Annotated in this window: 61 protein-coding genes (1 of these 61 running past the window's edge); 9 read left to right on the top strand and 52 right to left on the bottom strand. The window is 40.7% G+C overall.

Features of this window, described 5'->3' with window-relative positions; all coding sequences use genetic code 11:
* The 6 genes in view from ACQRBH_RS09850 to mtaB are tightly spaced (at most 57 nt apart) and all read right to left on the bottom strand, a layout consistent with a single transcriptional unit that may run on beyond the window.
* Positions 1 to 674, bottom strand: partial view of a ribonuclease J gene (locus ACQRBH_RS09850; protein WP_427744776.1) — the start only. Its footprint begins 994 nt before the window's first position; the window shows 674 of its 1,668 coding nt (coding positions 1-674); its start codon is at positions 672 to 674; its stop codon lies off the left edge, out of view.
* 27 nt (positions 675 to 701) lie between these two features.
* Positions 702 to 1,157, bottom strand: a complete 456-nt coding sequence (locus tag ACQRBH_RS09845) for a Fur family transcriptional regulator (RefSeq protein WP_235232161.1) — start codon at positions 1,155 to 1,157, stop codon at positions 702 to 704.
* 6 nt (positions 1,158 to 1,163) lie between these two features.
* Positions 1,164 to 1,424, bottom strand: a complete 261-nt coding sequence (locus tag ACQRBH_RS09840; RefSeq protein ID WP_235232159.1) for a DUF1292 domain-containing protein — start codon at positions 1,422 to 1,424, stop codon at positions 1,164 to 1,166.
* Positions 1,425 to 1,447: 23 nt separating this feature from the next.
* Positions 1,448 to 1,873, bottom strand: a complete 426-nt coding sequence (gene ruvX / locus ACQRBH_RS09835; protein ID WP_235232158.1) for a Holliday junction resolvase RuvX — start codon at positions 1,871 to 1,873, stop codon at positions 1,448 to 1,450.
* Positions 1,874 to 1,878: 5 nt separating this feature from the next.
* On the bottom strand, positions 1,879 to 2,142 hold the full coding sequence (locus tag ACQRBH_RS09830; protein ID WP_235232156.1) for an IreB family regulatory phosphoprotein: 264 nt from the start codon (positions 2,140 to 2,142) through the stop codon (positions 1,879 to 1,881).
* A 57-nt stretch (positions 2,143 to 2,199) separates the two neighbouring features.
* Entirely contained in the window at positions 2,200 to 3,483 is a 1,284-nt protein-coding gene (gene mtaB, locus ACQRBH_RS09825; RefSeq protein WP_427761507.1) for a tRNA (N(6)-L-threonylcarbamoyladenosine(37)-C(2))-methylthiotransferase MtaB, read from the bottom strand.
* A 148-nt stretch (positions 3,484 to 3,631) separates the two neighbouring features.
* Here mtaB and ACQRBH_RS09820 point away from each other — a divergent pair, with 148 nt between their 5' ends.
* Positions 3,632 to 3,865, top strand: coding sequence for an HPr family phosphocarrier protein (locus ACQRBH_RS09820; protein ID WP_235232153.1), 234 nt, complete (start codon positions 3,632 to 3,634; stop codon positions 3,863 to 3,865).
* A gap of 74 nt (positions 3,866 to 3,939) precedes the next feature.
* Here the strand turns inward: ACQRBH_RS09820 and thiI are convergent, their stop codons facing one another.
* From thiI to ACQRBH_RS09770, 10 genes are all read right to left on the bottom strand, one after another.
* A complete protein-coding gene (gene thiI / locus ACQRBH_RS09815) occupies positions 3,940 to 5,121 on the bottom strand; it encodes a tRNA uracil 4-sulfurtransferase ThiI (RefSeq protein ID WP_347375993.1) in 1,182 nt (393 codons plus the stop codon).
* Between the two features lie 24 nt (positions 5,122 to 5,145).
* Positions 5,146 to 6,306: a cysteine desulfurase family protein gene (locus ACQRBH_RS09810; RefSeq protein ID WP_427761524.1), complete on the bottom strand. Its 1,161-nt coding sequence runs from the start codon at positions 6,304 to 6,306 to the stop codon at positions 5,146 to 5,148.
* A gap of 43 nt (positions 6,307 to 6,349) precedes the next feature.
* Positions 6,350 to 7,087, bottom strand: coding sequence for a 16S rRNA (uracil(1498)-N(3))-methyltransferase (locus tag ACQRBH_RS09805; protein WP_427761506.1), 738 nt, complete (start codon positions 7,085 to 7,087; stop codon positions 6,350 to 6,352).
* 9 nt (positions 7,088 to 7,096) lie between these two features.
* Positions 7,097 to 8,050 (bottom strand): 50S ribosomal protein L11 methyltransferase, encoded by a 954-nt coding sequence (gene prmA / locus ACQRBH_RS09800; protein WP_427761505.1) that lies wholly within the window; start codon positions 8,048 to 8,050, stop codon positions 7,097 to 7,099.
* Positions 8,051 to 8,095: 45 nt separating this feature from the next.
* The gene (locus ACQRBH_RS09795; RefSeq protein ID WP_427761504.1) at positions 8,096 to 8,662 is read right to left on the bottom strand and encodes a manganese efflux pump MntP family protein; all 567 of its coding nucleotides are present in this window, start codon (positions 8,660 to 8,662) and stop codon (positions 8,096 to 8,098) included.
* A 241-nt stretch (positions 8,663 to 8,903) separates the two neighbouring features.
* Complete coding sequence (locus tag ACQRBH_RS09790; RefSeq protein WP_235232147.1) at positions 8,904 to 9,251, bottom strand: arsenate reductase family protein; 348 nt, start codon at positions 9,249 to 9,251, stop codon at positions 8,904 to 8,906.
* 17 nt (positions 9,252 to 9,268) lie between these two features.
* Positions 9,269 to 10,771 carry an ATP-binding protein gene (locus ACQRBH_RS09785; protein WP_427761503.1) on the bottom strand — a complete coding sequence of 501 codons (1,503 nt, stop codon included), beginning with the start codon at positions 10,769 to 10,771 and terminating at the stop codon, positions 9,269 to 9,271.
* A gap of 146 nt (positions 10,772 to 10,917) precedes the next feature.
* Positions 10,918 to 11,199, bottom strand: coding sequence for a nucleotidyltransferase family protein (locus ACQRBH_RS09780; protein ID WP_427761502.1), 282 nt, complete (start codon positions 11,197 to 11,199; stop codon positions 10,918 to 10,920).
* Positions 11,200 to 11,435: 236 nt separating this feature from the next.
* Positions 11,436 to 12,284, bottom strand: coding sequence for an Rpn family recombination-promoting nuclease/putative transposase (locus tag ACQRBH_RS09775; RefSeq protein WP_427761501.1), 849 nt, complete (start codon positions 12,282 to 12,284; stop codon positions 11,436 to 11,438).
* A 75-nt stretch (positions 12,285 to 12,359) separates the two neighbouring features.
* Positions 12,360 to 12,563: a hypothetical protein gene (locus ACQRBH_RS09770; protein ID WP_427761500.1), complete on the bottom strand. Its 204-nt coding sequence runs from the start codon at positions 12,561 to 12,563 to the stop codon at positions 12,360 to 12,362.
* Between the two features lie 133 nt (positions 12,564 to 12,696).
* Here ACQRBH_RS09770 and tnpA point away from each other — a divergent pair, with 133 nt between their 5' ends.
* A complete protein-coding gene (gene tnpA, locus ACQRBH_RS09765) occupies positions 12,697 to 13,032 on the top strand; it encodes an IS66 family insertion sequence element accessory protein TnpA (RefSeq protein ID WP_427761499.1) in 336 nt (111 codons plus the stop codon).
* Between the two features lie 104 nt (positions 13,033 to 13,136).
* Here the strand turns inward: tnpA and ACQRBH_RS09760 are convergent, their stop codons facing one another.
* The 5 genes from ACQRBH_RS09760 to ACQRBH_RS09740 form a co-directional block, all read right to left on the bottom strand.
* Entirely contained in the window at positions 13,137 to 14,150 is a 1,014-nt protein-coding gene (locus ACQRBH_RS09760; protein ID WP_427761498.1) for an acyltransferase family protein, read from the bottom strand.
* A gap of 181 nt (positions 14,151 to 14,331) precedes the next feature.
* Positions 14,332 to 15,420, bottom strand: coding sequence for a Coenzyme F420 hydrogenase/dehydrogenase, beta subunit C-terminal domain (locus ACQRBH_RS09755; RefSeq protein WP_427743213.1), 1,089 nt, complete (start codon positions 15,418 to 15,420; stop codon positions 14,332 to 14,334).
* Between the two features lie 5 nt (positions 15,421 to 15,425).
* Entirely contained in the window at positions 15,426 to 16,817 is a 1,392-nt protein-coding gene (locus tag ACQRBH_RS09750) for an oligosaccharide flippase family protein (RefSeq protein WP_427743212.1), read from the bottom strand.
* On the bottom strand, positions 16,807 to 17,913 hold the full coding sequence (locus tag ACQRBH_RS09745) for a polysaccharide pyruvyl transferase family protein (RefSeq protein WP_427743211.1): 1,107 nt from the start codon (positions 17,911 to 17,913) through the stop codon (positions 16,807 to 16,809). The genes ACQRBH_RS09750 and ACQRBH_RS09745 overlap by 11 nt, the downstream gene beginning before the upstream one ends.
* Before the next feature lie 777 nt (positions 17,914 to 18,690).
* Positions 18,691 to 18,837 (bottom strand): transposase, encoded by a 147-nt coding sequence (locus ACQRBH_RS09740; RefSeq protein WP_427743210.1) that lies wholly within the window; start codon positions 18,835 to 18,837, stop codon positions 18,691 to 18,693.
* A 902-nt stretch (positions 18,838 to 19,739) separates the two neighbouring features.
* On the opposite strand from ACQRBH_RS09740, the gene ACQRBH_RS09735 reads away from it, so the two are divergent.
* Positions 19,740 to 20,531, top strand: a complete 792-nt coding sequence (locus tag ACQRBH_RS09735; protein ID WP_427761497.1) for an IS1595 family transposase — start codon at positions 19,740 to 19,742, stop codon at positions 20,529 to 20,531.
* Between the two features lie 109 nt (positions 20,532 to 20,640).
* Here the strand turns inward: ACQRBH_RS09735 and ACQRBH_RS09730 are convergent, their stop codons facing one another.
* The 18 genes from ACQRBH_RS09730 to ACQRBH_RS09645 all read right to left on the bottom strand — a co-directional run bounded on the left by ACQRBH_RS09730 (position 20,641) and on the right by ACQRBH_RS09645 (position 38,481).
* The gene (locus tag ACQRBH_RS09730) at positions 20,641 to 21,888 is read right to left on the bottom strand and encodes an EpsG family protein (protein ID WP_427761496.1); all 1,248 of its coding nucleotides are present in this window, start codon (positions 21,886 to 21,888) and stop codon (positions 20,641 to 20,643) included.
* A gap of 59 nt (positions 21,889 to 21,947) precedes the next feature.
* Complete coding sequence (locus tag ACQRBH_RS09725; protein WP_427743205.1) at positions 21,948 to 22,907, bottom strand: glycosyltransferase family 2 protein; 960 nt, start codon at positions 22,905 to 22,907, stop codon at positions 21,948 to 21,950.
* Between the two features lie 12 nt (positions 22,908 to 22,919).
* Positions 22,920 to 23,984 carry an acyltransferase gene (locus ACQRBH_RS09720; RefSeq protein ID WP_427743203.1) on the bottom strand — a complete coding sequence of 355 codons (1,065 nt, stop codon included), beginning with the start codon at positions 23,982 to 23,984 and terminating at the stop codon, positions 22,920 to 22,922.
* Between the two features lie 54 nt (positions 23,985 to 24,038).
* Positions 24,039 to 25,016 (bottom strand): glycosyltransferase family 2 protein, encoded by a 978-nt coding sequence (locus ACQRBH_RS09715; protein ID WP_427743202.1) that lies wholly within the window; start codon positions 25,014 to 25,016, stop codon positions 24,039 to 24,041.
* 5 nt (positions 25,017 to 25,021) lie between these two features.
* Entirely contained in the window at positions 25,022 to 26,038 is a 1,017-nt protein-coding gene (locus ACQRBH_RS09710; protein WP_427743201.1) for a glycosyltransferase family 8 protein, read from the bottom strand.
* Positions 26,039 to 26,063: 25 nt separating this feature from the next.
* Positions 26,064 to 26,633, bottom strand: a complete 570-nt coding sequence (rfbC, locus tag ACQRBH_RS09705; RefSeq protein ID WP_427743200.1) for a dTDP-4-dehydrorhamnose 3,5-epimerase — start codon at positions 26,631 to 26,633, stop codon at positions 26,064 to 26,066.
* A gap of 5 nt (positions 26,634 to 26,638) precedes the next feature.
* Entirely contained in the window at positions 26,639 to 27,565 is a 927-nt protein-coding gene (locus tag ACQRBH_RS09700; RefSeq protein ID WP_427761495.1) for an NAD-dependent epimerase/dehydratase family protein, read from the bottom strand.
* 11 nt (positions 27,566 to 27,576) lie between these two features.
* Positions 27,577 to 28,632, bottom strand: coding sequence for a CDP-glucose 4,6-dehydratase (gene rfbG / locus ACQRBH_RS09695; RefSeq protein WP_427743198.1), 1,056 nt, complete (start codon positions 28,630 to 28,632; stop codon positions 27,577 to 27,579).
* Positions 28,633 to 29,412, bottom strand: a complete 780-nt coding sequence (gene rfbF, locus ACQRBH_RS09690) for a glucose-1-phosphate cytidylyltransferase (RefSeq protein ID WP_427743196.1) — start codon at positions 29,410 to 29,412, stop codon at positions 28,633 to 28,635.
* A gap of 20 nt (positions 29,413 to 29,432) precedes the next feature.
* Positions 29,433 to 29,669, bottom strand: a complete 237-nt coding sequence (locus tag ACQRBH_RS09685) for a VanZ family protein (protein WP_427743195.1) — start codon at positions 29,667 to 29,669, stop codon at positions 29,433 to 29,435.
* 173 nt (positions 29,670 to 29,842) lie between these two features.
* Positions 29,843 to 30,526 (bottom strand): sugar transferase, encoded by a 684-nt coding sequence (locus ACQRBH_RS09680; RefSeq protein ID WP_427743194.1) that lies wholly within the window; start codon positions 30,524 to 30,526, stop codon positions 29,843 to 29,845.
* Positions 30,527 to 30,757: 231 nt separating this feature from the next.
* A complete protein-coding gene (locus ACQRBH_RS09675) occupies positions 30,758 to 31,813 on the bottom strand; it encodes a glycosyltransferase (protein WP_427743224.1) in 1,056 nt (351 codons plus the stop codon).
* 804 nt (positions 31,814 to 32,617) lie between these two features.
* Entirely contained in the window at positions 32,618 to 34,033 is a 1,416-nt protein-coding gene (locus ACQRBH_RS09670; RefSeq protein ID WP_427761494.1) for a sugar transferase, read from the bottom strand.
* 55 nt (positions 34,034 to 34,088) lie between these two features.
* Positions 34,089 to 35,537 carry an LCP family protein gene (locus tag ACQRBH_RS09665; RefSeq protein ID WP_427743192.1) on the bottom strand — a complete coding sequence of 483 codons (1,449 nt, stop codon included), beginning with the start codon at positions 35,535 to 35,537 and terminating at the stop codon, positions 34,089 to 34,091.
* Between the two features lie 15 nt (positions 35,538 to 35,552).
* The gene (locus ACQRBH_RS09660; RefSeq protein WP_427743191.1) at positions 35,553 to 36,272 is read right to left on the bottom strand and encodes an immunoglobulin-like domain-containing protein; all 720 of its coding nucleotides are present in this window, start codon (positions 36,270 to 36,272) and stop codon (positions 35,553 to 35,555) included.
* A 15-nt stretch (positions 36,273 to 36,287) separates the two neighbouring features.
* Complete coding sequence (locus tag ACQRBH_RS09655) at positions 36,288 to 36,971, bottom strand: polysaccharide biosynthesis tyrosine autokinase (RefSeq protein WP_427743190.1); 684 nt, start codon at positions 36,969 to 36,971, stop codon at positions 36,288 to 36,290.
* Between the two features lie 12 nt (positions 36,972 to 36,983).
* Positions 36,984 to 37,757 carry a YveK family protein gene (locus ACQRBH_RS09650; protein ID WP_427761493.1) on the bottom strand — a complete coding sequence of 258 codons (774 nt, stop codon included), beginning with the start codon at positions 37,755 to 37,757 and terminating at the stop codon, positions 36,984 to 36,986.
* 1 nt (position 37,758) lies between these two features.
* On the bottom strand, positions 37,759 to 38,481 hold the full coding sequence (locus tag ACQRBH_RS09645) for a CpsB/CapC family capsule biosynthesis tyrosine phosphatase (RefSeq protein WP_427743187.1): 723 nt from the start codon (positions 38,479 to 38,481) through the stop codon (positions 37,759 to 37,761).
* Positions 38,482 to 38,593: 112 nt separating this feature from the next.
* On the opposite strand from ACQRBH_RS09645, the gene ACQRBH_RS09640 reads away from it, so the two are divergent.
* Complete coding sequence (locus tag ACQRBH_RS09640; RefSeq protein ID WP_347376537.1) at positions 38,594 to 38,827, top strand: helix-turn-helix transcriptional regulator; 234 nt, start codon at positions 38,594 to 38,596, stop codon at positions 38,825 to 38,827.
* A 248-nt stretch (positions 38,828 to 39,075) separates the two neighbouring features.
* Here ACQRBH_RS09640 and ACQRBH_RS09635 read toward each other — a convergent pair whose 3' ends face one another.
* From ACQRBH_RS09635 to ACQRBH_RS09625, 3 genes are read right to left on the bottom strand one after another with little or no spacing between them, the layout of a single operon-like run.
* On the bottom strand, positions 39,076 to 40,368 hold the full coding sequence (locus tag ACQRBH_RS09635; protein ID WP_427761523.1) for a vWA domain-containing protein: 1,293 nt from the start codon (positions 40,366 to 40,368) through the stop codon (positions 39,076 to 39,078).
* A 16-nt stretch (positions 40,369 to 40,384) separates the two neighbouring features.
* Positions 40,385 to 41,359 carry a leucine-rich repeat protein gene (locus ACQRBH_RS09630; protein WP_427761492.1) on the bottom strand — a complete coding sequence of 325 codons (975 nt, stop codon included), beginning with the start codon at positions 41,357 to 41,359 and terminating at the stop codon, positions 40,385 to 40,387.
* A gap of 9 nt (positions 41,360 to 41,368) precedes the next feature.
* On the bottom strand, positions 41,369 to 41,959 hold the full coding sequence (locus ACQRBH_RS09625) for a YdcF family protein (protein ID WP_427743185.1): 591 nt from the start codon (positions 41,957 to 41,959) through the stop codon (positions 41,369 to 41,371).
* A 138-nt stretch (positions 41,960 to 42,097) separates the two neighbouring features.
* On the opposite strand from ACQRBH_RS09625, the gene pdaA reads away from it, so the two are divergent.
* The 4 genes from pdaA (at position 42,098) to ACQRBH_RS09605 (ending at position 43,994) form a co-directional block, all read left to right on the top strand.
* Positions 42,098 to 42,922 carry a delta-lactam-biosynthetic de-N-acetylase gene (gene pdaA, locus ACQRBH_RS09620; protein ID WP_427743184.1) on the top strand — a complete coding sequence of 275 codons (825 nt, stop codon included), beginning with the start codon at positions 42,098 to 42,100 and terminating at the stop codon, positions 42,920 to 42,922.
* 98 nt (positions 42,923 to 43,020) lie between these two features.
* Positions 43,021 to 43,236, top strand: coding sequence for a DUF3791 domain-containing protein (locus ACQRBH_RS09615; protein WP_235232135.1), 216 nt, complete (start codon positions 43,021 to 43,023; stop codon positions 43,234 to 43,236).
* Positions 43,233 to 43,709: a DUF3990 domain-containing protein gene (locus ACQRBH_RS09610; RefSeq protein ID WP_427743182.1), complete on the top strand. Its 477-nt coding sequence runs from the start codon at positions 43,233 to 43,235 to the stop codon at positions 43,707 to 43,709. The genes ACQRBH_RS09615 and ACQRBH_RS09610 overlap by 4 nt, the downstream gene beginning before the upstream one ends.
* A gap of 3 nt (positions 43,710 to 43,712) precedes the next feature.
* The gene (locus ACQRBH_RS09605; RefSeq protein WP_235232133.1) at positions 43,713 to 43,994 is read left to right on the top strand and encodes a DUF3791 domain-containing protein; all 282 of its coding nucleotides are present in this window, start codon (positions 43,713 to 43,715) and stop codon (positions 43,992 to 43,994) included.
* Positions 43,995 to 44,001: 7 nt separating this feature from the next.
* On the opposite strand, the gene glmS is transcribed toward ACQRBH_RS09605, so the two are convergent.
* From glmS to ACQRBH_RS09570, 7 genes are all read right to left on the bottom strand, one after another.
* Entirely contained in the window at positions 44,002 to 45,828 is a 1,827-nt protein-coding gene (glmS, locus tag ACQRBH_RS09600) for a glutamine--fructose-6-phosphate transaminase (isomerizing) (RefSeq protein WP_427761491.1), read from the bottom strand.
* A 137-nt stretch (positions 45,829 to 45,965) separates the two neighbouring features.
* Positions 45,966 to 47,495, bottom strand: a complete 1,530-nt coding sequence (locus ACQRBH_RS09595; RefSeq protein WP_427761490.1) for a cohesin domain-containing protein — start codon at positions 47,493 to 47,495, stop codon at positions 45,966 to 45,968.
* 38 nt (positions 47,496 to 47,533) lie between these two features.
* The gene (locus ACQRBH_RS09590) at positions 47,534 to 48,895 is read right to left on the bottom strand and encodes an LCP family protein (protein WP_427761489.1); all 1,362 of its coding nucleotides are present in this window, start codon (positions 48,893 to 48,895) and stop codon (positions 47,534 to 47,536) included.
* A 94-nt stretch (positions 48,896 to 48,989) separates the two neighbouring features.
* Entirely contained in the window at positions 48,990 to 49,928 is a 939-nt protein-coding gene (locus ACQRBH_RS09585; RefSeq protein WP_427761488.1) for a glycosyltransferase family 2 protein, read from the bottom strand.
* A complete protein-coding gene (locus tag ACQRBH_RS09580) occupies positions 49,921 to 51,240 on the bottom strand; it encodes an O-antigen polymerase (protein WP_427761487.1) in 1,320 nt (439 codons plus the stop codon). The genes ACQRBH_RS09585 and ACQRBH_RS09580 overlap by 8 nt, the downstream gene beginning before the upstream one ends.
* Complete coding sequence (locus ACQRBH_RS09575) at positions 51,218 to 52,354, bottom strand: LCP family protein (RefSeq protein ID WP_427761486.1); 1,137 nt, start codon at positions 52,352 to 52,354, stop codon at positions 51,218 to 51,220. Before ACQRBH_RS09575 ends, ACQRBH_RS09580 begins: the two co-directional genes overlap by 23 nt.
* Positions 52,355 to 52,375: 21 nt before the next feature.
* Positions 52,376 to 53,779 (bottom strand): undecaprenyl-phosphate glucose phosphotransferase, encoded by a 1,404-nt coding sequence (locus tag ACQRBH_RS09570; RefSeq protein ID WP_427761522.1) that lies wholly within the window; start codon positions 53,777 to 53,779, stop codon positions 52,376 to 52,378.
* A 233-nt stretch (positions 53,780 to 54,012) separates the two neighbouring features.
* Between ACQRBH_RS09570 and ACQRBH_RS09565 the strand changes: the two genes are divergently transcribed.
* A complete protein-coding gene (locus ACQRBH_RS09565; RefSeq protein ID WP_427761485.1) occupies positions 54,013 to 54,993 on the top strand; it encodes a glycosyltransferase family 2 protein in 981 nt (326 codons plus the stop codon).
* Between the two features lie 44 nt (positions 54,994 to 55,037).
* Here the strand turns inward: ACQRBH_RS09565 and rfbC (ACQRBH_RS09560) are convergent, their stop codons facing one another.
* From rfbC (ACQRBH_RS09560) to rfbB, 3 genes are read right to left on the bottom strand one after another with little or no spacing between them, the layout of a single operon-like run.
* On the bottom strand, positions 55,038 to 55,646 hold the full coding sequence (gene rfbC, locus ACQRBH_RS09560) for a dTDP-4-dehydrorhamnose 3,5-epimerase (protein WP_427743173.1): 609 nt from the start codon (positions 55,644 to 55,646) through the stop codon (positions 55,038 to 55,040).
* Between the two features lie 29 nt (positions 55,647 to 55,675).
* On the bottom strand, positions 55,676 to 56,617 hold the full coding sequence (rfbD, locus tag ACQRBH_RS09555; RefSeq protein WP_427743172.1) for a dTDP-4-dehydrorhamnose reductase: 942 nt from the start codon (positions 56,615 to 56,617) through the stop codon (positions 55,676 to 55,678).
* A 23-nt stretch (positions 56,618 to 56,640) separates the two neighbouring features.
* Positions 56,641 to 57,660 (bottom strand): dTDP-glucose 4,6-dehydratase, encoded by a 1,020-nt coding sequence (gene rfbB / locus ACQRBH_RS09550; protein ID WP_427761521.1) that lies wholly within the window; start codon positions 57,658 to 57,660, stop codon positions 56,641 to 56,643.
* Positions 57,661 to 57,671: the final 11 nt, after the last annotated feature.

The following is a 57,671-nucleotide window of genomic DNA, read 5'->3' as shown; positions in this document are numbered from 1 at the left end:
TTCTGATGCTCTGCAAATATGTGGTCAAATGTAATTCCCACGGTACGCTCGGACTGGGTAAATCCTTTCCTCTCCGCATTGGTACTGTCTGACATCAATGCCAGAACTCCTTTCTTACCAATCTCAGCAAAGCGCTGAAGATCAATGGCATCGCCAAATACAGGTGTGTAGTCCACCTTAAAGTCTCCGGTATGGACTACAATTCCTGCCGGTGAATAGATAGCCAGAGCTGCCGCATCCTGAATACTGTGATTTGTCTTAATAAATTCAATTCTAAATTGCCCCAGATTAATAGACTGTCCATGCTTTACTACTTTTCTTCTGGTGCTGCGAAGCAGATTATGCTCTGAAAGCTTCTTCTCAATAATACCCATAGTAAGCTTCGTCGCATAGATAGGAAGATTCATCTCACGCAGCACATAGGACAAAGCTCCAATATGATCTTCATGTCCATGCGTAATCACAAATCCCTTTACCTTCTGAATATTATCTTTCAGATATGTCACATCCGGAATCACAAGATCGATTCCGAGCATATCATCTTCCGGGAATGCCAAACCGCAATCCACGACAATAATACTGTCTTCATATTCGAAGGCAGTAATGTTCATTCCGATCTTCTCAAGTCCTCCGAGCGGAATGATACGCAATTTTCCGATGTTCTCTTTTTTCAAATTTACACCTCCACGTGCTTCTCCGTACTAATTTTGCCCTTTCTGGCATTCTTGGCATTGTCCATAGAACTTTAATTCGTGGTCCAACACGTGAAAACCGGTCTCTTCCTCTATATGACGCTCCAGTTCGTCCAATAAATCATCCTTAAAAGGAAGCACTTTCCCACAAGTTTTACATATCAAATGATGGTGATGGTGTCTTTCCACTCCATCGAAAGACTCACCAATCTCATAACGCACACATCCATCATCAAGATTGATACGATCCACCAATTGCATTTCTAATAACAATTGCACTGTCCGGTAAATAGTTGCCAGCCCAATCTCCGGGTAGTCCTCTTTTACCAGTTCATAAATATCTTCTGCAGTCATATGTCTGTCTCTGTGTTCTGCCAGCACCTGCAATACAAGCAACCTCTGATTGGTTACTTTAAGACCCTTTTCTTTCAGCATTTCTTTAAACTTTTCTTTACTGATAGACATAGTATATTACCTTTCAATATCAACATCCTCGAGCAGTTCCTCAAACACTTTTGAAACAGCAGTAAGCTCCACGTCATCATCTACGATCTCATAGACGCTGTCTGCTGACGCTTCATCTGATGTATCCTTCAGAATTAAACATTCCGCTTCATCATCCTCCGAATCAGTGACCAGAATATAAGATACCCCGTTCACCTTGGTCTGCTCTAGCACAAAAAAATCTATCTCTTCCTGTATCTCTTCCGACATGAATTTAATCTTTTCCATATATATACACCTCGAAAATGGTTTTAGTTCATGTGAATCGAGTCCAAATATCCTTGTAATATAAAAACAGCCGCAATTTTATCAATGTATTTTTTGCGGTCTTCTCGCCTTACTTTATTCTCAATCAAAGTCCGTTCTGCTTCTACTGTAGTCAGACGCTCGTCCCACATCACGACTTCCAGGCCGGTCCGTCGGGAAAGCATCTTTCCAAACTCTATTGAATGTTCTGCCCGATCCCCAATATCATTATTCATATGCTTCGGAAGGCCAAGTACAATCCGCTCTACCCCGTACTCTTCAATCAACGCTTCAATCCGTGCACAGGTCTTACGCAGTTTGTTCTCGTCCTTTCGGCATATGGTCTCTATTCCTTGAGCAGTAATTCCCAAAGGATCACTGATTGCCACTCCTACGGTCTTAGAACCGTAATCCAGTCCCATGATTCTCATAGAAATTATACCCACTTATTATGCTCAATATACGTCTTAAGCATCTCTTCTACCAATTCATCTCGCTCCATCTTCATGATCAGGCTTCTGGCTCCATTATGGCTGGTAATATATGTCGGGTCTCCTGACATAATATAACCCACAATCTGATTCACAGGATTGTATCCCTTTTCACTCAATGCCTTGTACACAATCTCAAGTATATCTTTTGCTTGAATTTGTGGACCGCTTTCTACCTGAAAAAACTGAGTGCTGCTTAAATCTTTCATATACTCACGTCCTCCAAAAATACTTCAATGTTATTCTACCCTATTAGCACCAAAAATTCAATGCATTATTTGCAACTGACTCTCAATTTCTACATTTACCAGTTGATTCGTCAGATTCTCTGTCGTTTTCTGACCAATTTTTACATACTCTTTCGTATGTCCCACCTGGTACTTCTCTCCTTCGTGAAGAATCTCTTCTTCCATCAATACTTCCTGCGTCGTTCCAATCAACGCTTCCTCATAATTCCTCTGTTTTCTGCGACTCAATTCCAGAAGTTCATTACTCCTGACTGTCTTCACCGTCTCCGGCACCTGGTTCTCCATCTTGGCTGCAAGGGTACCCTCACGTCTAGAATACTTGAATACATGCGTCTCATAGAAATTCACCTTATCTACAAATGCTTTTGACTGTGCAAACTCTTCTTCTGTCTCCCCAGGGAATCCAACGATTACATCCGTCGTCAATGCTGGATTATGAAAATATTTCCGCAGAAGGACACACTTCTCATAATACTCTTCTGCCGTATAGCGACGATTCATCCGCTTCAATGTCGCATCACACCCACTCTGCAAAGACAAGTGGAAATGCGGACACATCTTCGGAAGACTGGCAAGAGTACGTGCAAATTCTTCCGTAATGATGCGCGGTTCCAGAGAACCGAGACGGATTCTCTGAATTCCCGGAACCTCATGAATATCCAGAATCAGATTCAACAGATGATCTCCCGTATCCATTCCATAAGAACTCAGATGAATTCCTGTCAGAACGACTTCCTTATAACCATTGGAAGCCAATCCCCGTACTTCCCGAAGTACACTTTCATGATCACGGCTTCGAACCCTTCCTCTTGCATAAGGAATAATACAGTAAGAACAGAATTGATTACATCCATCCTGCACTTTAATATATGCTCTGGTATGCTCTGCTGTTCTGGTCAGATGCATTTCCTCATACTCCTTCGTATGGTTGATATCCACCATCTCCTGGCAGGAACCTTCCCTTCCTCTTTCATACTCCTTTAAAATCTCAATAATATCTTTCTTTCGGTTATTCCCGACCACAATATCAATGCACTCATCCAACTCGTCCGCTTTCGCCTGCACATAGCATCCACAAGCCACAACAATCGCATGCGGATTCATCTTTCTGGCACGGTGCAGCATCTGCCGTGATTTACGGTCCGCCATATTGGTCACCGTACATGTATTAATAATATAGATGTCTGCCCCTTCCTTAAAAGGGACGATCTCATAGCCATGTTCCTCCAGGAGTTCCTGCATCGCCTCTGTCTCGTATGCATTGACCTTACATCCCAGATTATGTAATGCTACTTTCTTCATATCTTCCCACAAACCCTTTCTATGCATATTGTTGTAAGATTCATTAAAATTAATTTACATTCTTTGGCAAATTGTTCCTTGACTTTTATACCCCTTACTCTTAAGATGTTTATAGAACACGAAATGAAGCTAAGGAGGTATTTCCAACATGAAAACAGTTCAGATTTCTTTAAATTCGATCGATAAGGTAAAATCTTTTGTAAATGATATCACAAAGTTCGACTATGATTTTGATCTGGTATCTGGAAGATACGTTATTGATGCAAAATCTATCATGGGTATCTTCAGTTTGGATCTTTCTAAACCAATTGATCTGAATATCCATGCTGACAATGCAGAAATCGACACAATTCTTGAGACATTAAAACCATACATCTGCTAATAAAATGATGGAAAATGATCAGGCCTTGTATCTTACAGGGTCTGACCTTTTTTTCTCAACCAGATCTATTACGCTTACTTCACTTCGATAATCTCTACAGTATCAATTGCTTCCTGTACCAACTGATCAATCTTCTCACTCAAGTTCTCTTCAGAACGGCGGATCACATCGATATTCGGCTTCGTAACCGGATGCTTTGCCACAAAGATCGTACAACAATCTTCAAAAGGCTGAATAGATGTATCATACGTATCTATTTTCTCTGCGATGTCTACAATCTCCTGCTTGTCGAATCCGATAACCGGACGATAGACTGGAATCGTACAGACATCGTTCGTTGCTGCCAGACTCTGCATCGTCTGACTGGCTACTTGTCCAATACTCTCTCCGGTAATCAGTCCAAGGCATCCATCTTCCTTTGCAAAATGCTCCGCAATACGCATCATATAACGACGCATAATAATCGTCAGTTCATCGTGCGGACACTGATCATAAATATACAATTGAATATCTGTAAAATTCACTACATGAAGCTTGATCGGTCCAGAATAGCGAGAAACGATTCTCGCCAAGTCTATCACCTTCTGCTTCGCACGTTCGCTGGTATACGGCGGTGCATGGAAATAAGTAGCCTCAATGCCTACTCCGCGCTTGGATATCATATAACCAGCTACCGGGCTGTCTATTCCTCCTGATAACAGAAGCATCGCTTTTCCATTGGTTCCAACCGGCATTCCACCTGCTCCAGGAATAATCTGAGAATAAACATAGATTTCATTTCTCACTTCCACATTCAACATCACATCCGGGTGATGTACATCTACACGAATCTCTGGAAATGCATCCAGAATCGCCTCTCCAAGATCACAGTTAATCTCCATAGAATTCTTTGGATAAGACTTTCTGGCACGTCTGGATTCTACCTTAAATGTCAGATTCTTGTCCGGATATACTTCATCCATATATGCAACTACATCTTTTTTCAGCTGGTCAAACCCCCGATCTTCCATGCGGACAACCGGACAGATTCCAACCACACCGAATACTCTCTTCAGATGCTCCACTGCATCATCGTAATCATAATCTCCCTCACAGTCCACATAGATCCTTGCCTGAGACTTGTGTACCTGAAATTCTCCATCTACATCCTTCAGGGCGAAGCGCACCTGTCTGACGAGTGCATCCTCAAACAGGTAGCGATTCTTTCCTTTAATTCCTATCTCACCGTATTTTAACAAAAAAGTATGAAATCTCATCTTCTATTCTCCTATCAGATTCTCCTAATGTCTGGTATATCTTCTCAACATCGGTACTATATTATATAGTGTCTCCAGCGTATCGTCAATCTCTTCTAAGGTTGTAAATTCTGACATACTGAACCTAAGCGTCGCATCCAGGAATTCCTGTTTTGCTCCAATCCCTTTGAGAACGCCGCTGATCTGCGGATGATTGGAAGCACATGCCGAACCGGAAGACACATAGATTCCCTTATCTTCTAACGCATGCAACAATACTTCACTTCGAATTCCAGCAAATCCCACGCTGATAATATGCGGTGCTGAAGTCTCATCATACAATCCATGAATCGTTATATCCTCAATCTGACTGACGCCATCGATAAAATGCTGCTTCAATTCTCGCATCTTTGCCACTTTGGCGTCCAGATCCTTGTAAATCGTCCTGGCTGCCAGAGAAAGTCCGGCAATTCCCGGAACATTTTCCGTACCGGAACGGATATCCTTCTGCTGTCCGCCTCCGAATACGATTGGCTTGATCTTAACATTCTCACCGATATATAATGCCCCCGTTCCTTTCGGGCCATGGATCTTATGGCCACTGATAGAACACATATCTACCTTTAATTTCTTCGGATATATATGATACTTGCCAAAGCCCTGTACTGCATCTACATGGAACAGGATATTCTTATTATAAGCCTTCACAATACTTGCAGCTTCCTGTATGGGCTGCACCGATCCTACTTCATTATTCACATACATAATGGACACCAGAATCGTATCCTTACAAAGCGCATCCTGCAAAGCATCCAGCTTCACTCTTCCGTACTTATCAACAGGAAGATAGGTAACACGAAAACCTTCCTCTTCCTCCAGATATCGCATCGTATTAATGATTGCCGGATGTTCAATGGATGTTGTGATCAGATGCTTTCCAGACCTGTGATTCGCTCTTGCAGCACCAATCAGCGCCAGATTATCACTCTCTGTTCCGCCAGAAGTAAAGAACACTTCCTTCTCCTGAACCTTCAAAAGCTTCGCAAATGTCTCCTTTGCTTCTTTTATATACTTCTCTGCCTCCACGCCTTTTGCATGCATGGAAGACGGATTGCCATAGTCTTCACACATTACCTTCCGCACAAGATCCCCGACACTATCATAAGCCCGGGTCGTCGCGGAATTGTCCAAATAGATCTCTTTCATCATTTTCACTTCCTATGCTTCTTCTTACTACCAGATTATGTGATTACCCTTCCAAATGGAACATCAAAACGGATAATGTCGTAAGTCCTGCCGTCTCTGTCCGCAAGATTCTCTTTCCCAATGTAATTGCATGGGCACCATACTCTAACGCCTGTTCTACTTCCTCTTTTTCGAATCCACCTTCTGGCCCGATAAAGATTCCAATCGATTGTCCGGGATAAATGGATTCAATCACAGATTTGGTTTCCTCCATCCCCTCAGCAAGTTCATATGGAATCAGTACAATATCTAACTTCGAAGCACACTCCAATGCCTCACGATAAGACATCACATCTGCCACTTCCGGGATATATCCTCGCCCTGCCTGCTTCGCTGCGCTCTGGGCAATCTGCTGCCATCGTTCCACCTTCCTGGCAGCCTTCTTCGCATCCAGCTTCACGACCGCACGCTTTGTTGCCACAGGAATAACCTGATAAACTCCCAATTCGACCGATTTCTGTACGATCAGTTCCATCTTATCCTGCTTCGGCAATCCCTGGAACAGATAGATCTTCGAAGGCAACTCTGTATCCACCGGCCATTCTTCCAGGATCTTCAACACCGCCAGATCTTCCTCATAACGCTCTACCGCACACCGATACTGGAGATTATTGCCATCACTGACCATCAATTCTTCTCCTGTACGCATGCGCAGAACATTCTTCATATGATTCACATCAGAACCTTCCACATAGATCCATTCTTCCTTCACCTGTGAAGGTGTCACAAAAAAATGCTGCATACTCTGCTCCTAATTCTTTCTCGCTGTAACAGACACCCATTCTCCCTGATGATTCACTTCCAGGACCTCAAGGCCAGATGCCTTCACAGCTTCTACAACCACTTCTTCTTTCACATCTATAATACCACTGGTAATATAGATTCCGCCAGCCTTCAGTTGATGGAGAATGACCGGCGTCAACGGGATCAGAACATCTGCCAGAATATTTGCCACTACGATATCGTATTTCTCATATCCGACTTTATCCTGAACTTCCTTGTCATCAATAATATTGCCAATCATGACTTCATACTGGTCTTTCCGAATCCCATTAACTTCCATATTCTCATGGGTAGCATCAATCGCACATGGATCCAGATCCGTACCTACAGAATGCTTTGCACCAAATTTGAGTGCCAACATCCCCAGGATTCCGCTTCCACATCCCACATCCAGGATCTCTGTATCTTCCGTCACGTATTTCTTCAACTGACGGATACAAAGCTGGGTCGTCTCATGCATTCCTGTTCCAAATGCAGTTCCCGGATCGATATGAATAATCATCTTATCCTGATCCTTCGGCTCGACATTCTCCCAGGACGGAATTACAAGGATATCATCAATATAAAACTGGTGAAAATACTTCTTCCAGTTATTCACCCAGTCTACATCCTCTGTCTGAGATTCCTCAATCGTGCACTCACCCACGTCCAGATAACTTCTCATCTCTTCCAGTTCTCTGCGCACCTGCATCAGGATGGTTCCTGTGTCCTCATCTTCATCCAGATAAAACGTCAGATAAGCCTTTCCGTCATCTTCCGGCATATCCGGCAATATGTCTACGAACATCTGCTCTTTGTCTCCCTGAGTCAAAGGTACCTTATCCTCAATCTGTACCCCCTGGATTCCCAGATCCATCAACATACTGCTGACAATATCTTCTGCTTCTGTTGTCGTCGTCAAACGAAATTGATTCCACTTCATCAGTCTTCTCCTTTTTTCTGAACATTACTTCTACGTCATTCGTCTCTATATTACGCCCAGATGCTCCAGCAGAATCTTACATCCCATAAGAACCAGGATAATACCGCCAATAATCTCTGCCTTCGTCTGGTATTTTGTTCCGAATACATTGCCTATTTTAACACCTGCGACGGATAAAGTAAATGTAATCACCCCAATAAAACTTACTGCAGGTACAATATTTACCTGTAAAAAGGCAAATGTCACCCCAACTGCCAATGCATCAATACTGGTTGCCACCGCAAGACCCAACATGGTTCTCACATCCAATGACTCATCCGTCTCCTCGCACTCATCACAGGAACCCAGTGCTTCCCGAATCATATTTCCTCCTATGATTCCCAACAGGATAAACGCAATCCAATGATCAACCGAAGTAATGACATCTTTAAACTGCACACCCAGAATATAACCAATCAACGGCATCAATGCCTGAAATCCACCAAAATACAGTCCAACAATCCCCGCCTTGCTCCACGTACACCGCTTCATCGCAAGGCCCTTACAGACAGATACTGCAAATGCATCCATAGACAAGCCTACCGCAATCAAAAATAATTCTATCAATCCCATATTCCTTCTCCTTTTGTGAATATTCTATCTTCCGGATACCTGGCAACAGGAGTGCATATAAAAAGACCTATCCGTGGCATATCCACGGATAAGTCTCATCATTTAAAGTAATGCCAGATGCCTTGTGCATCAGTATGTTGACAAAACTACGCATTCTTAGCGCCAACTACTCCCTTACCGTAATTGATATTATAGAAATTCTTTCGATTGCTGTCAATAAAAAACACAAAAATTATCCAAGTTATACTAGCTTCTCCCACTCTTTCTCACGGAATCCGACCAACACCAGATCATCCGTCACAACAATCGGACGCTTCACCAGCATTCCATCAGAAGCCAGCAAGTCATACTGCTCTTCTTCAGACATCTCAGGAAGCCGATCCTTCAACTGCATCTCCCGATAGAGCATACCACTGGTATTAAAAAATTTCTTCAATGGAAGTCCACTCCTCTGATGCCATTCGATCAATTCCTCTTTCGTAGGATTCTGAAGCTTAACATCCCGCGCTTCAAATATAATCTGCTTCTCTTCCAGCCATTTCTTTGCCCTCTGGCAAGTACTGCATTTTGGATAATATACGAATAACATTCTTCTTTCTCCTCCTCTTATTTCAAAGCAGTATTCAGATCCTGTTCCACTTCATCTAATTCCTTCAGGATCTCCTGTTGCTGTTCATCGAACAGTAACCGCTTGTTATAGCGATAATATTTATCACAATCGTTGTCTTTCAGAAACTGAATACTGTAATAATTCGTATTCAGTTCTGTGACGAAGGCAACCATCTCCTGACTGTCTCCAAATGCATCTTCCATAAAATCAAACGCATGATTCAGTGACTGTAATGTATGTTCCACTGCTTGCTCCCGTACTCCCACTGACTGTTGAAATTCCTCTTTTACCCTGGCAAATGCCGCCTCACCTGTAAGATGATCTTGCTGTACCATCTGTCCGAACCGCTCTAAAGTCTCAACAACCTTTCGATAAATCTTATCCTGCAGTTTCGTCAACTGCTCTGCCTTACGCAAGATCTCATAAGCACCTTCCGCCTGAGCAGTCACTTCTTCCAGATTCAGATTCTCCTTGTACAGTCGTAGATATTCATACAGCATCGTCACATACTGATCTTCTACAAAGGATTCCTTGAACAGACTTCCCAGTCTTCCAATCAACATATGAACCACACTCAGCCGTTCATCAAACGGAGCATAATTCAGCTGTTCCAGAGTCTCTTTACTATAACAGCCTTCTATAATCTTCTCCAGTCCATAATCCTTCTTATATTTCTCATATAACACCAGATAATTAGCAAAATCCTTAGCAATCTTCCAGTGCTGGATATACTGATGGACCACCTCGCGGTCTGCTTTTTTACCCAAAGCTTCATATACCTTCAAAAGCTGAGACAGATCTTCCCAGCCACGGGCTGTTGCAAATACCTTCCCATCTACCGTCGTCTCAATCCGGTAAAAATGATCCTTGCGGATCTCGAGGTATGCCAGAATCGCCGGATGAATCTCCGCCTGATAAGCATATTCCTTCCACACTTCATAATTCTCTTCCACATCAATCTTCTTGATACGGTCCAAAGTCACGATATCAAAGTCTCGCACGGACTTATTATATTCCGGCGGGTTTCCCGCTGCCACAATGATCCATCCTTCCGGCACCTTCTGGTTGCCGAACATCTTACACTGCAAGAACTGCAGCATTGTCGGTGCCAAAGTCTCTGATACACAGTTAATCTCATCTATGAAAAGAATTCCCTCTTTGATTCCTGTAGCCTCTATCTTATCATACACCGAAGCAATGATCTCACTCATGGTATACTCTGTGACCGAATGCTTCTTACCACCGTACATCTTCTCCTGAATGAATGGCAGACCGATAGCACTCTGCCGCGTATGATGCGTAATCGTATAAGACACCAGTCCAATCTTACACTCCTTCGCAATCTGCTCCATGATCTGTGTCTTACCGATTCCCGGAGGTCCCATCAGAAGAATCGGGCGCTGCCTGATCGCCGGTATCATATACTCCCCATCCGCATCTTTCTTCAAATATGCTTCAATCGAATCCTTAATCTCTTGTTTTGCTCTCTTGATATCCATAATCTGTCCTTTTTATCTCCGCTCTATCATTTATTCGGTAATGTCCTCATAATACTTTTTAGCCGTGCCCTGAAATTTCACAAACAATGGATAATACACATTTATAATATCCTGAAATCTTTCTTTTGCAAACTGTATTGTATCGATTAATATATTTGCTTTCCATATTTTTTTATATCCTCCAAAAGAAATTCATTGTGAATACTGTCATAATCAAAAATGTCTATCTTTCGCAGCGTGTCAATTTCTTCCAGTTCTCGTTCAAGCTTTTCAACATCTTTACACCCATATACCACAAAATCAATATCACTGGTTGGCAATGCAGTACCTGTAGCAAAAGAACCAAACAAATCCAATCGTTCTACGCCATGATCCTGGCATATTCGCGTCACTTTATCAATCAATTCTGATACTGGCATCACATTCATTATAAAGGCCCCCTCTTTTCCATCATACTTAAAGCCGATTTTATTTTACTTCAAAGGAAATATAATATCAAGACTCTCTCAACTGAACACTGATAGAATTCCTCTGCATCTCTTTCTGATATGTGCCTGAATTGGCATGAATATTGTGATTGTTACGATAACCGGATATTATAAAGCCATATAACTTTACAACATCCGGTCATAGATATGATATTACTGAATATAGAATCCGCACTTTACATCTGACTCAGGAACTCCTCCAGGGAATCTGCTTTGGCCGCTAGTTTCAACCATCTTGTCAGTGTCTGCAGATTCTTCTCATCTTCGATTCTGCTTCGAAGATCTGCTGGAAGCTGGCATTTATCTTCCAATAAATCCAATATATCTTCTATTTTGGCTTCCACTTTTCCCTCTGCGCGTTCATCTCTCAACATCTCTTCAAAGATCATAAAACGCTCCTCCATTTCACGATTCGATTTTACCCTATAGATGGTATTCTGAAGTTTTCTTACAAAATCATCTTTAAAATCGATTTCACTTTCGTCAAGATCTGCTTTAACAAAGTGCAGGAACTTCACAAGCTCTTCCGGAACTTCTTCTTCATTTTCCCCACGTGTACTCAGAAAAATACTTTTACAGCCTTCCCGAAGCATTACATCTGCATCTTCTGCACAGCGCCATTCAAAAGTATAACGATACCTTTTCTTACCAAATGGGTCAAAATCACAAATGAAAATAACGTACACATCTGGCAGTTCCGCGTAATCACTGCCACTTAGCAACAACTCCATATCAATTTGTCCATGATAATAACGGGATCGCTTTCCCAATTCTGACTTCTTTGCGACCTGCATCTCCACGTTATAACGCGTATTTTTCTCATCCTTAGCATAGACATCCAAACGAACCCCTTTATATTCCGGATGATACACGATACTTTTTTCTTTACTGACTTCTACCCGGTCAATTGGAAACCCTAACGCAAGTTCCAGAAAACTCTTACAATTATCTTCTTCCATCATCACCGCGCCGAACATGAAATTGTCCTTGATCGTAAGTTCCTTTAATTGTTTCCTTTGCTTCATAATATTTCCTCCACATATGCAGAGGAATTCTATGAGTTGATTATAGCATATGAAATCAAGTGATACTATATATTACTACAAATCACTATATAATTCTTCCTGATATACACCATCTTCAATCAGATTTTTAAAACTCTGGACAACCGCTTCTTTATCTTCTTTGTATATAACACCAAACCACTTGTCTTTTGTCTCCAGTACTTTCACGGAACATTTTCCATCTCTTAACAATCCACCGATATGTGTTGGTAACAGATACTCTGCTTTTAAAGGATTCATCTTTACTTCATTTTCAAAAAAATCTTTAAATCGTAAACGTCAAATCCTCCGCCTTGAATTTTGATCCGATTCATGCAAAACTTTAAAAAACTCAGAAAACTAGTTAGTTTTTTAAAGTAAGGGAGGAACATGAATGGATCGAATCACTCATCAAGTCCGGCTTGCAAACTGGACTAAAATAATCGAACAATGCAACAACCGTCCTGCTGGAACAACTGCAAAGCAGTGGCTCAGCGACAACGGAATCAGTGATAAAAGTTATTACTATTGGTTACGTAAGCTGAGACAAGAAGCTTACGCTAATGCAGAAAAGGAATTTCCTGCTGTCAGACCTTCGAGGGAACAGCAGCCTGCCGTAACCTTCGCAGAGATTCCACTGCCAAATCAGCAGAATGCCATGACGGATACCTTTAGGGCAGATGCTGTTAGATATTATTTGCACTTTTGCCGAATGGTTTTGACAGGTTAGTTTCTGGATTACAAAATCAATGACAAAATCCACATCAAAACAAACCAAAAGAAAAACGGGTTATTGGGAAATGGGGTTGTTTGTCAAGGGTTTTTATGTCCTTGTCAATGCGAGTATTTTAAGAATCTCAACCATCGAACATTCTCTAATTTCAAAATAATAAACGTGGCAAGGTGGCAGAATATAACAGTTATTATAAAATTAAGCCACGAGTAATTCAAACCAATTAAGTGAGAAAATACACCCGAAACAATCACTACTAAAGAGGCGTGGAGTGGATATGTAACAGTACTAATCGTTCTTAGTATTTTAGAGTATTTGCAATTAATATCAATATCTTTCATCAACGCGAAGATGCAAAACACTAATGGCGCCAAAAAAATATAGCAATCATTATTATTAAAGCCACCCAGTTTAATAACTACTTTCCATTCAATCCAGAGGCAAACTGCAAACACAACTACGCCTGTTATCAAAATTTGTTTACTAAAGACTGTCTTACCCTTTAATTCTGTAAATAGCTTACCTATATACATCCAAAATGTTGCAACCGGAAAACTAAACACAGGTGATGTAAAAATTGATTCATAGTTATATACTATATTACTTATGACATCATTCCCCTCCAAAAGAAAATAATAACTTGATCTAAGACAACATATGATATAGACCACTGACAATACCGGCAACATAATTTTCCAACTAATCTTTCTTGTAAAGAAGAGAATTATAACAGCCCATACCGAGGCAATAATAAACCATGACGCAACAAAAGTTGAGGAAAATAACAATTGTGGAATAAACGTTTTAAAAAAGGCAATTAATCCGCCATCAAGCCAAGAACGCCTTACATAAACTGTTATAGGAAAAAGTAAAATAAACCAAAATAAATACAATTGAAGATTTCTTTTAATATAATTCTTAACTAAATTACTTGCACATTCATCACCTTCCGCTTTAATCCTATTAAACAAAATATACGAGGAGATAATGAAAAACAATGGCACAGCAAGTCTTAACCATGGATATAAAATATTGGGAAATAGAGCTGAGTGTATTGCCACTATCATTAAAGATAAAATATATTTAGAAATATCTAATGTAATACTATACTTCATTGGTAGTTTACCTTCCTTTATTTTTGATTTTACACCACTGTTTTACCCAGAGTAACTCGTAAGTATTTGATCTTTTCTCCAATCGTCATTAAAAACACTTTCAGATTCTTGCTTTTGACCCTTTATGAATTCATTATTGTGGGTATCTAATATCTTCCGTGTCCACACTTATGGATACAGTTTACTCCTCCCCACGCAGAATTTTCATTTTTACGAGAAGGGCTTTTAACTCCTGCTTATAATAAAATTGGGGATATAATTCCCTGATTGTCTTTGTAAAACCATGATTTAATTTTGAAAAAAACGCATCTCTTTTATCTGGTGCTATTGATGGATGTCTTAATTGGTGATTCGCATCAACTGCTTTATCCAAATCCACATCTTTTAAAACCATTCCAGACTTATTAACAAGTTCAATACCTTTCTCGGTCTGGCACAGGAGCAAAGATACTCCTTTTTGCTGCTCGTATTCAGCAAGTTCTGTTCCCCATGAATCGCCAATAGTTATATCAGAAACGCGTTCTGTGCAAGCATATTTACATGAATAACAATTCTCTGTATAGTCAAGACTTGACAAAAAAGCAAAGGTGTAACAGTCTTGAACTCTCGGAGGTGAAATTCTCACTTCATTAGAGCTTAATCCAAATATAGCTTTATTTCTAAATCTTATATTCTTTAACTCATCCATAGTAATACCTTTTTCCTTCAAATACATATCTAATAATTGAGGAGAAGGTGTACCATGGCAAATCAAATCTACCGTATAAAGATTATCGTTGTCTTTTGTGAAGTTTCTTGCCGCTGCACATTGGCATGGCAGGCCGATGAAAAGAACCTTTCTTCCAAGTTTAACTCTTTTGTTGATTTCTTTATATACTCCGATAGGACTACTTTTTATATACTTTGAACCAGAATATTTTTCTTTATCACCATTGTCAAACTCAAAGATAAACTTGCCTTCTTTAAACACACAAGAGCAAATATCGCTATCAAATGAATTTATAAGTGCTGTTGCTGCCCCACCTGAAGAACTGTTCTTCCTTATTTCATCTTGAGCCCAACCTTCATACCATTTGATTGGTTTTTTCAGCACAGGAGCATTATTAAACTGGCATACATTATGGCATAGATTGCAATTTATGCACTTTGAATCGTCTATTACAGCATTATATTCTTTCAGCGTATCACTAATATGAATTGCCTGTTTTGGACATATATCAATACATGCCATACATCCTGAACACATATTTTCATTACATACTGTTTTCATGATTTTTAAACCTTCCTTACAATTGCTTGGAGCATAGGCAGCCATGTCCCCTTAAAAGAATATACAATTATAACCGTAATAAGTATTTGTATCATTAATGACCAAATATTATCAAAATACATCATCACGCCAGAAACTACCAAGGCTATTGTGCCAAGCAAAAACTCAAAGGTTACTACTTTATAATGTATATATTTTCTAGTGTGAAATGCTCGGAATGTAAATACTGCAATATAACTAACGCAGGTTGCAAAGGCAGCTCCATAAACGCCAATTCTCGGGATAAGCAGAAAATTTAGAACTATATTAAATAGTGCACCAAATGTACCTGAAATCAAGAAACCCTTACTATCTTTATGAACTATATAGCTAGTTGACATAAATGTTCCTAATGTCATGAATACACACCCAATAATCAAAAAAGGGGTATACTTCCAAGCTGAATAATAATCCTCCGCCACGTATACTTTCAAAAAGGGTTTAATAGCTAACATCATCAATATACCAACAAGCATAATGATAGCAACCATTGACTTAAACACTTTATTATTGTATGTTTCTTCATCCTCAGCCCCTTCTTCTCTAATTGCCGAGTAACTCCACGCTTGATTAAATATTCCAGTGAAAGTCGAAATCAACGTTGGTAATTTATATGAAATTGCATAGATGCCATTTGCAGCAACTCCTATCATACTAGTAACCATAACATGATCAGAAGAATTCATTACCCACCACATAAAAGAGTTTGGTATTAATACTATAGAATACTTTAGCATTTCCGTCATCTTTTGTTTATCAAGACATGCGGTAATAGCTCTATAGCCCTTGCCAATTAGTAAAGCATAAACTGCGACAATAGCATTGGCGATTGTATATGCCAATAGGTATCCGGCAATTCCCGATTTAAATACCAATAAAAACAGAATATTAAAGCCTGCTATTAGTAAGGTGTTTAGGACATTTCCTATACTATATTGAATTAATAGTTCTTTTCCCCTTAAATCGCAAAGAAAAACCTGGCTGGATGCAGAACAAATTACATAAAAATAGACAAGAACACTTAGCGAAGATATTTGATTCCATAGTCCACATAATGGTATTAGTATCAATCCAAACAGTATGCCAAAGAATAAAATAACAATACCTATTTTTGTGATTTTATCCTTATCTACGTCTTTATCCAGGTTAAAACGCATTACGGCTTCCATTATATTTAATGTTATGATTGGTACAGCAATTGTTGAAATTGTAACAACCAAATCAACTGTTCCATACTCTGATGTTGTTAAAACATTTGTATATAATGGAATAAGAAAAAAGGAGATAACTTTTGTTGCAAAATTTCCTATGGTAAAAATTGCTGTATTTTTAAATAGATATTTTGTTCTACTCTCCATCTATATATCTCTCCAAGTATTTATAGGTATTACTTCTTTCGGTTTCTATAACTTTTTTTATCGATTCATACTCTTTTTCCAAACTATAAACCGATTTAAGCTGTGACAAATCATCTACCAGATGACTTTCAATACCTAATCTCTTTATTAAATCACTGAGTTTATTATAGTTACTTTCTCTTGTAATCACTGCAAATTTATTCGCATACTTTGCCGAAAAGATCGCGCCATGAAAAGTATCTGTGATAACAAAATCGGCGTTTTGAAATACTTTTAAACATTCAAATGGATTACAGGCAATAAATTCTTTGCACCAGGTTTGACCGCCTTGAACAGCTATTGGTGTTAAATTACAAGAATTACAAAAATCCAATATCTTGCTAATTTCATCTTGCTTATAGAATCTATACGGATAGCTATATATCACACAATAGTGTTTTGGTAGACTAGGAAGTTCACTTTCTTCAACCTCTTTATCAAAATCATAAATCAATACAGGATCAAAATGCCTAGATATATTTTTAATACCAAAATGATTTACAAATTCGTAAGTGTTAGCATCTCTTACAGAAAAGCCTCTAATATTTTGAAAAGCATTACCTATACTTTCCTTTATAGCATTAGGAAGGTTTTCATATTTTGTTGCGCCACAGGAAGCTGCATATGTAATGATTGCATCAGACTCTGGTATGTTACCAAATAATTGTGATGTATAACCCCACCATCCAGCGTTCAGGCAGTTGAATACTTCATCCGAACCAATAATACATAGATCATAATGGTCTGATTTACGATCAATATCAAGATATTCTCTTCGAAAAAGATCACATTTTTTCACAAATGCTTTATTAATTATCCTATTTCGGACGAAAGTTAATACACTTCTATTAAATAGTTTTTTCAACTTAGATTTTCCATCATTATCATGATAATCTGCATTCTCATTAGGAAGAAGCTTGTGATCACCATCAATGAATTTAATATCTAAAAACTCAACATTACTTCCAAGTTCTTCCAACATTTTTTTCAGTCCGTATGCCTGCAATAAAGAACCGTAATTATCAACTTTTTGCATAGATAAAATACATATTTTCATATAATCCTCCCTCATAAAATGGAAATTTCAGTAAATCTTTCATAGTATGTATCGTCCATAATACAAATAATCAACAATAAAGAAGAAAACAGCGCAAACGTTATATCTCGTCTTCTTAACTAATGAGAAACTTTGTAATTTCAATAACATGCATCTTGGATAATGTCTCATACGCCTCTGTCATTTATGTTTCATTACAAAATAAGCGCACTTTTCTGTGTTAGTTTATTCCCAAAATACTAGGGTGTGTTTCTAGAATACCTAGTGTTGAGTGATGATGCAAGCTAGACAACCCAAGGTTGTAATTATACCATGCCCGAGAAACACCGTGCAAGTTTGTCGAAACGCATAACCACTCTACGATAATCTTTAAATTTCATAAAGAAGCACTCTACCAAGTGCCGCTCTTTTTAGTGGAAATAATCACATTCCCAAGGCTTTGATAAACCCTCTTTGGCAGCATACAATATTCTGCAGACCGGTCAAAGATATACTTCCGGTTTTCAGTAGAACCATAAGCCTTGTCTGCAAAAATTACATTTTTGGAAATATCTAGCTAATCCAATGCTGACTTCATCATAACGCTATCATGGACTTGCCCTCCTGTCAGCATCAAGACACAACAATTGCCCAATCCATCTACGACTGCATGAATTTTAGTGGATCGTCCTCCACGACTAACACCAATAGACTAGTTTTGGGCGCTATCTACGTCCCTTTTTTGTTCGATCGCTGGCTTTATCTTCTTTGATATTAGGTGCCATACATGCATAAATCCTATATGTCTGCATCTTCTCGAAGTTGGACAAACAATGCTTTTAGTTTGCCATTCTCCTGCCACTGTGCAAAACGCTTATACACAGTCTCCCATGTTCTATAGCATTCTGGTAAATCACTCCAGGAGCACCAGTTTTCAAGATCCATTGCACACCATTGAACAGTTCCGGTTGTCTGCTTGCGGCCTTCCCATCCACTTAGCCTTATTTCCTAAATGGGGTTCTATAATCTTCCATTGTTTATCGATAACTTCATAACGTCGATCCATACCAATCACTCTTTATTTAGTATAAGGAGAGATCCGACATCAGATGTTGATTCTCCTTTTGGTTTTGTGAGTTTTATTTTGTATCCGTCATGGATTCGACTTTAGAAAAACACTCTAGTTGTGCATTATACTTGTTATATGCCTTTTTAATAAATTCTTTACTCCAAATGCTATTTTTATTCCTATTTGTCCAAAATAAGAAGATATACATAATAACTTTTGCATAGTTGTTAAATTTTCATCTCTAAGTACCAAACTCCTATAATCTAATAATTTAGGGTCAATGAAAAACTTGTTCGATTATATTTTGTTACCCGAAAGTCTCTTGCAGTCAATGTGTTGAAATATGCATCCTGCGCCCCGAGGGAATGTAGACAAGGGAGTGTGGTGTTCAGAAACCTATGCCTGTTGCGTGATACTGCTTGCCTCATAATCTCCAACCACACAAACATTTCCATTGAGCCAAAATGTCCAATAAATAATAAAAATACGTGTTAGTTTAGAAACCTGGACCATGTCCGTTTTATTGGTCATATTACCTAGTATAATCGCATCATCAAAGAGAGATGGGGCGAAAGACTATGAGCAAAACTGAATTGCTAAGCAAGATCGGGCAGTTGAGCGAGTACCAGGTGGAGCAGATTCGGAAGATGGCAGAGGAATTCCTTATCGTTCAGGAGGAACTGAGCGATACAACTCCCAAAAGCTACCCCTGCTGCAACAGCGCTCGGCACGCTTCGTCAAGAAGGGCTTCTCTGGTAGGAAGCAGCGGTATCAGTGCATGGCTTGCGGAAAGAAGTTTACCTATGATGCCGGCAAAATCACCGCATACTCTCACCAGAGCGAGGATAAATGGGCGGTGTTCATCGAGGACACGCTTTCTCTGAAAACGCTGGATCAGTGCGCCGAGCATATCTCTGTCTGCCATACAACCGCATTTTTCATGCGCCAGAAGCTGCTTGCCTTTCTGGAAAAAGCGGTACAGGATGATATGCTGAGCGACTTGATTGAAGCGGATGAAACCTATGTCCTGAAAGCACAAAAAGGCATCCATGTAACCGGGAGAAAGCCCAGAAAACACGGAGAAACCGCAACAAAACGAGGACTTTCCAGCGAGCAAATGTGCATTTGCGTTGCTGCTGACAGGGATAACAACGTTGTTACCAGGTGCGTAAACCGAGCAAAGCCGAGTGCTGAGAATATCGAAGATGCAATCGGTGATCGGATTGCGGAGAACAGTGTCTTTCAGTGCGATGGAGCTACTGCTTACAATAAGCTGGTGGAAGAAAAGCACTGTGTGAAGGTAGTTCTGAATTCTCACACTGACTATAACAAGGTATACCATCTGAATACGGTCAACAGCCTACATAGCAGACTGAAAGAAATGCTGGAACATTTCAATGGAGTTTCCACCAAGTACCTTAACCGGTATCTTGCGATGTTCGTCGCTCTCGAACAGGCAGGGCAGTCCCTGTTTCATCCTGCGGTGGACACTGTGAGAACCATGCTCTCGAAGGTAAATGCCACGCTGCCAATCCGCTCACTCCGCAGTGAGGGCCTTTTGGCAATCTGACGGTTAGGTCCAGATATTTAAACTAACACGTAAAAATAAATTTAAGCGTCCATGAGTTGTAATTATTGCACTGACAAGCTCCATTCTGAATTCTCCAATAAATAATTTTTTAGAAGTCTCCAAATGTATACGGATAAATCTGGTTATCGCCCTTTATCTGATTCTGGTATATAAATACAATCAATAAATAGATTATAAGAAAGGCGCATTTGAAAATTCTATTGTTCATTATTTTATCCACTTTGCAAATTCTCGCATAGGACATGCACCTAAACATTACAAAGTAAAGCGCGATTCTATATAGGGTAGAGACAAAAACTGTCATCAGAGTCGTCATTAACTCCATAAGAACCATAAGAAGATAAAAATCGCCCTTATTCGCTCGTTCAAAGGCTTTCATCTTATTAAATGTTGGTTGTATAAAACTTTTAAAATCTAACAAAATCAAGAATAGAAAAGGCAATCTAATTAAAATAGCATTTAAGCTAAATTCAGCATCAATATCTTTGATTAAATACCTTTCCATTTTTGCGTTGAAAATTCCGAAATTGATAAAAAGAGTTAACAATTCATTAAATGAATACATTGCCAGAATGACACCAGCAATCATCAACACCTTAATATATGGCTTATTATTGGCTTTCAGTATCAATGACAATGCATATATTGCTATGTATATTACGGCTGTAGTGTGGAAAAAGGAAGCCACAACTACTCCGAGAAAAAACTTAATTGTCTTCCCGTCTTTAAGAAAATGTAATGACCAAAATCCTATTGCGAGTGCTAATGATTGTCTCATTGCATTATACGTGTTTCCATATAACAAACACAGAAAACCTAACCATGATAAAGTCAATGGAAATTCATCACTATAATGGACCAGTCCTGCCATCACAAAACCGTAAATGATCAAACCTGTAAGGAAATAGAGCATGTGTGGGGAAGTTCCCAGCAATGCAGATATCCAACAGAGCGTTAAGTACAACGGCTCTATATTCGTAATACGCTGAATTGTTTGAAACAACGGAGCACCATTATCGAAATGATAGAACAAATCATTTCCGTAAGCCATGATATCTGTTCCAATGGAATAATCTCTTAGTCCAGCTAAAATTGAAACCGTGAGCACACTTAGTGAGAGGTAAAAAAAAGATTTACTTATTTGCAACTTCTTCCTTTTCGTGGAACTCAAAATATGTTTTCCATGCAGTGTTATATCAAAAGCGATTACATGTTTTTTTGCCCAGAAATTATCAGCTTCCGCCACCTGAAAAGTTTTACCGCTTTTACACAGATACTGTTCACCGACATAACAAAACAAACACGAAATTAAAAATGTAATATAATAAGGTATCATTCCATTTTACTCCAATCATCTATACATCCTCATTCTACGGATTAAACCTTTATTCTAAATCAACTTAACTTGAGAGTTTCAAAAACTTTCCATGCCATAGGCTTGCTGATAGAAAAACACACATAAAATAATAGTGTCTCTTTCGGTAGCCCCTTTTTACTTATCTTAGAAATATTTTTTGAAATCATATTAAGATTTTTTCTTGAACTCATATCTTTACATTTGTATTTTAGTTTTAAATACGTTTTCATACTTTGGTTCATATATCTAGTATTATTCTCAATCTTAAACTCTGGAAAATATTTATTTCCGTAATTATAGGCCTCAGTTTCTCCTTTATACGCATCCAGAATAAGTTTCTGTCCTCCTTGACCCATAATGCTGTCATCCCTGGTATAGTAGTAATAAAAAACTTGCTTAATTGCAATCGCACGTCTAGCCCTTCCAAATAAAAGATAACTACATGCCATGTCCTCTGCAAGTCGTCCTTCGATAAAACGAACGTCTTTGAACAAACTATTTCTATACGCTTTATCACACACCATATGGGTGAAATCAGTTCTGTTTATGTAATTTCTAAAAAGCTCATTTCCTTCCACAATCTTCACAGTATTTTGTTCTTCTACTATCTCATTCTTAGTTTCATCATCATAAACTCTTTGAAATTGAAAGGAAATAATATCAACATCTGACGCAATGTTTTTAACTATTTTTTCGCATGTCAACTCCGAAATATAGTCATCTGAATCCACAAACATAATAAAATCACCTGTAGCGATGTCTATACCTGCATTTCTTGCACTAGAAAGTCCGCCGTTTTTCTTATGTATAACTTGTATTCTTCGATCTATTTCCGCGTATTTATCACATAGCTGAGGACACAAATCTGTAGAACCATCATCAACCAGTATAATTTCAAGATTCTTATACGTTTGATTTAATATGCTGCTTATGCATTTATCAAGATATTTTTCAACATTGTACACCGGTACAATGATGCTGATCCTTACATCATTCATAACAATTCTCTCCTAAATAATGTTCTTTATCGCTGGCAGTCTCTTTACGAGCCATGCTGATATAAAAGACAATACAAATACAACAGCGAACAGCACAACAATCCCGATTCCAATCGGCATCGATAGTGGGTTGATTTTCAGCACTTTATAAATCAAGTTAATCCAAAATGGGTGTATCAGATATATTCCAAACGAACACTTCGATACCGCTTGTACCAAATGAGTCGTTTCTCTATGCTCAAACACAATCTTCATTAACATAAACACAGATACTGACTGGATCAATGTCAAGATCTCACCTGACGAGTGATTGACAGCCGCAACTTCGTTGTGTACTACCAAGGAATATGTCTCGATTCCAATCATACCGATAGTTGCGATACCCCCCACTATGTAAATCGGCCTCTGAAACAGCTTTGAATCATTTGGAATGGTTGAGATATAGTAGCCTATAATGAGGTAAGTTACATACTCATTGATAGGCATAAAGGTTTTAAGATCTGTTCCACACAAGGTGTTGACAGTCGGAATCAGGAAGTTTCCAACAAACAATACAGCAATAAAAATTCCGATTGATTTTCTGTTTTGTGCCCGGATAAAATCCTTCAGTGGCATCATTATAATGTATATTGGAATCATAGCATATATGTACCACATATGAGTCCATGTATTGCCTTCAGCCGTGTTCAGCAATGCTCTGCCTAAAATCCTTGCATCTATTGTCTTCTCTATGAAGACTAACTCCATTAGAGCATAGACAACTCCAAAAGTCAGAAGAACCAAAAGCATTCTCCAGATATACTTTCCCGTTTTTTTGACACTAATTTGTTTACCCGGATTAAGCAGTAAAGCTCCGGAAACCATAATAAAACAAGGAACAGCCCATTTGACGAGCATATAACAATCACTAAAGACCGTGTAATTAAAAACCCCCAGCTCTTCAACGGTATAATTGTTATTCAGAGTCATAACTATATGCAAAAATACGACCGCCAATGCTGCAAACACTCGTATATACTCTATGTATGGCAGTTTAGCCCCATATGACATTTTGTCTTCTATTTTAATTCCAAGCACTTTCCTCTTTTCCTCCCCAGATTTCCTTTGCAAACTTTACGCCTACTGTATGTGTCATTTTTTAATCTGAACAAAAAGGCACAGCGCTCTTCTTGTTAACTCGTATCCTATTACCCTACGTAGTTTATTGACCTTTTTTACCTTATTACACATATCGTGCTCAAGCAGCGGCTCAAGATTTTTCATTTGCCGAAGGGTGTCCTTATCCTTTACATTTGCTGATACCCCTAATGTCACCGCATATTCGTATGCATAATAAGAACCAAGGAGTTTTCCTTTTTCCCTATCCGGATATTCCTCAGCCTGTTTGTAGCCCTTTGCACAAAGCTCAATTTTATCAGCCACAAGTTTCTCTGATTTTTTACTCGTTATAGAACCACTACGTTGCTGTCTATAAGAATAAAACGGTTCTTTATAAAAATCGAACCTTGTCGAGTATAGCAATAAAGCTCCACACCAGTCCATATCCTCACTGAGATATCCTTCTTTGAAACGCATCAGATGCTCATCTATAACAGATTTTCTAATTACTTTGTTCCATGCGGCAGCACGATAGATATTGTTTTCCAACATATATTCAATCGCACAATTTACATTGGTATCTATGATTCGATTCCGATCAACTTCAAGATTTAAGATGTAGGTGAATCTATTCTCGTCTTCATAGAAACGTTTGGCCGGAAACACAAGCAGGTCTGCGTCTGTTTCAGCCAGATTCTTATGAATATGCTCTAAGGCTGTATTATCGTCCCAATAATCATCACTATCTAGAAAAATAATGTATTTACCTGTTGCAATATCAAGGCCAGCATTTCTAGCGCTTGACAGGCCTCCATTATTTTTATGAACAACCTTTATTCGAGAGTCAGCATATGCATAACTATCACAAATCTGGCCACATCTGTCCGGTGAGCCGTCATCAACGAGAATCAATTCAAAATCGTCGAATGTCTGGCACAATACACTGTCAACGCACTTATTAAGGTACTTCTCCACTCTATATATCGGTACAATAATACTAAACTTGGGCATCTTAATCACTCTTTTACTTTCTGTTTCATTCGTCTATAGTTCTTTTCTGGAATAATGACTCCGTGCAAAATGGAGGCAACTTCGCACAACGCGAAGCGCGGAGCTTTTCGGATCATGGCGGTTCTTAACTTTACTAAACCGCTACGTTTGTCCTCCTGGAGAGGTACTTCCTTCCATGGAGACATTTCCTTATACTGAAGGAACTGCTTTAAGAACGGGTGTTGATTCCCTTTTATCCATGGTCTTAATCCATCCAGAAAGCATGTCGTGAAATGCACCAATCCAGGATGCTGGACAGATAGGTCATATTCTTCTTTACTATAAAACGCCTCTGATCCTGAACGGCGAATCCTCAGCACCTGCTCATAGGTTGCATAGAAATAGATGGATAGAACATTATATCTCATTGGCAACTTCATTTTTTTGCTCTGTTCAACAACGCTATTCAAAACATCCTGATCCAGATACGCCAAACTGCTTCCATATTTCGTTATATAATCTGTAAACTTCTTTTCATAGCTACCAGCACGTACTTCATCCAAATTCAGGAAGACAATGCCTCCATTCAAATAATAATCGCCACTGGTTTTCCCAACATTCCTTCTATATCGATCATTAATGCACTCCAGCATTCCGCCAAAGACTTTACCACTCATATCTGTATTCCAGAGTGGCTCTATCGAATCTACAATGATGGTATCACAATCAATATTCAGCACCTTGTGGACAGTTTCTGGCAATGCGCTTGCCATATATAGTCGGCCAAATGTGCTAATATTCCATCTCCTTGTATCTATTTCCTGACCTGTAAGTTCTTTCATATCAGGCATCGGAACATAAGATATCTGCCTTCCGTAGTTGTTCACTACCTCCACCAGCTTATCTTTGTTATCCGCTGAGATATGATTATCCATAATATAGATATGTATCCTGTCACAGGACTTATTATTTTCCAATAGTGAAAGAATCGATATCCCTGTCAAAAAAGCATAACTATCACTGCTTGAATATAATATGTCCATCAATTCCTTCTCCTTTTCTTTCTGCTTATTTGATCCCATTTCTGAGCTTATATTCTGACAATGTTGGCCAGTTTTTATCTTTTTCTGTTGCAATTACCTTTTCCACGCCATATTCTTTTAATGGCCAGGGAATATTTAACTCCGGATCATCCCACCTGATACCGCCACATGCTTCTGGAACATAGCTGCCGGAACACTGGTAGGAAAATACAGTATTGTCAGTCAATGCTATAAAACCATGTGCAAAGCCCTCTGGGATAAAAACAACCTTATTGTCCTCCGCCCTAAGAAGTTCTGTGTGGTATTCCCCAAATGTTGAGGAATCTTCTCTTAAGTCTAACGCCACATCAAACAACACACCCGATATCACATGAATGAGCTTTGCTTGAGAATCAACAGTTTGGTAATGTAAGCCTCTTAATGCACCTTTTTTTGAATACAAATCACTCGACTCGGTAAAGGTGCAGGTTACGCCATTTTCCCCGAATATGTTTCTCTCATAGCATTTCTTATATAGCCCACGGTCATCTGGATACATATGTGGCTGAATTACAAGAAGACCCGCAATCTTTGTTTTCTTGAATTCAAATGCCATAATTCTTAATCCTCTGTTTTCAAGGAGTCGTAAATATCAAGTATTCCGTCCCTGTGATTACGAGGGAAATCATATTGAATTACACTCTGAAGCTTTTTATTGTTTCCAGCAAATACCATTGCTTCATTTTTTCTATACGGAATACTACCGAAGTCTACAAGCGATACATCAAAACCACAGACATCGACAATCTCCATTATGAAATCTCTAACACTGACTGGATTATCAGAACAGATATTGTAAATCTCGTATGGTTTATACTCCGATTCTGAGAGACAGATAATCGCCTTTACGAGGTCTTTCACATTTACAAAGTCTCTTATCTGTTCCCCGGGAGTAGTCTTCACCTTCTCGCCCTTCATACAGCTAGCAATGATTGAGGGTGCCAATCTTGTCGGACCTTCTCCTTCACCGAATACGCCAAAAGGCCTCACAGTTATCATGTTGACATGCTGAGTTTTTGCACAGCCCGTAACAAGATTCGTAGATGCGTTCTTTGAAATCGCATATAACGACTCTGGACGACAATCCATGTCTTCCGTCAAAAGAACAGCTCCGTGGTCTCCATATTCAAAGCAAGAGCCAAAGTTCACTAGAACGCCGCTACGATTTTCTTTGGCGAAGTCTACCAGCTGGCACCCCATCTTTATATTGACATCACAAATCAGGTTAATATCATGAAAGTCTGGCCTGACGCCTACTGTCGCAAGATGAAAGATTCTATCAAACGCTGGATATGCAGTTGCATTTCTTAGCATATACTGCGAATCATCAATAATTTCTATATTTGAATTAATAGCGTGTAATCTTTCTCGACTCATTGAGTCGCCTTTTTCGATCAATGCATAAACCTTATGCTGCTGTTTTATCAATTCAGCAACCAGCTTTGAACCTATAAAGCCAGCTGCTCCAGTCACCAGTATATTCTCCATAGTTTCCCCTTTTACGATCTCATAAAACTATTAATCTGCTCATCCATACAAGCCCGGATGTCGCCACCATCGGCCCAGCACTTGCTCCACTCCACCACCATCTCAATGGCGTTATCCAGATTCCAGTGGGGCTTCCAGCCAAAAGTCGCCTTCAGCTTGGAGCAGTCCAGCTTCAGGAAGTTCGCCTCGTGGGGGCCACCGTCATAGCGGTTCACCCATTTCATGCCCTCTCCCCACTTGCTGACGAACAGATCCACCAAAGTTCCCGTCTGGAAACAGTCCACATCGTCGGGGCCTACATTATAGTAACCAGCGTATTTACCGTCCTCATACTGCATCGCTGCAATCATTAAATATGCATACAGAGGCTCCAGAACATGCTGGTAGGGCCGAGTGGAGAACGGATTGCGTACCACGATGTCATCATGCTTCATTGCTGCTCGAATGCAGTCAGGGATGATGCGATCATTGGCAAAGTCACCTCCGCCGATCACATTTCCTGCCCGGGCCGTGGAAATCGCAACACGACCATCCACAAAGAAACTGTTCTTGTAGGAATGCGTCACCAGTTCCGAGCAGGACTTGGAGTTGGAGTATGGATCATATCCATCTAGCTCTTCATTTTCACGATAGCCCCATGCCCATTCCTTATTCAGATAGACCTTGTCTGTGGTCACATTCAAGAAAGATCTCACACAATCGCTGTTACGAACACATTCCAGAATATTCACTGTACCCATGACATTAGTTTCATATGTATAGGCCGGGTCTTTGTAGCTGTCACGGACGATGGGCTGTGCCGCCAAATGGAGAACAATCTCCGGCTGTGCCTCATCAAACGTCGCCTTCAGCACCGGATAGTCCCGGATATCACCGATGACAGAGTGAACATCCTGCTCAATCGCTGCGATCTCAAACAAGGACGGATTTGTTGGAGGATTCAGGGAGTATCCTGTGACAATCGCACCAGCATTCCCCAACATCTTACAGAGCCAGGAGCCTTTGAAACCCGTGTGACCGGTGACAAATACTTTCTTTCCTTTATAAAAACTCAAATCGAAATTCATTTAGTCCTCCCAAATCTTCCAAGGTGCTTCTCCGTTAGCCCACAGTTTTTCTAACTTCTGTTTTTCTCTTAAGGTATCCATACACTGCCAAAAGCCTTTATGAACATATCCGGCCAGTTGACCATCTTCAACCAACTGTGTCAACGGCTCCTTTTCAAAAATCGTGCTGTCACCCTCGATATAATCAAAGAGGGTGGGCTCAAAAACCATATAGCCAATATTGATGAGATCGCCGTCAAAATCTGATTTTTCCCTAAAAGCTTTGATATTACCATCCGAGCCAACATCAACGATGCCTTTTGTCTGACCAAAGTTATACATTGACATTGTTCCGATTTTTCCATGCTCATTATGGTATGATAGCAGTTCATCAATGTTTATATCTCCAACTGCGTCTCCGTAAGTCACCATGAAGGTTTCATCACCAACATAATCTTTTACTCGCTTAATACGGCCACCCGTTTGCGTACTGAGTCCTGTATCCACAACCGTAACCTTCCAAGGTTCTGCATGCTTATTGTGAATAATCATCTCATTGCCCTTAGTAAAATCAAAAGTGATATCAGACGTGTGAATAAAATAGTCTGCAAACCACTCTTTAATCACATGCTGCTTATATCCGGCGCAGATAATAAACTCATTTACTCCATAGAAAGAATATTCTTTCATAATATGCCAAAGGATAGGCATTTCTCCGATTTCAATCATCGGCTTTGGTTTCAGATGGGATTCTTCGGAAATACGTGTACCAAATCCACCCGCTAAAATAACTGCTTTCATCTTGTCCTCTCCTCTTCTGCTTATCTATTTCTAATCCCCAATACTATTGCCATTACCAGGATTCCTATCACATACCCGATTAAATCAAATGGCATATCTCTCCAGTCAAATTCTCTACCTGGCAGAATTCCTTTCACTATCTGATCCATTAAACTAACTGCCACACAGAGCATTCCAGCTTTCCACCTTTTTCCAAGAGCTATCACACTACTCAGGCCCAACAAAAAATACTCCGGAATGTGACTAAGTTTTCTCATCAGTATGTAGTTATTCCATCAATTGGTCTTAACTGGACTATTGACCACATTTTCAATAATCGCCTGTGTATTCTCAGTTAGCTGTTTAGATCCAGCTCTGTTTTGAAACGTTAATCCAAATATCAGGAGTAACGATAAGATGAGCGGGATATATCTTAAATATCTCTTCATCCTTACCTTCCCATTCCAAACACAACTGCTTTAACAGTCATGAATATGATCTTCCAATCAACCCAAAAGCTACGTTCTTCTATGTATTTCATATCAAGCTTCATCCAGTCATCAAAACTGATATCATTTCTATTCGGTGCTATCTGCCAATAGCAGGTAAGACCAGGTGTGATATACATTCTCTGTCTCCAGATATCCTTATACTGCTCAACCTCCCTTGGAAGAGCCGGTCTTGAGCCCACAATGCTCATATCACCCTTTAATATGTTCCAAAGCTGAGGAAGTTCATCTATGCTAGTCTTTCGGATGAATTTACCAACCCTCGTGATTCTCGGATCGTCTTTGATCTTAAATGCTGGACCATCCATCTCATTGGCTTGAAGAAGTTCTTCTAATTTCTTTTCAGCATCCATATACATAGAGCGAAATATATACATATAGAACTTCTTGCCATCTCGTCCACAGCGAAGTTGTATAAAAATCGGACTGCCATGTGGATCATCAATCAATACTGCAAGAGCTGTAAGAAGTAGCACAGGACTTAAAACAACCATTGCTAATCCGCTAAAGAACACATCCTGCCCTCTTCGTAACGCCCAATAACCCTTGTGGCTACGGAGCTCCTGTTTTCTATCAAAAACTTTTATTCCAACTTCAATGTCAAAATCGGTACTATTGACATCCATATAACTCTTATCTCCTCATCTTTTGTCTTTCTCCCACACTCTCCTGTGTGGCTCTCTCCCTAACTCCACTTTTCTTCTCTCCCACTCAACCCCATTCACCCAGTGTCCTATACCCTTATCTTTTCTCCCCTTTTAAACTTCCTATTTAAACCCAATCTTTCAGGGAGGGGTTTAGTGAGAATGATTAGAAATAGTACATATAAGGTAGGGTGGAAAGAATGGGGAACCAATCTACCAGACAAGTCTTCGCCAATGGAATGTAAGCATTCCAACTACCCTCGCTACCATAATCGGAATTTGCAAAACCATTTCTTCTATTGTTGTTAAGATCAGTTTCGGTATCCATCTGAAAAGGCTTCTCATATTTTTCTCTGTATCTATGTATGCTGCAAAGATCGCCAGTCCGATTTGAAGCAAAACATATCCGACAAACACCACCGTAAGAAATGAAAGCATTTTCTTTTCTATCAGCAAAACCGTATAAATCACCCAAAATATAGGCCCAAGTAATTCAACCATAAGCTGATAGCACATTGTTACGAGTCCCAATAGTCCATAGCGTGGGTTGGCAATCAAATTATGGTGCTTGATAAGACAATCCATCAAGCCTCTTTGCCACCTGTCCCTTTGATGCAGTAGTCTTTTGATGCTATGTGGCACTCCGGTATAACAGACATCAGTTGCTTCATAAACAATACGTTTCTTTGATTGCTGAAAGTCTTGCTCTTGCAATCGCAGAACTAGCTCCATATCTTCTCCAACAGTATCGATATCGTATCCATTCATTCCCAGAAGAGTGCTTTTGCGAAAGACACCAAATGCTCCTGAAATCAAACACTGTGCGTTTAACCTGGCAAATATCCTCCTGGAAAGCTGAAATGTCTTCATATATTCGCAAGACTGAATCGCTTCTAGCTGACAGGAGTCTTCTCTTTTGACAAGTAAGCGTCCACCGACAGCAACCACTTCATCATTCTGAAAATGCTTTACCGCCTTAGAAAGAGCATCCTCCTGTAAAATACAATCAGCATCAATCACACAAACCAAAGCGTTTCTTGTATAACAAATCCCTACACTCAAGGCATTCCCCTTTCCCTTTTTTCGGATATAAATCTCTCGTATCAAATAATCCGAATCCTGATAGAAAACATCTTTTTCTGCAACGTCTGTGCCCTGTGGAAGGTCTTGAATATCATTTCTGAGAATCAAAACCTCCCACTCTGCGCATTCTTGACGTATGACAGATTCTATGGTTTCGTTTATGGTTTTTAGACCGGTTACTGGAATCAGGACGCTTACTGAAAATCAGAGTTTTTTATCATCTTTATCTCCTCTGCTATAGTTTAACGACTTTCCGGTCGATTTCTGTATGATCAACAATGTGTTTATCTCTTCATGGACAGGTCTATCCGAAATTGCTTATGTTCATCTCAGTTGATTTTTCATCCCCAGAAATGTTCATTTCCGGCTTCAAAACCCTCATCTAACCCTTAAAAAACGCCCACTAAAGTTCATAGGGTAGACCCCTTGGTCTGTTTATCATTTATTGAAAACAACGATTCGGTTCTTCCATAGGCCTTAAACTGAAAATGAGCGTTTTCACCTCATAGTCCCTCACTTTTCCTCAATATGATTTTTTAGGGTAGACCCCTCGCAATGTCTGTATCATCTATCAAAAACCCTTGATATTACGGCATTTTTCAGCACCCATCTAAACTTCTTGCAGCCCAATTTCATGTTCAAAATGTACTTATCACTATTCCAAGACCTCTACCCGAAACGAAAAAATCCATGTTTTTCGCCTCATCCATTTCATGTCAAAATGTTCTCATCCACCCCATATCCAGCGAGAAAGTCCTCTCCATTTCATTTGAAAATGTACTTATCACTACTCGCAGACCTGTACCCTAAAGCCTCATTTTTCGGCAATAACGGATGATTTTAACGGTCATCATAACCTACGAAAAATCAACTGAAAATTTAGAGTAGAGATTTACGCACCTCTCTTCATTCCCATTTTCAGCACTCAACTTTGCATTCATCAATTCATCTTCATCAATCAACATGACAAAATCATCAGACTTTCTAAGATCACACTGCCCCTTTTCCAGCCACTACAATCTTCACTGTCTGCCAGAGTATTTTGATATCCATACTCAATGTCCATTCTTCGATATATTTTGCATCCAGGGCAACGACTTCTTCAAAGTCCACAATATCGCTTCGGCCACTTACCTGCCACATTCCGGTAATCCCGGGTTTCATTGCGAGGCGCTTCCGGTGTCGTATTCCATACTGCTTATATTCATCCACCGTTGGAGGTCTGGTACCTACAAGGCTCATCTCTCCTTTTAAGACATTCCAGAATTGCGGCAATTCGTCGATACTGCTCTTTCTTAGGAAGCGTCCGATTGGAATAATTCTTGGATCATTATCCATTTTGAACATTAAGCCCTGCATCTTATTCTGGGACATCAGTTCTTTCTTTTTATCTTCTGCATCTGGGTACATGGTGCGAAACTTATAGATTTTAAAGGTTCTTCCATTTCGTCCCACTCGTTCTTGTGAGAAGAAGACAGGTCCGGGAGATTGATGCTTAATAATTGGTCCAAAGATAAGGAATGCAATCCCCGTTATAACAAGTCCTACCAACGCCCCACAGATATCCATAAGTCTTTTCATCATTGTCTGCCACGGGCTGGCGAATTTCATACTGGAAGACAATACTACATATTTCGCAAAGGAATGTACTTTTTTATTCTCCATACTGGATGTAAACTGTGCCAGATTCACATGTACGACGAATCCCATACTTACCAGAAGATTCGCAAGTTTTTCAGCACTTTCTTCATAACCTTTCAGATCTATGAACACTTCATCAATCACATGTTCGCGTACATACTGCACAATCTGATTTTTTCCTGCGACGATTGGTATTTTGTAGATTGTCTGCCCTGTCTTGTCCGCGTTATCGTATAAAACAACTGCTTCAATGCGATAATCACGGTATGGCTGAAGTAATCCTTCCACGACATCTTTTGCTCTTTCGTCGGTGGTTACTACCATAATCTTGCGAGAATCTTTGTTTTCACGGATTCGGATACGAAGGATTCTTTTCCAGATTAATCTGGCTGCTGTCATAATGCATACACTGATCGGATACATAGATAGAATTACGATTCGGGAATATTCACGGGACTGCTTGATTGCGAACATCCACACAATAAGGCCTACAACTATCCACATGCAATGAATCATAACCTTTTTCAATTCTACAAGATAGCCTCTCCGTATGATTGACTCGTAGCTATTACTGAAGAATACAACACAGATATTCATGATGATAATCATCACCGTCAGAGTCCTGTAGATTTCCGGAAGGAAGATTCCACCCTCAATATTATTTCGAACCGCATATGCAATTAAAAAACTAATCTCCAAAGACAGGATATCGATCAGCATAAAATCAAGATGTTTTATCCAGCCTTTTACGATCTCCTTGTACATTCATACACCCTCTTATGTATCACTCTTTCTCTATAACTTCTTCTCTTATATTCCTTTATTTTCCTTCAAGCACCTGCTGCATCTTCTCAGACAATGCCGCATCCACGGCCTCGTCTGGCCACATGACATACAATAGCTGTGAGCCTGATGAGAAGCATGCCTGATTATCGCCTGTACCGGTTGCCGCCTGAGATTCTATGATCCAGTCCGCGCCGTCTGATAACTGCATGTTAATGAACTTCGCCATCTCATCCAGCGTCATATTGGTTTCCACACTGTCACCGACTGTATCTATGATCTGGCTTGCGTTCATCAGTATCGCCGGAGACATTGCTTTCTTCAGGATAGCAGTTAAGACTGCCTCCTGATTCTTCCCTCTCTGATTATCTCCATCTTCGAAGCTGTAACGTTCTCTCGAGAATCCAAGAGCTGTCTCTCCATCCATATGATTGATGCCCTGTTGAATCTGGTATTTTCCATGTGTGGTTGTAAATGCATACTCTGAGTTCACATCTACACCACCAAGAGCATCTACAATCTTGATCAGAGAAGTGAAGTTCACCCTTGCATAATAGCTGATATCAATTCCGTATATATTTTCCAGGGTTGCCATGGACGCATCTACCCCATATATTCCGGCATGTGTCAGCTTATCTCTGGATTCACCAGATATATTCGGAATTGTGACATAATAATCCCTTGGTGTCGTTGTCAGAAGAATCTGTTTCGTATTCGGATTCACTGTCATGATAATGTTGACATCGCTTCGACTATTGGTTGTAATCGGACCGGACACATCAATTCCACTGATATACACATTGAATGGCTCTTCTATATTGGTCTCTTCCTGTTCAATCTCTGTATCAATTCCATACTGATATAAGATTCTTACCTGCTCCGAATAATCTTCAATGGATTCTTCAATAATCCCGGTAAATGCTTCATTATAGATAGCTGCTTCCACCTTACCAGCAAGCAGTGCTTCTGCTTCTTCGACCACCGTGTCATACTCTTGCAGATTAATTTCCCTTCCTACCGAAGACTCGATGTCTTTGATCATCAACTGATTATTCTCCTGATCCACGGATGTCTGAGAACCGAAGCGATAATTTTTGGCATCTTTCAGACTCTGTGCTGCATTGTCTTTCTTAACTACCACGACCATATTGTCTGTCTTATAGGTAGCTCCACCAACCGTTTTCATCATGGATGTTGTCTTCATAAGATAGACCGTGCCAATTCCCAGAATCATAATCAAAAGAATACTGATCAATATTCCGATTCCATGTGCTACTTTTGGTTTCAGATATTGCAGGTCGAATGTAATTACGAACAGGACCAAAAGAAGAACAATCAATACGGCAAGATAGATTCCGGGAATCATGCCGCTGTTCCACAGAACCGCGGCAAATATAACGGATACCAACAGCTGAAGTACTGCAATCAGCTTTCCTGCTATATGATTGTTCTTACTCTTATGCTGTTTTTTCTTATGCTGTTCCATCTTTAGTCATCTCCTCTATTCCACAGTTAATGTTATGATTTGTGGATCTGATGTATTCCCATCGCTGTCACTCACATAATATCGAATCTCATACGTCCCTGGTGCCTGTGTGTTATACTCTCCTTCTGCATGAATATGTTGATATAATATATCTGCACCATCTTTATCATCTACAACGCCCCACACAACACTGATTGGGTCAAAGGTATCTCCTGCCCTGATCTTCACGCTCTCTGTCACCAATGCCATAGTCGGCCGGCCTCCATCTGGCTGAATGTCCGGACTGCCTTTTGCCTGCGGGACGCCATAACCATCCTGAGTAACTTCTGCGGAGGTCTCCCCTGTTGCATCTTCCATAGTTTCTTCCGTTAATGCGGGCTCTTCTGTCATATCCTGTGAGCCGTCTTCATTCTTATAATACCGAATTGTCCTTCTTGCACTTCCGACGTTATTACTTGTATCAAGCACTCCGTAATAGACAATCGCATGACCATCGTCTATAGGTAATATCTTGTCAATAAATATCTGTTCCGTAATATCTCCATCTTTATTGTCTGTTGCTGTTACACCTTCCAGAAGTATAGATTCATCTTCCCCCTCAGTGTAAGTTATATCCATATCTTCCACCTGAATCACCGGTGCTTCTCCGTCATGCTTTGTTCCTAACATATAACAGATGATCACCAAAATGATGCAGCCTGCAGCAAGTGCAAATACCAGTCCTTTTTGTTTCATTCCTTTTTTCCTCTATTATTTACCGTAATCTCCATAGTAATTTCCATAGTAATTACCGTAGTATTTATTCTGCTTCATATCTACTTTATTTAAGACGACTCCCAGAATTGGGCAACCTGTCTTTTCCAGCTGATCTTTCACACTCTTAGCGAATTTACGACTGATCATGTTTGCTGAGATCACCAGAACAGATGCATCACAACAACGCGCAATGACAGCACTGTCGATGACACTTCCAAGTGGCGGTGCATCGATAATGACATAATCATATGCTTTGCGCGCCCCCTCAATCAGCGCTTCCAGACGCCTCGTTCCCAACAGTTCTGCCGGATTCGGGGGAACAATTCCTGCAAAGATAACAAATAAACCTTCCTGCTGTGTCTTCACAATGACATCTGATACTTCTACACGGCCAGAAAGGAAATGGCTCAATCCCTTTATCTCTCCATGTACATGATGGCGTCCGACTAACACAGACTTTCGAAGATCCCCATCTATAAAAAGGACCTTTTTACCACCTTCCGCGAAGGACATTGCAAGAGATAACGACACTGTACTTTTTCCTTCATTCGGAGTACAGCTGGTGAACATGATCACCTTTTTGTCTGACCCGGAAAACTCTATATTCGTACGAAGCGATTTATACGCTTCATTGCTTCGATAATCCTGTTCTATATTTCTTAGAATCACTTCCTGCATCTTTTTTCTCTCCTATCTCTTTCCATTCTTCACAGACTTCTTCTGCGCTGGTATTTTTACTTTCTTAGGCTTCTGCACTTTTCCCTTGATTGGGATAGAAGTCAGGACATTCAGGCCCAGATACTGTTCCACATCATCTGGATTCTTAATGGTATCATCCCTTAGGAATATGAATATCAGAATCGCCAATGCAAGGAACACTCCCAATGCTCCGCCGAGCACCATGTTCTTTTTTAAACTTGGTGAGGAAGGTTCTTTCGGCAGATTTCCATCTTCAATGGTATCAACAGATTCTGCATGCATGATTTCCTTAATCTCACTGCTTACCGTCTCACGCAGAGTATCCGCAATTTCTTTAGCTTCTTTTGGATTATCACTTTCCACACTAATACTCAGGATTCGGGTATCTGTCGGTGTCTCAACCGTAATATTCTCCGCCAGATCTTCCGGCTCTATATCCAGATTCAGGACAGCAATGACCTGTTCCAGCACCGGACGACTCTTAACTAATTCTGCATAATCCTTCGTCAACTGTGAGCCCGTCTGCAGATCACTGTAAGTCACCCCTGATGAACTGTCCTGGCGAGACAGTACATACATCTTCGTCACAGAAGTATACATTGGTGTCATTAATAATTTCGTACCTACAAACGCTAATAAAGCCGCCAGTATTCCTGACAGCAGTATAATATGAAGCTTTGACTTCAATACCATAAACAATTCAACCAGATCAATTTCAATTTCATCATCAGATATATTCTGATTCACCATATTATTTTGATTCATCTTACTTTACTTTCTTCAGCATCTCTTTTGCATTGCTGAAAAATATCCTCCTCATATATTCCTCGCCGTAATTTTTGCTGACATAACTCGCAGCTTTCCTCATGTGTGGAGCACGATGCTTGGTATCATGTGCATCTGTACCTACGCAGAACACCAGATCCCTATCCATCAGACTTCGAACGAATTTTTTACTTTTACGGCTGCTTTCACCAGTAATACTGCCGGAATTGATCTGTAGATAGATTCCCATGTCATGCAACTGCTCTGCCAGTTCAATATCTTCTGCAATACATACATATCGCTCTACATGGGCAAGAATGACTCGATATCCACTAAACTGAACTTGCTGAACCCCCTGCCTGATATAGTCATATGTATCTGATGGTGAGAACTCCAGCAGGACATAGTTCCTTTTATTCATTGTTAATATCTGTTTTTCTTTGATTGCATTTACAACATCTTGTCCAAAATAAACCTCCGTACCCAGATAGATACGAAACTTCTCATCAATCGCATGTGCTGCATCCCGCAGCAAGACAGCCTGCTTCCGGAGATTCTCCGCGCTCTCCTTCCCTCTATAAGGATGATGATGCGGTGTGGCAATAATACATCGGATTCCTTCACTGTAGGCAATCTTCAGCATAGTCGTCATCTCTTTGATATCTTTTGCCCCATCATCTACTCCGGGTAATATATGGCAGTGCATATCAATATATCCTTCCATATCTTCTACACCTCCATATTTGCATTTTCTATTTTTATGAATGCAACCATATGGTAGCATAAATGAATAAAAAAAGCAATTCTTTGGTAGCATAATATTTTGAGGTGGTACTATGCATTTTCAGCGATTGGAAGATCTGAGGATCGATTCCGACAAAACCCAGGCGGATATAGCTGAGTATTTGAGCTGTCAACGTGAAGTATACCGAAGATATGAAAAAGGAACCCGTCAGATTCCGATCGATTTTTTGATTAAGTTATCCACCCTCTATAATGTAAGCATTGATTATCTAGTTGGTCTTACGGATGTAAAAAAGCCATACCCGAGAAATAAGCAACCCCAATAATCTACTTATCTCTTCGGTATGGCTTTTCTTTACATTAATAAATTTGCTATTCATATAGCAAATATTTCTGACAAATCTGATTTTTTGCTTCACGGATTTCATCTGCCCTCATTAAAAAATCCGTAATTATAAACTTAATCAATTTCGTACAATTTTCATATCTTCTTTCAGCCCTTTTGCAATGACTGAAGGTATTCCATTCAATACCCTCAGTCACCGCCAGGCTGACAGAAGAGAATACCTCTCCATTATTCTATATCTAATATAAGCTTCATCGCCCATGGCGGCACATCTACATCCTCATAATCTTCTTTCAGGAACACGAATGCTGTCTCATAAGGCGGCATCTTGGAAGGATAGATACCTTTCCCATCGGTAAAATAAAGCAGTCCTTTCAATCGTTCAAATGCATGTTGGCCCATCAGCTGTTCCACATAGGCAAATGCCGGACGAAAATCCGTTCCTCCTTCTCCTCTAAGCTCCAGATGCTCCATATATTCCTTTAATTCTTCTTCACAAGTCACCTTCTGATCCATCTGTATCTGGTCATCACACTGAATAATGTGAATATTTACTTTTCGAAAAAAGCTGTCATTTTCACTTAGTACACTGTATGTCTCTTCCAGAAATCTCTTCACCAATTCTCCAGAACAAGACATAGAAGTATCAACTACAATCGCGAATTCCTCTACCTTCTGAACCTCTTTCCACTCCTGCGGTTCAATCAACGGCATATTCCCGTACAGTGACAGACCATAACTATAGAAGACATAATCAAAGGAATCCTGATCGACTGCCATCTCCTCCTTCAATACTGAAAACTTCCGCAGAAACTGCCGATAATCCATCCGTTCCCGGTTCTCTACTCGTACCTGTTCTACCAGATTCCCCGCCTCTGCAGATGCTTCCTTGGAAAAGATCTCCATATCAGTCTCCATCTGCTCACTGATATCCTCCCACCTTTGTTCAATCTGCTCCTGCTTCTTCTGATCATCGTCGGAAGGCCAATAACTATGGTCATCCATACGGAATTCTGCTTCCATACGCACCATCTCATCTTCAGACAGTCCCCACCTTATCAGTACACCATATACCTTCTCTGCAGTAAGAACTTTCATCTCCTTGTGAAGCTTCCGATAAGTCTCTCTTCGAAGCCAGGAACGACTCTTCAATACACAACGATGCTGCATACCATCAATCATGGATTCTGTCACGATATCACAGGCAAGATGATACAGCCGCTCTTCCCGCCCTCTTCTTCTGACCATATGCCGGAAGATTCCGTGAAGAACCAGATGAAGATATATCCGATTCACCTGTATCCGGTCTTCCCGATACAGTCCGCCCAGATACTGAGGGTGATAATACAGATAGAGTCCATCCGTTCCCATACCTTCTGAGCCCTCATCCATGACATACACCAGACTGCTCAAGGCCACATCCATGAATCGCATCTTCAGATACAGCTCATTTCTGGCGACCTTCAGAATCTTCTGGCTGACCATATTCAATTTATCACCTGTCGTTAATTCTCTCTCCATAGATACTAAGCTTTCTCTATAATTCAAATGTCTTTTTCTTCTTTGGAAAGCATCGGTGCTTTTCATTCATAAGAAAACTCAACACTTCCGTCTTCTTCTCCTCTGTCGCCTTCTTCACTGCATGCTCCAGTGCTTCCGGCGTCCAATAATTCCCCAGAGACAGAAAATGAAGTCCTTCTATATCTTCTGCTGTAATCAGAACATCTGCTGCCACCTCTACATGTTCTCTAAGATAAACCTCATAAGCATCCTGCGCTGCTTTTGACAACTGATAAGGGTATCTTACCCGGTTCAGCACTAATTCCGCTGCTACATCCGGCTGCTCCTCCGCTACCGTATGGTACAACAGTTCATCATATTTCTTATAATCCAGCTTCCGATCATAGAAGCACTGACGATAATATCCTCCGGCGCCATGATGATGGGTCACCAGAATTCTTGCCGGCGTATTCTCCACAGCCTCTTCATAATGCTCTGGAAATAGTACTTGCGCCATTCCATTTTCATAATACAGCTTTGTGCGGATTGCATATCGCATCTCGTCTACAATTGATTTCAGACAGCATCGTTCTCCGTAAAAGAAATGAATCTCTACTTCTTCCAGATGGCATCCCGTCAGTGCGCCGCCTCCCAAGTCCAGCAGACTATCTGACAATATAAGCCTTTTCAGATTCCTGCAGCGATAGAATGCATATCTTCCAATCTCTCTTACCTGCGCCGGAAGCCAGATCTCAGTCACAGAAGTTCCACAGATTCTATTCCGCTTTCCCACAAGACTTGCATCTTCATGTTCCCAGACAGATACCCCTTCTTCCTCTTCACGATTTTCAGCGAACGCATAAGGGGCAATTCCAACAATTGGTACGCCATGAATCTCATCCGGCAGGATGATCTGTCCTTCGATACCATAACAACTTGTAATCACAATACCTTGATTCGTATCTTTATAATGAATCTCTGGGCAGATCTGCCCACTTCTCTTCTCCCACATATTCTCTGATTAATAATACCCTTTCCACATGTTCACATACATATGCAGATTCGTCTCTATATATAGGCAGATTGTCTGTCTCAGGCTCTGTTCCTGTGGATTCTCTGCCGCAGCCATTACATACCGCACGCCACTTCTCCTGGCATAGTGATCTGCCTTTCGAAGATGCCACCCGTTCGTCACTACCACACAATCCCGAAAGCCACAAAGCCTCATCAACTTTGCAGCATACATCAGATTATGATATGTACTGACCGCCTGTTTCTCTTCCAGAATATAATCTTCCGGTACTCCCAGTTCCATCGCATACTGCTTCATTGCCTCAGCTTCCACATATGCATTATGTACAGCGGCTCCAGACATAATCAGATAACGGACTTTCTTTTCCTTCCACAGTTCCACTGCTTTCTCTACCCTGCTCCTCAACAGATCAGAAGGAGTTCCATCCTCTTCTACCTGACATCCACAGACAACTGCACAATCATACTTATCCTGCTCCCAACACTTCTTCGGAGCACGAAACATCATACAAAATAAGCATCCATTCGTTGCTAATACTCCCGCTGCCAGCCATCCAATTCTATTCTTTAATCTCTTCATATTCTCTTCCTTCTTTCGTACTCCATGTATTTTACACTCTTTCCACTTTCTTTTCAAGGAAATAGGCACATATGATTCCATTCATGATTGTTTTCCGACTCTCATATATATATGATAACAATATTCTATGGAGTGTCTATGCTGTCAATCCACCAATTCATCCGATATATCGGTATTCTTCTACTCTTCATATGTTGCTTTTTTGCCGGTCGGTTTGTCGCCTCCAGACAGATCTCCTCTGACTCTGCCGCCTCTCCTGCTTCTTCCACATCCATCCTGCCAACAACAGAGAACTGGGGACTAAGCTTCCAGGAAGAGGGGCAGCCACCAATCGCAAATGCAACTTTTGATGAATTAGAAAAATACAACGCATATTATGCCAAGGACACCGATGAAAAAATCATCTATCTGACCTTTGACTGTGGTTATGAGAATGGCAATACTGCCGCTATCTTAGATGCCCTAAAGAAACATAACACACCTGCTGCCTTCTTCGTAGTTGGGAACTTCCTCTCTGACAACCCAGATCTAATCAGACGAATGGTCGAAGAAGGGCACATTGTAGGGAACCACACCTTCCACCATCCCGACATGTCCCAGATCTCAACCAAAGAAGCCTTTGCACAGGAATTAAAAGATGTAGAAGACTTGTATCAGGAGATCACCGGTAAAACCATGAACAAGTTCTATCGACCCCCGCAAGGTAAATACAGTACTGAGAATCTCCAGATGGCCAAAGATCTGGGATATCGCACTTTTTTCTGGAGTCTTGCCTACGTAGACTGGTACGAAGATAAACAGCCAACCAAAGAGGAAGCCTTCGATAAGCTTCTCACCCGGATCCATCCGGGTGCCATTGTTCTTCTTCACAGTACTTCCAGCACCAATGCTCAGATTCTTGATGAACTCTTAAGCAAATGGGAAGAGATGGGATACACATTCGAATCTCTAGATGAGATATAGACATACCTCGGAGTATTCTTCCATACTCCGAGGATATAAAAAGGCTTGAAATCACAATGATAAACACGTATGATAACATTAATAGGAGGTCTATGATCATGACAACCCAAGAATTGGAATTTGCAATTTTCTGTATTGAATCGGTAGCTCAAGAACAAAAAACCGACGCCAAAGTAATATATCAGGCACTCACTCAAAAAAGTAATCTTCTCTATGACTATGTCATACCTTGCTATGACAGCCTCCATACGCAGAGTAAAGAATATATCGTAGATGATCTGATTCACATTATGCAAGAAAGAGGTGTCTTATGATTCTATACCATGGCTCCTATCAGATAATTGAACATCCTGATACCGAACATTCCAGAAAGCGTCTGGACTTCGGACAAGGATTCTATCTGACTCCTCTAGAATCTCAGGCTGTACGATGGGTACAAAAGTACAAACGCCAGGATCTTCCTGGAATTATTAACCAATATCAGCTCAATGAAGATAAGTTGCATGAATATCGCATCAAGACCTTTTTGCATTATGATTCTGAATGGCTCCGCTTCGTTGTACAGAACCGACAAGGACATATCTCATCTTCTGAATATGATCTGATTCGCGGCGGCATTGCCAATGATAAAGTATTCAATACTATTGAATTATATCTGGAACACTTAATATCTGAAGAAGAAACACTAGGACGATTGCAATACCATAAACCGTCTTATCAGATATGTATTACCAGCCAGGAACTGCTCGATCAACATCTGATTTTTCAATCCTGTTACGAGGTATAATATATGGAAGCAAATAAAACTCTCCTTCATATGAAATACGCCAAAATCGTCATTGCACTTGCTGAAAAGCTGCAATGTTCAACTGAACATGCCCTGGATCTCTTCTATTGTTCTACTACACGCCAATTAATAGAAGAAGGTGTCAGTGACTTGCATTGCAGAAGTGATTACTATCTTGCAGATGAAATCATCTTAGAATACCACTATAAAAAAGAATATCAAAAAGGGCAGCTCGACAGGCTGACTGCCTATCAAGATGCCCTTACAAAGCTTCTCAATTCATAATTGAATCTTATTCAACGGTAACGGATTTGGCCAGATTTCTCGGCTTATCTACATCACATCCACGTCCTACTGCAATATAATATGCAAAGAGCTGTAGAGGAATAATTGCCAGAGAATTGGTAAAATACTTGTTCGTCTCTGGAATATAGATCACGTAATCTGCTGCTCGCTCTACATCTGTATTACCTTCTATTGTCACTGCCATAACAAATGCACCACGAGTTCTGACCTCTTCCATATTACTAATAATCTTTTTATACAGATCCTTCTGAGTAAGAACTGCAGCCACCAGTGTACCCTCTTCCACCAGGGATATGGTGCCATGCTTCAGTTCACCTGCTGCATAAGCCTCTGAATGAATGTAAGAGATCTCTTTTAACTTCAAAGAACCTTCCATGGAAATCGCATGATCAATTCCTCGTCCAATAAAGAAGACATCTCTTGCTGCCAGATAGCGATTCGCGAATTTCTGAATATTCTCCTTATTATTCAGCAGCATCTCAACCTGTGCCGGAAGCGCTTTCAGATCAGCCAGCAGCTCTGCCAACTCTTTGTCATCAATCTGCCCTCTTACATGTGCAAACTTCATAGCAAGAAGATACATCGCGATTAACTGCGCAGAATAAGCCTTAGTCGTTGCAACCGCAATCTCCGGTCCAGCCCACGTATACATAACATTATCTGCTTCTCTTGCAATTGAACTTCCCACAACATTCACAACGCCAAGTACCCTCGCGCCTCTCTTCTTAGACTCTCGAAGTGCGGCCAACGTATCTGCCGTCTCACCAGACTGACTGATGACAACCACCATGGTATTCTCATCCAGAATGGGATTCCTGTAACGAAACTCAGACGCAAGATCTACTTCTACCGGTATCCTCGTCAGATCTTCAAAGATATATTTACTACTATATCCCACATGAGAAGCAGATCCGCAAGCAACAATCATAATCTTCTGAATCTTCTGAATCTCTTCATCTGTCATTCCTAATTCTTCAATCACAATATTACCATCCTTGATTCTTGGGGAGAACGTGTCTGTGATTGCCTTCGGCTGTTCATACATCTCCTTCAGCATGAAGTATTCATAACCGCCCTTCTCAGCCGCATTCACATCCCACTCAATTCTGGTAACCTTCTTTTCAATCGGCTCTTCATCCACATTAAAGAATTCCATAGAATCTGCTTTCATGCGGACAATCTCTTCATTCTCAATAAAGACCACATCTCTGGTATAACGAAGAACTGCCGGTACATCAGACGCAAGAATGCTTCCTCCCTCTGTATGCCCCACGATCAATGGACTGTCCTTACGCACAGCATATAATTCATCCGGATGATCCTGGAAGATGATTCCCAATGCATAAGAGCCTTCCATACGATGCATGATCTTCGTCACAGCCTCTAATGGATTACCATGATAATAATAATCCAGCAGATGTGCAATAATCTCCGTATCCGTCTCTGACACGAACTCATATCCATGCTTCTCTAACTTCTTCTTCAGCTTCAGATAATTCTCAATGATTCCATTATGTACCACTACGATACTCTTATCCTTATTGAAATGTGGATGTGCATTCACATCTGACGGTGAACCGTGAGTTGCCCATCTCGTATGACCGATTCCCACTGTCCCCGGAAGTGTTGCCCCATCATGTGTCAGTTCATTCAGTACCTTCAGTCTTCCCTTAGACTTGACCATATCAATCTTCTCGCCATTGTATACTGCAATACCGGCAGAATCATATCCTCGGTATTCCAGTTTGGATAATCCGTCCAAGAGAATTGGTGCTGCCTGTTGATTTCCGATGTATCCTACAATTCCACACATATTTTTTACTCCTTACTTTGTTCTTGTATTTGTACAAAACAATATTTTTTTTGCATTATCAATGTGTATTGTATCAAATTCTCACTCAAATGTAAAGAACGAAGGGGAATGCGCCCCGCATTCCCCTTCGTATAACATTAATCAAGATCAATAAAGTCAACCTTAAACGTATCATCTGGTTCCATATGACCGCGCTTCTTAGGCTGGCTGCTCAGAAGTTCATCCAGGTCATCGATGATATCTTCTGGCTCATCGTTATCATAGCCGTATTCTTCTTCGTAATCAACTTCATCGTCAAAATCATCATAATCGGCATCCTCATAATCAACTTCTTCAAACTCATCAAAGTCGTCTTCATCACCATAATCGTCAAAATCATCTTCATCTCTTAGGTTAGCTGTCTTCGCAGGAACTCGAACCGCCGGCTCATTCTTAGCCTTTCCCGAAGCCTTCTTCTCTGCTTTTTTCCCTTTTGAAGCCTTCTTACCTTTTGCCTGTTCTTCTTCCTCTTCATCCAGATCAATACCATATTCATCATATAGATCGTCCAATTCCAGATTCCGATGACGTAACTTCACAGCGATCACAATGATAATAATCAGCAGTATGATCAGAAGAATTCCGCCAAGAATTACTGCAATATCCAGAAAATCTTCAATAAGTTGAAGAATCTTGCCCCATAATCCCTTTGGAGAAGATTTCTTCTGTGTATCATCTGTAGATGCCTGTGGCTCATATCTCTGATATGTCTTATCCACCGTATCATAACGATACAGTGCCTTCTCTCCATCTGAATTCAACGCATAGATCATATAATAATCTGCATTGTCTGTATCTTGCCATGCGGTGAACTCTTTTCCATTCATGGTCAGAGTCGTCTCCTGATACTGACTCGGAAGCTTTGTCGATCCATCATCCCGTAAAAGAACCAGATATCGATCCTGTGCAATCTCCACTTCCTCAAATGGAATAAAGGTTCCGCTGTCACTGATATATAAGAAGAAGTCTGCCTCGCCGCCATCCATCGGTGCCAGATACATTGCAGATTCGCCGCTGGCTGCCTGTGTCACAACCTGACAAGTTGTTCCCTCAAAGGTCATCTCGCTTCTCTCGAATCCACCTGGGATTACAGCATCCGAAAAATCATTGGAAACTACATACTGTACGCCATCTACTTCCACCTGTGGACCATCTCCACTGACTGTACTTGTATCCTCATCTTCCGTAATCAGAGAGGGATCTCCAGGACCAATCGTTACTGCAGAACTACCATTGGTAATCTGCAGAGAAGAACCAGAAGAATCCTTTCCCGATGCCTGTGACACCTCAACCTTCGCAGTGCCTTCTTCCAGAGCCTGGAACTTAAGGATAAAATCCATGCTCGTTCCATTTCCACTGCCTGACAACGTAATTGTTCCATCTCCTCCAGACGCATTATCACCACTGATAAACTTCAACATACTACTGTCATAAGTCAATGTTGCATCCAAAGACTGTATATTAACTGATGACGTTAACTTTGCAGTTACCTCAACTTCCGCGCCTACGGTCGTAGACGGGTCTGTAAAACGCAATTCTGCAGATGCCGCATTCACAACCGTGGATATGCATGGACATAACATACACACCAACAATAATGAAGCAAGTGCTTTTCTTATTCTTCTCATGTAATCTACCTCGTTTTCTCTATACTCCACTTTTCTTCTTACATACCGAATTCGTCAGTTCCACCACCGGCTTCTCCTCCACCAGTTTCTCCAGTTCCACCGCTGGTCTCTCCTCCGCCGATCTCCCCGGTTCCGCTACTTCCACCGGTTCCTGTATTGCCTCCGGTTCCGCTACTTCCACCGGTTCCTGTATTGCCTCCGGCATTGCCATTCCCATTATTGGTTCCGCCGCCGGTCGTTCCGGAAGAATTTCCTGTTCCACTGCCAGAATAGGTCTCCTCAGGCTGTTCCATAATTCCTTGTGTTGCTTCATTGGTATCTGCCTGCCTGTCACCGGCTTTCGCTACAATCTTACTGCTGATGGAATTCACCGTCGACGATGCCGTATACGTATCACTCTCTCCATACAAGAACTTATGAAGCTGTTCCACATTGCTGCTCAAAGTAACCGGAATTACGACGCTTCCCACATTAGCTAATGTATCCGTTGATTTGTCAAATGGAAATCCTGTCGTCTCTCCCAATTGATAATCAAATGCATCCTTGGCATACTCTAGAATCTCTGTCAAAGTAAAGTTCGTAGATACTTCTGGGAATACCTCGTCAATAATCTTGTTAATCTGTGCAAGACTTGCTCCCTGCAGCTTCTCTATAATCTTCGTCAGGACATCTCTCTGTCGTTCCGCACGCTTGAAATCATCTCCAGCCGTATATCGGATTCTGGCATACGCGGTCGCCTGAACTCCATTCAATGTCTGAAGACCTGGTTCTGTAACTCCAGGAGATAACTTTCCTGTCACCTTCATGATCTCAGTCGCATATCCACAGATGTAAGAGATCTCTTCTTCCTGAACATCAATCTCAATACCGCCAACTGCATCAATCACATCAATCAACGCATTAAAATTCACCGTCACATAATGTTCAATATCTAGATCCAGATTCTTATTCAACATTGCCAGCGCATCTTCCGGTCCACCAAAAGAATACGCTGAATTTGCCTTATTCAAGGTACCATCTTTTTGTTCCATCAGGGTATCACGATACACAGAGACAATCTTCACTTCCATAGTCTCCCGATTCAGACTGGCAATCATGATTGTATCGCTTCGAGTATCCCCTTCCAGCTCATTATCACGGGAATCCACACCAAAAAGTGCCACATTCAGATAACCCGTACCTCGTTCCTTCGCTTCTTCTGATATACTTAACGCTTCCGTATCCAGCTCTGTCGTCTCAATCTTCGACAATTTACTTGCCAGAATCACAGCTCCGGCCGCTGCGACCAACGCTACGGTCCCACCAAGAATGGCTCCAATCTTCTTACCTAATGACCAGGCTGCAAATCCACGTTTCTTCGATCTGCGACCACGTCTATAGTGCTTTCTTCCTTTTGCCATTATCCAAAATCCTTTCTTCTATTCCTGCTTATGGTAACACTCTTCACTATATTACTCCATTTTTATCAAAACTTCAATGAAAAATCGCGGTTTTCTAAGGATTTTCCCAATATGTCGTACTCATAGAACAGAGCCTTACAAGCCACAGCGGCAATTTCTTATACTTTTGTCCTAATTTGTAACCCAGATACTTGCATCCGCTCTTATAGATCAGACTCGGAATCAGATAAGGCTTTTTACTCCTTATCAGATGATGCGTAGTCTGCTTTACCAGGCGAATTCCCTCACTTTCCGACCGAATTCCCGCAAATACTTCCGGGTGATCCACCTGCGACACTGCCAGATCAAAGTTACGATGGAACTGCTGGATTCCTGAATAATTGTGCGAATGAATCACCTGAGCATCTGCCGCATATGCCACAGAATATCCATGCTGCACCATCTGTGCTGCCATGATCATATCTTCATTAAAGATCGTCTTCTTCGTGAATCCTCCTAATTCCAAGTACACTTTTCTTCGATAAGCTGCACATACATCCGAACAGAAGAAAGTCTTGATCCCTAATTCCGGGAGATCTTCCTTCCCTTTGATTCTGCTTTCCGCCGGATAGTTGAATGTACGTGTATAACGCTCAATAAAATCACAATCCTTGGCCGGAAGTTGTCTGGCATAAGATACACTCACCTTCTCATGCTCTTCCAGTGGCCGTACCAATGCCTCAATCAATCTTGTGTTTGCAGGCACTGCATCCTGTGTCATGAATACCACCACATCCGCATCCGACATGGATAATCCCAAGTCACGCGTTGCACCATGGTCGAACTCTTCCGGCAGGATACGATGCACCGTCACCCCTGGCATCTGCTCCACTTCTTCTGGAAAATGGTCTGATTTTGTATCAATAACATAGATATGGTGCACCGGATAGCTCTGCTTTCCTAACCTTCTTAAGAGTTCTTCAAACTTTTCATCCGGGCGATATGTTGGAATAACCACATCCACCTTTCTCTGATTGCTCATCTTACTACTCATTCCTTTTCTTACTCTCATCGTATCCGACAAACCAATACATCACCCCTGTCAATACCAGCCAGAACCATGTCGTCGGATTACTGAACCACGTCGTAAAGAAAGCCAGCCCAAGATAGATTGCCAGCTGCCCATAGAACAGATACGCAACCGGATTCTTACTGTTCTTCACAACACGAGTCAACACTTTTGCAGCTATCCCGATCATCAGTGCTACACAGAATACTCCGACAATCCCAAAGTCATAATATGCATCATAGAACATCGTCAATGTAGTCAATTCTGGTTTCGTCAGATAGATCACAGAAGATGTCAACTGCGGAAATACAAATTTCAAACCTGTCAAAGCAAATATCGGGAACAACATTCTGATTCCCCAGGTATGTTCCGTCAGCTGCACTACCATACAGTTAAAATTCTCAAAATTATTCGCCACATACATATAGGGCTGCGTGACGAAGATTGGCATCTTCTCATACTTCATCTCGAATATGCTGTTCAGATAAGTCACGTCATGATGTCGGAATACCGTCAGGATGACATAGATTGGAATTACTGCCACAATCAGTATTGCCATCGTCCGCAGACGAATCTTCTTATTGACAATAATATATGTAACCACTGCGAATCCAACTGCAAATAATAGCTGAAATCTAGAAACACACAAAAACGGAATGGCTATCGCGATTATATTCGTCACCACCAGAATCAGCTTATTTTTCATTGATATTTCATTACTAACCTTCACATACAATATAGTAATCGCCGGAATCAGTATGCAACTGATCGTGAAATAATGTACCCCCGACACATGAAAATAAGAATAGGCATGTGGTTCACTCGAAAACAATGGAATAAATCCTACTTTCAGCGCTTCAAATGCAAAGCATACTACCGACGCAACCGCCAATCCAACAATACATTGGAACAATCTTTTCGCCTGCTTCTCATTCTTCTCCAGCTCTTTTTCTTCAATCTTACCATATCTTTGTCCCCACTCATACCCAATGCCGAAGCCAACATAGATTAGGAAAAAGCATAGCCAGGTAATATAACTCCAATCCGTCTGTAGCTTACTCAGCTGAAGACAGGCAATCCCCTGACCGCCGACCCAGGACAATGTAAATAATGCCCGCAATTCTACCAGACTACCAGTCTCACGTACCCAATGCGCATACAGAAATAGGGCTTCTCCTATAAGAATTGTTCCTGACAGATAATAAAACCCAGCAAGAGATGCGATATAACTGGCAAAAAAAGTCAGCATATAAGTTCCATATTCCAATATAATATTATTCCGACTGCGTTCCCTCATCGTGTATATCTCCTTCAAATGCAGACTCTATGGCACTGGTATCCTCTGTCACTCCAGACAGATAGATAATATCATCATGAATCTGCTGTACTTTTTCCGATGGCTGATAAGACGTCTCACCAAATAAATTCTCATGCAATTGTGTCACATTACCTACAAAATCAATAGGTATGACATAAGACCCTTCATGATTTCGTACAGAATCATCTGTCGTTACCGCGTATGGGAAGCCAGAAGTATCTACGATATTATAATCCATAATATGCGCTGCAAATCCTAGCATATCCTTAATCGTCAGATTCGTAGAGATCTGCGGAAATACCTTATTAACAATCTCATTCAATGTGAGAACATTCGCTTTTTTTGCCTTTTCTGCCACTTTCTGCAATACCACTCTCTGTCTCTCTGTTCTCTTGAAATCATTTCCTTCCGTATAACGGATTCTGGCATATCCTACTGCATGAACACCGTCCAACAACTGGGTTCCTGCTTCTTCTTTAATCGGGACCATCTCCTGCCCTACCACTTGCGCTGTCTCAAAAGCATATCCATTGCTGTAAAATGCTTCTTCTGCAGTCATATCCATCTCAATTCCACCCAATGCATCAATCACATCCACCAACGCACTGAAGTTCACACTCACATAATTCTGAATATCCAGATCGAAATTCCGATTCAACAGGCTGATTGCATCTTCCGGGCCTCCCGTATTATAAGCTGAATTCGCCTTTTCATAAGTTCCATCCGCCTGTTGAAGAAGTGTATCTCGGTACACAGACACAATTCTGACATCATGTGTCTCATTATTGATACTTGCAATCATGATACAATCACTTTGTACACCGCCTTCTAATTCGCCGTTTCTGGAATCCAGACCGAACAATGCAATATTGGTATACGGTCCTGTATCTCGATATGCTTCTAAGTTATCCAGATTCAGAACATTCATATCCAGTTTATCAAGCTTAAAGATGCCATATGCCACTACACATAATGCTGCCAATATCACTACTTCAACGAATAAGACGGCGATTCTTTTTCTTCTCTTTCTGCGTCTGCGCTTCTTGCGTTCTTCACGCTCAGCCTTCTTACTCATACGCTTCTTTTTACTCATACTGTATCTCCCTCGTATAGACTAATAAGCGTTCTTATTAACAAACCCCTTAAAAAATGTTAAAAATATAATCTTAAAGTCAAATCCCAAAGTCCAGTTCTCAATATAATAGAGATCATATTCAATCCGCTTACGGATGGAAGTATCTCCACGATACCCATTGACCTGTGCCCATCCTGTAAGGCCAGGACGTACCTGATGCTTTACTCGATATCTTGGAATCTCCTCACTGAACTTCTCAACAAACTGCGGTCGCTCCGGTCTCGGTCCTACCAGACTCATATCGCCTTTCAGGATGTTAAAGAGCTGTGGTAGTTCATCAATACTCGTCTTACGGATGAACTTTCCAATCGGAGTCACACGCGGATCATTCTTGGTCGTCCATCCAGCCTTCTCCTCCTTAGCTTCCTGAACTACCATAGAACGGAATTTATACATATAGAACGGCTTATTCTGAAGCCCGATTCTCTCCTGCTTGAATATCAACGGTCCCGGAGCAGTCACTTTAATAATAAACGCTACCACCGCCATAATTGGTGAAAACAATACAATTGCAACCAACGAACCAAATATATCCACACAACGCTTCATAACTGCATTGAGCATATTATTCAATGGTACGTGACGGATGTTAATAACTGGAAGTCCCAACAGATCCTCTGTATAAGGCTTGGTAGGGATAATATTATTATAGTCAGGAATGAACTTCGTATGCACACCTGACTTCTCACACATACCTACAATATGCTCTAACTTATGATATTCTGCCAGCCCAAGGGTGATTGCAATCTCGTCCAACTTATTCTCCGGGAGAATGATCGTCAGATTCTCTGTCCGTCCAAGGACCTTAATCCCTCGATATTCTGTTCCTCTCGGAACATTATCTGCAAGAATTCCTCTGACAATATATCCCCATTCTGGATGACTCTTAATTCGATCAATATATTGCTCTGCTGCCCGGCTGTAACCAATCAACAAGACATGCTTCTGATTATACCCTTGTGTTCTCATATTTCGCAAAACTTCTCGAATAATATTTCTCATGAGAACTTCACAGAACACATTCACACAGAAAAAGATAAAGATCATGGTTCTGGAGAAATCCGGCTGCTTTGTCAGATATAAGAGCAGGATGAATGCCATCAGTCCAATGGAATTCGCCTGCATAATATGCCATGCTTCCAGACGTCTGCCCTGTACCCGCTTCGGCGTATACAATTGGAAGGCATAGTACAGAATCAGATACCCCGGAACAATGAAGAAGAGTACCTTCATATATTCCTGCAGCGATAAGAACCATGGATCCAGCTCGAAGATGCCGCTCTTGAATCTAAGGTACCATGCCGCCACATAAGAAAATACAATCACTAAAGCATCCATTACTACGTGCAATCTATTCAATAACTTTTGATTATCCTTAATCACTTTTTTCACCCATTTTTCTAAAATATTCCAGTCTTTCAGACACACAGTTCTGACCATTACACTTTATAATACAATAATTTGCCAAAATCGACAACCCATTGGCATGCACTTTTTCTTAACATTCTATTAATACTTTTGAAATATTTTCATTTATATCTCGCAAATTTCAGTAGCATATACTTCTCAACTTTGATATAATATGCCCATAATGACATAAAATGGAGTTTGATAAGATGAAAGTAACGATCATAATCCCTAACTATAACGGGAAACACTTTATGGAACCATGTCTTGCATCATTAAAAGAACAGACTTGCCAAGATTATAAAGTTCTTGTTGTAGATAACGCTTCCACTGATGGAAGCCTTGAATATATGAAGGAACATTACCCTAAAATCGAGGTCATCGCCCTAGATAAGAATTACGGATTCAGCAAGGCTGTGAATGTGGGAATCCAACATTCCACCACACCTTATGTCATTCTGTTGAATAACGACACCACCGTAGACCCACATTATGTGGAAGAGATGATCAAGGCAATCGAACGCTCACCCAGAATCTTCTCTGTCAGCAGCAAGATGATTCAGATGTATCACCCAGAACTTATTGACAGTGCCGGCGACCTCTATACACTTCTCGGCTGGGGTGTATGCCGTGGCACCGGACGCCCAGTGAGCAACTATACAGAAGCCGATGAGATCTTCACCGCCTGTGCAGGTGCTGCTATTTACCGACGCTCGGCTTTTGGCAAGATCGGTTATTTCGATGAGAATCACTTTGCTTATCTGGAAGACATTGACGTAGGATACCGTGCCAAGATCTATGGCTACAAGAACACCTATTGCCCTACTGCACTCGTCTATCATGTAGGCAGTGGCACCAGCGGTTCCAAATATAACTCCTTCAAAGTCAAATTATCCGCAAGGAACAACATCTATCTGAATTATAAGAACATGCCGATCCTGCAGCTGATTCTGAACTTTCTTCCGCTTCTTACAGGATATGTTGTCAAATATGCTTTCTTTATCAAAAAAGGGTTTGGAAAGGATTACAAAGAAGGGATCATAGAAGGTCTTCAGACAATGAAAGCGCAGAAGAAAGTAAAGTTTCAACTACGCCATCTTGCAAATTATATAAAAATTGAACTCGAGCTTATCATCCATACTTTTTCTTATGTGAAAGACTGGATTACCCGAAAGATTCTAAAGCGTTAATTTTTCACAATATCAGGCTGCCATCATGGCAGCCTGTTCTGTCTCTAAAAATGGAAAGTATCCTTCAATCCAACCCAGAGCTGATCTTTGTCACTTAAGTTCAATGCCGTTCCATCTTCCAACTGATATCCGTCAGCAGACGCTGTCCCATGGTACGCGCCAGTCAACTGTGGCCACTTGATTCCAATCTCCGGATCATTCCATGCCAGACCACCTTCATCCCCTGGATGATAGAAGTCTGTACATTTATAACAGAATTCTGCAATGTCACTCAACACTAAAAACCCATGTGCAAATCCTTCTGGAATATAGAATTGCTTCTTATTCTCTTCTGTCAATTCTACCCCAAACCATTTCCCGTAAGTCTCACTATCGCTTCGGAGGTCAACTGCCACATCAAACACAGAACCTTTCACAACTCGCACCAATTTCCCCTGTGGAAATTCCTTCTGAAAATGTAATCCCCGAAGGACACCTTTTGTGGAGCAGGACTGATTGTCCTGTACAAAATTCATAGTAAGTCCTGCCTCTTCCATATCCCTCTGATTGTAGGTCTCCATAAAATACCCTCTGGCATCTCCATGAACAGTCGGCTCAATCACGCACAGTCCCGGAATGCCACCGGCATTTTTCTCAACTTTAATCTGTCCCATCTTTGTCATCTCCTATATTATAACACGAATTAAAATTCAATCTCTTTCAGATATCTGCCCAATGCATCCTGCCATGTCGGCAATGGTTCAAACCCATTCTCTTTCAGCTTACTCTTGTCAAGTCTGCTGTTGAATGGACGCGCAGCCTTAGAGATTCCATATTCTTCGGTCGTTACCGGAGATACAGTCAATCTGTCTTCTGCGTACTCTTCATGTCCCATCTCCACTGCCTGGCGGAAGATCTCTTTTGTGAAGTCATACCAGCTGATATAACCACCTTCATTCGTTGCATGATAATAGCCATACTTCTCTGTCTCAATCATATCCACTAATAATCTTGCAAGATCGAACGTATAAGTCGGTGTCCCAATCTGATCATTCACCACCGTTAATTTATCATGGGTCTTTCCTACATTCAGCATCGTCTTGATAAAGTTTTTACCATTCTTACCAAATACCCATGCAATTCGCACGATGAAATATTTCTCTAAAGTCTCAGATACTGCCAATTCTCCTTCCAACTTGGTCTGTCCATAGACATTCAATGGCTTGTAATCCTTACAATCCGGCTGCCAAGGCTCCAGTCCCTGACCGTCAAACACATAGTCTGTACTGATATATACCATCTTACAGTCTAACTTCTTGCAGACATTGGCAATATTAGCTGTACCTCCTGCATTAATGGCACGGACTTTTTCAACCTTATCATCGTCTTCTGCCATATCCACTGCAGTCCATGCTGCACAATGAACGACTACATCTGGATGAACCTCCGCAATCTTCTCTTCCACAGAAGCCGCATCTGTAATATCCATCGAAATATACGGCATTGTAGTAACTGCAGAACCATCTGCCACGCCACTATATTCCGGAGCAATATCACTTCCAATTCCTTCATATCCACGCCTTGCCAGTTCATTCATGACATCATGCCCAAGCTGACCACCCACGCCTGTTACTAATACTTTCATACGATTACCTCCTGCTGCCACAATTAACGATTTGCATACATCTTCTCATAATAATTCTGATATTCACCAGAGATAATAGTCTCCCACCATTCTTTATGATCCAGATACCACTGAATCGTCTTCTTGATACCATCTGCAAACTTTGTCTCCGGAAGCCATCCCAATTCATTGTGAATCTTGGTTGGGTCGATTGCATAACGCATATCATGACCTTTACGGTCTGTTACATAAGTAATCAGACTTTCTGGTTTCCCTAATTCTTTACAGATAATCTTAACAATATCAATGTTCTTCATCTCGTTATGTCCACCGATATTGTATACTTCACCAACACGTCCTTTGTGGATAATCAAATCAATCGCCTTACAATGATCCTCTACATACAGCCAGTCACGAACATTCTCTCCCTTGCCATATACCGGAAGCGGCTTGTCATTCAACGCATTGGCAATCATCAATGGAATCAATTTCTCTGGGAAATGATATGGACCATAGTTATTTGAACATCTGCTGATAGTCACAGGAAGGCCATAGGTTCTGTGATATGCCAGCACTAACAGGTCAGCTGCTGCCTTTGAAGAGCTATATGGGCTACTTGTATGAATTGGTGTTTCCTCTGTAAAAAACAGATCTGGTCTGTCCAGAGGAAGATCTCCGTACACCTCATCCGTAGATACCTGATGATAACGGGTAATTCCGTACTTTCTACAAGCATCCATCAATACTGCTGTTCCTTTAATGTTCGTATCCAAGAATACTTCCGGATTCTCAATAGAACGGTCCACATGACTCTCTGCAGCAAAGTTCACCACGATATCCGGGTGCTCTTCTTCGAATAATCTGTACACTGCTTCACGATCTGTAATACTTTCTTTTACAAATCTAAAATTCGGGTTATCCATGACAGGTGCCAGTGTGGATAAATTTCCTGCATAAGTCAGACAATCCAGACATACAATACGATAGTCCGGGTACTTATCTAACATGTGAAATATAAAGTTACTTCCAATAAATCCAGCTCCGCCAGTTACAATAATTGTCATAATCATATTCT

Source organism: Bariatricus sp. SGI.161 (genome assembly GCF_050313695.1).
Lineage (GTDB): Bacteria > Bacillota > Clostridia > Lachnospirales > Lachnospiraceae > JAFBIX01.
The sequence above is the reverse complement of the archived record's forward strand: the minus strand, read 5'-3'. Positions and strand labels throughout refer to the sequence as shown.

What these genes read in the sequence shown, in the direction of transcription:
- ACQRBH_RS09845 (WP_235232161.1), bottom strand. Translation starts at nt 1,157, where the DNA reads ATGTCTATCAGTAAAGAAAAGTTTAAAGAAATGCTGAAAGAAAAGGGT.
- ACQRBH_RS09840 (WP_235232159.1), bottom strand. Translation starts at nt 1,424, where the DNA reads ATGGAAAAGATTAAATTCATGTCGGAAGAGATACAGGAAGAGATAGAT.
- ruvX (WP_235232158.1), bottom strand. Translation starts at nt 1,873, where the DNA reads ATGAGAATCATGGGACTGGATTACGGTTCTAAGACCGTAGGAGTGGCA.
- ACQRBH_RS09830 (WP_235232156.1), bottom strand. Translation starts at nt 2,142, where the DNA reads ATGAAAGATTTAAGCAGCACTCAGTTTTTTCAGGTAGAAAGCGGTCCA.
- mtaB (WP_427761507.1), bottom strand. Translation starts at nt 3,483, where the DNA reads ATGAAGAAAGTAGCATTACATAATCTGGGATGTAAGGTCAATGCATAC.
- ACQRBH_RS09820 (WP_235232153.1), top strand. Translation starts at nt 3,632, where the DNA reads ATGAAAACAGTTCAGATTTCTTTAAATTCGATCGATAAGGTAAAATCT.
- thiI (WP_347375993.1), bottom strand. Translation starts at nt 5,121, where the DNA reads ATGAGATTTCATACTTTTTTGTTAAAATACGGTGAGATAGGAATTAAA.
- ACQRBH_RS09810 (WP_427761524.1), bottom strand. Translation starts at nt 6,306, where the DNA reads ATGAAAGAGATCTATTTGGACAATTCCGCGACGACCCGGGCTTATGAT.
- ACQRBH_RS09805 (WP_427761506.1), bottom strand. Translation starts at nt 7,087, where the DNA reads ATGCAGCATTTTTTTGTGACACCTTCACAGGTGAAGGAAGAATGGATC.
- prmA (WP_427761505.1), bottom strand. Translation starts at nt 8,050, where the DNA reads ATGAAGTGGAATCAATTTCGTTTGACGACGACAACAGAAGCAGAAGAT.
- ACQRBH_RS09795 (WP_427761504.1), bottom strand. Translation starts at nt 8,662, where the DNA reads ATGGGATTGATAGAATTATTTTTGATTGCGGTAGGCTTGTCTATGGAT.
- ACQRBH_RS09790 (WP_235232147.1), bottom strand. Translation starts at nt 9,251, where the DNA reads ATGTTATTCGTATATTATCCAAAATGCAGTACTTGCCAGAGGGCAAAG.
- ACQRBH_RS09785 (WP_427761503.1), bottom strand. Translation starts at nt 10,771, where the DNA reads ATGGATATCAAGAGAGCAAAACAAGAGATTAAGGATTCGATTGAAGCA.
- ACQRBH_RS09780 (WP_427761502.1), bottom strand. Translation starts at nt 11,199, where the DNA reads ATGAATGTGATGCCAGTATCAGAATTGATTGATAAAGTGACGCGAATA.
- ACQRBH_RS09775 (WP_427761501.1), bottom strand. Translation starts at nt 12,284, where the DNA reads ATGAAGCAAAGGAAACAATTAAAGGAACTTACGATCAAGGACAATTTC.
- ACQRBH_RS09770 (WP_427761500.1), bottom strand. Translation starts at nt 12,563, where the DNA reads ATGAATCCTTTAAAAGCAGAGTATCTGTTACCAACACATATCGGTGGA.
- tnpA (WP_427761499.1), top strand. Translation starts at nt 12,697, where the DNA reads ATGGATCGAATCACTCATCAAGTCCGGCTTGCAAACTGGACTAAAATA.
- ACQRBH_RS09760 (WP_427761498.1), bottom strand. Translation starts at nt 14,150, where the DNA reads ATGAAGTATAGTATTACATTAGATATTTCTAAATATATTTTATCTTTA.
- ACQRBH_RS09755 (WP_427743213.1), bottom strand. Translation starts at nt 15,420, where the DNA reads ATGAAAACAGTATGTAATGAAAATATGTGTTCAGGATGTATGGCATGT.
- ACQRBH_RS09750 (WP_427743212.1), bottom strand. Translation starts at nt 16,817, where the DNA reads ATGGAGAGTAGAACAAAATATCTATTTAAAAATACAGCAATTTTTACC.
- ACQRBH_RS09745 (WP_427743211.1), bottom strand. Translation starts at nt 17,913, where the DNA reads ATGAAAATATGTATTTTATCTATGCAAAAAGTTGATAATTACGGTTCT.
- ACQRBH_RS09740 (WP_427743210.1), bottom strand. Translation starts at nt 18,837, where the DNA reads ATGGATCTTGAAAACTGGTGCTCCTGGAGTGATTTACCAGAATGCTAT.
- ACQRBH_RS09735 (WP_427761497.1), top strand. Translation starts at nt 19,740, where the DNA reads ATGGCTTGCGGAAAGAAGTTTACCTATGATGCCGGCAAAATCACCGCA.
- ACQRBH_RS09730 (WP_427761496.1), bottom strand. Translation starts at nt 21,888, where the DNA reads ATGATACCTTATTATATTACATTTTTAATTTCGTGTTTGTTTTGTTAT.
- ACQRBH_RS09725 (WP_427743205.1), bottom strand. Translation starts at nt 22,907, where the DNA reads ATGAATGATGTAAGGATCAGCATCATTGTACCGGTGTACAATGTTGAA.
- ACQRBH_RS09715 (WP_427743202.1), bottom strand. Translation starts at nt 25,016, where the DNA reads ATGCCCAAGTTTAGTATTATTGTACCGATATATAGAGTGGAGAAGTAC.
- ACQRBH_RS09710 (WP_427743201.1), bottom strand. Translation starts at nt 26,038, where the DNA reads ATGGACATATTATATTCAAGCAGTGATAGTTATGCTTTTTTGACAGGG.
- rfbC (WP_427743200.1), bottom strand. Translation starts at nt 26,633, where the DNA reads ATGGCATTTGAATTCAAGAAAACAAAGATTGCGGGTCTTCTTGTAATT.
- ACQRBH_RS09700 (WP_427761495.1), bottom strand. Translation starts at nt 27,565, where the DNA reads ATGGAGAATATACTGGTGACTGGAGCAGCTGGCTTTATAGGTTCAAAG.
- rfbG (WP_427743198.1), bottom strand. Translation starts at nt 28,632, where the DNA reads ATGAATTTCGATTTGAGTTTTTATAAAGGAAAGAAAGTATTTGTCACC.
- rfbF (WP_427743196.1), bottom strand. Translation starts at nt 29,412, where the DNA reads ATGAAAGCAGTTATTTTAGCGGGTGGATTTGGTACACGTATTTCCGAA.
- ACQRBH_RS09685 (WP_427743195.1), bottom strand. Translation starts at nt 29,669, where the DNA reads ATGAGAAAACTTAGTCACATTCCGGAGTATTTTTTGTTGGGCCTGAGT.
- ACQRBH_RS09680 (WP_427743194.1), bottom strand. Translation starts at nt 30,526, where the DNA reads ATGGATGTCAATAGTACCGATTTTGACATTGAAGTTGGAATAAAAGTT.
- ACQRBH_RS09670 (WP_427761494.1), bottom strand. Translation starts at nt 34,033, where the DNA reads ATGTACAAGGAGATCGTAAAAGGCTGGATAAAACATCTTGATTTTATG.
- ACQRBH_RS09665 (WP_427743192.1), bottom strand. Translation starts at nt 35,537, where the DNA reads ATGGAACAGCATAAGAAAAAACAGCATAAGAGTAAGAACAATCATATA.
- ACQRBH_RS09660 (WP_427743191.1), bottom strand. Translation starts at nt 36,272, where the DNA reads ATGAAACAAAAAGGACTGGTATTTGCACTTGCTGCAGGCTGCATCATT.
- ACQRBH_RS09655 (WP_427743190.1), bottom strand. Translation starts at nt 36,971, where the DNA reads ATGCAGGAAGTGATTCTAAGAAATATAGAACAGGATTATCGAAGCAAT.
- ACQRBH_RS09650 (WP_427761493.1), bottom strand. Translation starts at nt 37,757, where the DNA reads ATGAATCAAAATAATATGGTGAATCAGAATATATCTGATGATGAAATT.
- ACQRBH_RS09645 (WP_427743187.1), bottom strand. Translation starts at nt 38,481, where the DNA reads ATGGAAGGATATATTGATATGCACTGCCATATATTACCCGGAGTAGAT.
- ACQRBH_RS09640 (WP_347376537.1), top strand. Translation starts at nt 38,594, where the DNA reads ATGCATTTTCAGCGATTGGAAGATCTGAGGATCGATTCCGACAAAACC.
- ACQRBH_RS09635 (WP_427761523.1), bottom strand. Translation starts at nt 40,368, where the DNA reads ATGGAGAGAGAATTAACGACAGGTGATAAATTGAATATGGTCAGCCAG.
- ACQRBH_RS09630 (WP_427761492.1), bottom strand. Translation starts at nt 41,359, where the DNA reads ATGTGGGAGAAGAGAAGTGGGCAGATCTGCCCAGAGATTCATTATAAA.
- ACQRBH_RS09625 (WP_427743185.1), bottom strand. Translation starts at nt 41,959, where the DNA reads ATGAAGAGATTAAAGAATAGAATTGGATGGCTGGCAGCGGGAGTATTA.
- pdaA (WP_427743184.1), top strand. Translation starts at nt 42,098, where the DNA reads ATGCTGTCAATCCACCAATTCATCCGATATATCGGTATTCTTCTACTC.
- ACQRBH_RS09615 (WP_235232135.1), top strand. Translation starts at nt 43,021, where the DNA reads ATGACAACCCAAGAATTGGAATTTGCAATTTTCTGTATTGAATCGGTA.
- ACQRBH_RS09610 (WP_427743182.1), top strand. Translation starts at nt 43,233, where the DNA reads ATGATTCTATACCATGGCTCCTATCAGATAATTGAACATCCTGATACC.
- ACQRBH_RS09605 (WP_235232133.1), top strand. Translation starts at nt 43,713, where the DNA reads ATGGAAGCAAATAAAACTCTCCTTCATATGAAATACGCCAAAATCGTC.
- glmS (WP_427761491.1), bottom strand. Translation starts at nt 45,828, where the DNA reads ATGTGTGGAATTGTAGGATACATCGGAAATCAACAGGCAGCACCAATT.
- ACQRBH_RS09595 (WP_427761490.1), bottom strand. Translation starts at nt 47,495, where the DNA reads ATGAGAAGAATAAGAAAAGCACTTGCTTCATTATTGTTGGTGTGTATG.
- ACQRBH_RS09590 (WP_427761489.1), bottom strand. Translation starts at nt 48,895, where the DNA reads ATGGCAAAAGGAAGAAAGCACTATAGACGTGGTCGCAGATCGAAGAAA.
- ACQRBH_RS09585 (WP_427761488.1), bottom strand. Translation starts at nt 49,928, where the DNA reads ATGAGTAGTAAGATGAGCAATCAGAGAAAGGTGGATGTGGTTATTCCA.
- ACQRBH_RS09580 (WP_427761487.1), bottom strand. Translation starts at nt 51,240, where the DNA reads ATGAGGGAACGCAGTCGGAATAATATTATATTGGAATATGGAACTTAT.
- ACQRBH_RS09575 (WP_427761486.1), bottom strand. Translation starts at nt 52,354, where the DNA reads ATGAGTAAAAAGAAGCGTATGAGTAAGAAGGCTGAGCGTGAAGAACGC.
- ACQRBH_RS09565 (WP_427761485.1), top strand. Translation starts at nt 54,013, where the DNA reads ATGAAAGTAACGATCATAATCCCTAACTATAACGGGAAACACTTTATG.
- rfbC (WP_427743173.1), bottom strand. Translation starts at nt 55,646, where the DNA reads ATGGGACAGATTAAAGTTGAGAAAAATGCCGGTGGCATTCCGGGACTG.
- rfbD (WP_427743172.1), bottom strand. Translation starts at nt 56,617, where the DNA reads ATGAAAGTATTAGTAACAGGCGTGGGTGGTCAGCTTGGGCATGATGTC.
- rfbB (WP_427761521.1), bottom strand. Translation starts at nt 57,660, where the DNA reads ATGACAATTATTGTAACTGGCGGAGCTGGATTTATTGGAAGTAACTTT.